The organism is Bradyrhizobium icense (assembly GCF_001693385.1).
Taxonomy (GTDB): Bacteria; Pseudomonadota; Alphaproteobacteria; order Rhizobiales; family Xanthobacteraceae; genus Bradyrhizobium; species Bradyrhizobium icense.
Window position 1 is genome coordinate 4,459,269 of the sequence record NZ_CP016428.1, and the last position, 54,226, is coordinate 4,513,494.

The window sequence follows — 54,226 nt, forward strand, 5'->3', positions numbered from 1 at the left end:
AAGATCTTCGATCCGCTGGTGGTCTGCGGCCAGCAATCGCTCGCGGTGTTCTGCGTCGGCGTGTTCCTGTCGTTCGTCGGGCATTTCGAACTCTCGATGAGCTCGGGCTCACTGTTCGCGCAGATCTTCGTCAGCGTGACCGGCATCGCGATCATGACCATCGTCGCCTACTACATTTCCTGGTCGAAGCGGCAGGACAAGCCGCTGAAGCCGGCAGCGCCGAAAGCCGCCTGAGCGGCTTCCGGCTGAATCGCGGCAGCCGGTTCAGGCCGGTTGCGCAGTCGATGCCACCAGCGTCCGCACGTCGGTGTAGATGTTGACCAGCGGTGCGACCACCTTGTGCATCTTGTTCTTCGATACGATGGTGTCGTGCATGACCAGATGATCGACGCCGGTGGTCAGAAAGCAGTTCACGGCATCCTGCGGCGTTTCCACGATGGGCTCGCCCTTGATGTTGAATGAGGTGTTGATCAGTACGGGGACGCCGGTCAGCGCCTCGAATTCCTTCAGCAGACGATAGAGCATCGGATTGGTTTGTTCGCGCACGGTCTGGACGCGCGCGGTGCCGTCGACGTGCACGATTGCGGGGATCTTATCGCGCCATTCAGGGCGAACCGGCTTGGCGATCAGCATGAACGGCGAATCCTCCTCGCCTTCAAAAATTTCCGTCATGCGTTCGGCCAGCACGATCGGCGCGAACGGCCGGAACGCCTGCCGGTGCTTCACGCGGCTGTTGAGGATGTCCTTCATCCCGCCCTTGCGCGGATCGGCCAGAAGGCTGCGGTTGCCGAGCGCGCGCGGCCCGAATTCCGAGCGGTCCTGAAACCAGCCGATCACCTTTTGATCGGCGAGCAGCTTTGCGGTGTCGCGGCATACATTCTCGCTTCTGACGGCATCGACCTGGATCCGCACCAGAAATTTCTGCAGCTCCTTGGCGGCGTCCTGGTCGCTGTAACGCCTGCCGACATAGGCGTGATCCATGACGAAGCCGCGGCGTTGCTTCAGGATTTCGAGCCAGCCGTAATAGGCGCAGCCGATTGCAATGCCATCATCGCCCGCCGCAGGCTGGATCCAGACGTTCTCGAAGCCGGCCTCGCGGGCAAGGCGCCCGTTCGCCACGCAATTCAGTGCGACGCCGCCGGCCATGCAGAGGTTCTTCGCGCCGGTGGTCTCGCGCAGCCAGCGGGCACGGGCGAGCAGCACGTTTTCGGTATCGTCCTGTGTGCGCCAGGCAATGTCTTCCCAATGGCGCATCGCGGGGTGCTTTTCCCAATTGCCGGCGACGTCGAAGACGTAAGGCTGCTTGAATTCAGCCGTCCAGTGCGGCACCTGCAGCTTGCCATCGTCGGTCAGTTCGAGCAGGTGCTTGACTTGGTCGCGGCGGCCGTAAGGCGCCAGTCCCATCAGTTCGCCGCACTTGTTCCAGTCGCCGAAGATGTAGGTCGAGGCGCGGCTATAGAGCGCGCCGAGCCCGGGCATGTTGTAGAACTCATCGCTGAGAAAGCCGCGGTCTGGCTCCATCCAGACCTTTTTCAAGCATTCCAGTGTCGTGCCGCTGAACTTGTAGTAGCTCTCCGATTCGCGTGCGAGCGGCGTCGCCGCGTAGCTGGCGGGAAACGATTCCATGACGTCGGACCGGTAGCTACCGACACCGTCGACGATCATCACGACGCCATCCTCGAACGGCGACACCGCGAACGCGCTGTAGGCGTGCGCGAGGTGATGGGAGATCGTGACCACCTTGTCCGAATGCTTCAGATACAGCGGATGCTTGGCTGCCTCGTCGCGCTCGAATTCCGGCAGGAAGCCCGGCGCGTCGAAATAGACCAGCCGTTCTTCCATTTCCGGGACCGGCAGGATGTAGCAGTTGCGCACCACCAGATCGACGTCGTCGAGCGTAATGCCTTCGGCTTCGAGGCAATAGTCGATCACTTCCTTGTAGAAGCCCGAGGCGTGCTTGGCCCGCGTGATCCGCTCCTTGGCGATCGCAAATGCGATGGCGCCGTCGCGCAACAGGCAGGCGCTGACATCATGGTCATAGGTGTTCAGGCCAAGGACATAAGTGTGTTTTTTGGGCATGGGTACTCGTGAAGGCGGGGGCGTCTTGCGCTGAGAAATGGAAATCGTGTCGACATCAAGTTGCTGGCGTGGCTTTGCGGAATTTTTTCAATTCGAACTTCTGCAGTGCACAATCTTAAGTGTTCATCCCGCATTCAGATAGATGAACGGTGCAAGAACCCTCGACAGACCGGCCGCAACTTGACCTTACCTGCCCTTCTTAATAAAGTCCCAAGAGCTCGAAAGAACCTTGTGAAAATATTGTGTTAGCGCATCTGAACTGAAAACTGTCTCGCGCGTCTAAGTGAGATAGCGCCGAAGTCCAGATGTTTGGAAGTGACCGGGAGATTCTCGAATGGCTAAACGCTACAATATCCTGACGCGCTGCCTCGCAGCGTTGGCTTTGTTGTTCGTCTACGTCGCCAGCACGTCAGCCGTTCTGGTGAGTGGGACGACGTCGGCGGAAGCTCAGCGCGGCCGAGGCAGAGGCAGAGGCTATGCCCGCGGATACGCGCGCGGTTATGGCCGGGGTCGCGGACGGGGCTATTATGGCCGAGGTTATGGCTTCTATGGCGCGCCCCTCGTTGTTCGCCCGGGTCCGCGCTGCTACTGGAATCCCTACGGCGTCCGCGTCTGCAGGTGGTGATCTAGGCGCGATCGTCGTCGCCTCAGGCGGATCCGAGACAAGATTCAGGCGTGCCGGGCAACCGGCGCGCCTTGCTCTTTTGGAGCATTGATTGTTGATGCCCTCGATCATCAGCCGTCGAGAATGGCGACCGCGCGTGTCCAGCCCGCGGATGCGCGCTCGATCTTCACCGGGAAGCACGACACCATGAAGCCGGTCGGCGGCAATTGCTCGAGATTGTGCAGCTTCTCGAGGTGGCAATAGCCGATGTGGCGGCCGGCCTTGTGGCCTTCCCAGATCAGGCTGGCGTCCTTCGTCTCCGCATATTTCTTCGCGGTATAGACGAACGGCGCATCCCAACTCCAACCGTCGGTGCCGGTCAGCCGCACGCCGCGCTCCAACAGGTACATAGTCGCCTCGTAGCCCATGCCGCAACCGGAGGTGACGTAATCGGGCCTTCCGTATTTGGCGCCGGCGCTGGTATTGACCACGACGATCTCCAGCGGCGACAGCGTATGGCCGATACGCTTGAGCTCGGCCTCGACATCCTTGGCGGTGGCGACATAACCGTCCGGCAAATGCCGGAAGTCGAGTTTTACGCCCGGCTGAAAACACCATTCCAGCGGCACCTCGTCGATGGTCCATGCACGCTCGCCGCGGTTCATGGTGGGATGAAAGTGCCACGGCGCGTCGAGATGCGTGCCGTTGTGGGTGGAGAGCGATACCTGCTCCACCGCCCAGCCCTGTCCGTCAGGCAGATCTTCGGCCTTCAGCCCGTCGAAGAACTGCAGCATGCGCGGCAGGCCCTGCTGGTGATCGATGTACTGGATGGTCGGGTGATTGCCGGGCGGGTCGGCCGGCACGTCGTTTTGCAGGGGAACGGAGATGTCGATTAGTTTGCGCGCCATGGCGTTTCCTCGCTGATGTTCTTTTTGTGTAGCGTTGTCGCGAACGGCTATTGCCGTTCGACCCGGTTCTTCAAAATACCGATCTTTTCAACTTCGAGTTCGATCGTGTCGCCGTGCTCGAGATACCAGCCGAGTTCCAGGCCGCAGCCATTGCCGACGGTACCGGATCCGATGAATTCGCCGGGCATCAACGTCTCGTCCTTGCTGACATGGGCGATGATCTCCTCGAACGAGAACAGCATGCCTTCGGTCACCCCTTGCGAGCGCGTCTTGCCGTTAACGCGCGCTTCCATCTTCAATTTGTAGGGATCGCCGATCTCGTCCGGCGTGACGATCCACGGCCCCATCACGTTGCCGCCGTCAAAGCTCTTGCCTTTCGCCGGCCCGAGCCGCCCCTCCATTTCAATGCGCTGGGCATCGCGCGCGGAAAAATCGTTGAAGATCGTATAGCCAAAGATGTGATCCCTGGCCTTGGCGGCGGAAATGTTGGCGCCCTTGTTCCTGGTGATGATGCCGAATTCGAGCTCGTAATCCATCACCTGGCTGTAGCGCGGCCACTTCACCGTGGTGTTGGTGCCGCGCACGCTGAAGCGGTTGGTAATGTAGTAGATCGGCTGCTTGCGATAGACCTCCGGCAGTTCGCCGAGCGGCTCCGCCTCGATCCGCGCTAGTTCCGCCATGTCGCCCTTGGCGCGTGCGGCGAGCTTGAGCTGCCCGCGCGGTGCCTGAAGGATATGCAGAGGGAACGACATGCCGTCCCGCATCTGCCGCGGCTCGGGGACCGGCGCGAGAATCTCGGCCGTCTCGGTCTTGATCGACAAGCTTTCGTCCTTGCCGTGCTTGTCGAACACCCTCGCCGCCTGCTCGAGCGCGGTGTCGCCGGCGTCGATCAATGCCAGCATCGATGCGAAGGCCGGATTGATGCTCCCGCTCCGGTCAGCGGCGGCCGCAAGATCGAACAGAAGCGTATCGCCCGTATGCACGACTCCGATCTTTTCCTGTCCGCCGGATTTGAATGTTGCGAGTTTCACTGGGTGACCCCTTGTTTTCCGATGAAATATATGATCAAAAAAAATATCGATAAACAAGACAGAAAAATGTGTCATGGGGAGATTGCCGTGAAAAAGGTCCTTGCCGCCCTTGTGGTCAGCGCGGCGCTGACCGGTACCGCCTTTGCGCAGGCCAAGATCCAGGTCGGCTGTACGGCAACTTCGGACTGCGCCTCCGCGATGGTGGCAGTCGACGAAGGCATTTTCAGAAGGCACGGCCTTGTGGTCGAGATGACGCCGATCGGCATCAATTCGAATATCCCGGCGGCGATCCTGTCGAACTCGATCCAGATCGGCGGCCCGACCTCGACCGTGTTCCTGCAGGCGGTCGATGGCGGGCTCGATCTTGTCGCGATTGCCGGTGCGACCGTGATGAGCCCGGTGTCGAACGGCAACATCACCGCATTCGTCCGCAACGGCATCACCATCAAGGAGCCGAAGGATTTCGTCGGCAAGAAGGTAGGCGCGCCCGGCCTGAACGCCTTCCTCCACGTGCTGTTCGTGAAGTGGCTGGTGGAGAAAGGCGTCGACCCCAAGAGCGTCAACTTCGTCGAGGTCACCTTCCCGACCATGGCCGACATCATCAAGTCCGGCGGCGTCGATGCCGTGCTGACCGCCGAACCGTTCGTGACCCGCATGACCAATGCCGGCCTCGGGTCGGTCGGCGCACGCTACGCGGTCGAACTGGCCCGCACCGATCCCATCATTTTCTACGCGGCCTCGCGCGAATGGGCCGACAAGAACGCCGCGGCGATCAAGAAATTCCGTGACGCGATCGCCGAGTCCGCCGTCATCGTCAACAACGACCGCGAAAAGGCATCGAACTCGATCTCCAAATTCACCAAGCAGCCGATCGAACTCGTCAAGGCGACGCCGCCGAACCGCTCCGAACCGGTACTGAAGCCCGAGCAGCTCTCCTGGTGGATCGAGGTGATGTCGTCGCAGAAGATGCTGCAATCGAAGCTCGATACGTCGAAACTGGTTTTGAAGTAACGGATTGCGATGCCAGCCTCCGAGCGCCAACCGAACCGACTGATGACCGAGGCCGCCACGCTGAGCGAGCGCGCGGCCCTGCTGGTCGAGCAGGATATCCTTGCCGGTCATCTGGCGCCGGGATCACGCCTCGGCATCATTGACCTCGTGCAACGCTACGAGATCGGCGCCACGCCGCTGCGCGAGGGCCTGTCACGGCTGATGTCGCGCGGGTTGATCGTGGGCATCGGACAGCGCGGGTTTCGCGTCGCCGACATCAGCCGCGAGGATCTGCTCGATATCACCACCATGCGTACCGCGGTCGAGATCGAGGCGATCAGGCTCGCGATCGTCAACGGCGACGATGCCTGGGAGGCCGGCATCCTCAGCGCATTGCACCAGATGCGCCGCCACATCGAGCGGACCGGCGATGAGTTCCGCGAAGGCGCGGAGGATTTCGACCGGCTACACAAGGGCTTTCACACCGCCCTGCTGGCGGCGTGCGGCTCGAAGCGCTTGCTGGCAGCCCATTCCGATCTCTACGATCAGGCCTACCGCTACCGCCGCGTGATGATGCGTTCCGTCGACAGCGGCAAGAAGTTCGTCCGCGCCCATCAATTGCTGGCTGATCGGATCATCGCGCGCGATATTCCCGGGTCTCAGGCCATGCTGACGTCCCATCTGCGTTCGACCATGGACTTCGTCTATCCCCCAGGCAACGAGAGCTGACATCATGGCAAGCGCCGCCAAACGCCTCGAAGCCGTCTCCGGCACTGCCGCACCGCAGATCGCCTTTGACGCGGTCACGCTGCATCTCGGCGGCAAGACCATCATCGAGAATCTGAGTCTCGGTGTGCGACCCGGCGAATTCCTCTGCATCGTCGGCGCCTCCGGATGCGGCAAGACCACGGCGCTGCGGCTGGCGGCCGGTCTTTACCGGCCGACCAGCGGCAAGGTGAATTTCGACGGCCAGCCGATGCGCGAGCCGCGCCGCGAGATCGCGATCGTATTCCAGGACTATGGCAAGGCGCTGCTGCCATGGCGCACTGCGGCGGGCAACGTCTCGCTGGCGCTGGAAGCGGGCGGCATGCCGTCGACCGAGCGCCCCGCCCGCATCGAGGAACTGTTGCGCACGGTCGGCCTGCCGGGCCATTCCGGCAAATACCCGTCGGAGATGTCTGGCGGCATGCAACAGCGTCTGCAGATCGCCCGTTGCCTGGCACAGGAGCCGAAGACGCTTCTGATGGACGAGCCGTTCGGTGCGCTGGATGCGATGACGCGGCAGGGATTGCAGGATGAAGTGCTGTCGCTGGTGGCAGCGAGCGGCGCCACTGTGATCTTCGTGACCCACGACCTCGATGAAGCGATCTATCTCGGCGACCGCGTCATCGGCCTGCTGCCGCATCCGGGGCGGATCGGCATCGAACTGCCGGTCAACCTGCCGCGCCCGCGCGATCAATTGTCGACCCGCGAGCATCCGGAATTCCTCCGGTTGCGGCGGCAATTGTTCGATTTCATCAAGGCCACCGAGCAGTGAGGGCGAATTCCGCCAAGGCCCTCGTGCTGCCGCTCGGCGTGCTCGCAGCGTTCGAGTTCTGGGCTCGCGCGACCCATCTGCAGAGCGACAGTCTCGCGCCGCCGAGCGAGATCGCGATGGCGCTGTTCGGGGCCTTTGCCGATCTCTCGATCCTCGCGGCCACGCGCGACACGCTGTTTTCAGCTTTCGCCGGGCTTGCGATCGGCACCATCATCGGCCTCGCTTTCGGCATCGCCTTCGGGATTTCGGATAAGCTTGATCGCCTAATGGAAGTGACGGTCGAGGCGATCCGGCCGATTCCCTCGATTGCGCTGCTGCCGATTGCGCTAATCGCGCTCGGTTTCGGCTACCGCATGGAAATCGTGATCGTGGCGTTCGCCTGCGTCTGGCCGGTCCTGATCCTCTCGCGCGCGGCGGTGCGCAGTATCGAGCCGCGATTGATGGAAGTGGCGCGAGCACTGCGGCTGCCACCGGCACAGCGGGTCTTGAAGATCATCATCCCGGCGGCGCTGCCGCGGATCTTCGTCGCCTTCCGCCTGTCGGCCGGCATCGCGCTGATCGTCGCCGTGACGGTCGAGATTGCGATCAACCCGCTCGGCCTCGGCGCCGGCATCATGCTGGCGCAGCAGGCGCTGCGCCCCGACCTGATGCTGGCCCATCTGGTCTGGATCGGCGCCATCGGCTACGCGCTGAATGTCCTGCTGGTCGTCGCCCAGAACCGGCTGTTCGGCCGCGCCGCGTTGAGCGGAGACGGCGCATGAACCGCGCGACCCTGCTCTGGCGCGTGGCGAGCTTTGCGGTTGCGGCCGGCTTCGTCGCGCTATGGCAACTGATTGCCAATTTGAGACTGGTCTCTCCGGTGTTCCTGCCGGGACCGGACCGCGCCTGGGCTGCGCTGGTGCGCGGATTTTCCTCCGGCGATCTCTGGAGCAAGCTCGCCGGCACGCTCGAACACATGGCCTATGGCTGGCTCGCCGCCTCCATTGCCGGCATCGCGATCGGCGCGATCATCGGCTCGTCGCGCGCCATGCGGACCTATGTTGCGCCGTCGCTGGAATTTTTACGGCCGCTGCCGGTCTCGGCGATCATTCCGGTGGCGATCGCGATGCTCGGGCTGACGCAGGCGATGGCGCTGTTCGTGATCGCCTTCGGTGCGATCTGGCCGATCATGCTGGCGACCATCCACGGTTTTGCGGCGGTCGAGCCGCGGCTCTACGAGGTGGCGCGGTCGCTGCAAATGTCGCGGCTCGCGGTCATCTTCAAGATCGCGCTGCCCTCCGCCAGCCCCGACATTCTCGCCGGCATGCGCCTCAGCCTGACGGTGGCGCTGATCCTGTCGGTGGTCTGCGAAATTCTGGCCGGCCTCGACGGGCTCGGTCATTGGGTTCTGCTGTCCGCCCGCGCGTTCCGCTCGGCCGACCTGTTCGCCGGTGTCATCCTGCTTGGGTTGACCGGTTACATGACGTCGGTGGCGATGTCGCTTGCGGAGCATCGGCTATTGGCGTGGCAAGCGGCGCAACGCTAGTCGATGCCTCCCTGACAAACGCGCTCCAGCCGAACCCGCCAGACTTCCGGCCCCTCCTCCAGATAGGTCCATCGAAATCCATCTCCGTAGCGTATTTCGAACTGGTGGCGCAGCGCGCCGTGGCGGATGATCCGCAATCAGTTGCAGCGATGCTTCGGGCATCAGGTTTTCGAACAGCCGGACGATGATCTCATGGCGGAATCTCGGCTCGATCTCCCGCACGTCGATAACGCGCTCGGATCGGCTGCTGGGTGGCGACATTGAAAGCTCCTGATGATGACGGATCATCGTCGGCATCAGCGGCGCATCGGGCGCAGCCCTTGGCGTGCGCGTCGTCGAACTGCTGGCCGCGACCGGCCAATGCGAGTTGCATCTCGTGGTCACGCCCGCCGGCGAGCGGACGTTGGCCCATGAGGTCGGCGACAGTGCCCTGCCCCGTATCGCAGCGCTGGCGGCGCGCCATCATGCGAGTGCCGACATCGGTGCCAGCATCGCCAGCGGCTCATATCGAACCGCAGGCATGATCGTCGCGCCGTGTTCGATACGGACTTTGTCCGCCATCGCAGCCAGCGCCACCGACAATCTGCTGGTGCGGGCTGTCGACGTCCAGTTGAAGGAGCGACGCAGGCTGGTGCTGATGGTGCGCGAGAGCCCGCTTCATCTCGGTCACCTGCGGGCGATGGCGGCGGTGACGGAATTCGGCGCGATCGTGGCGCCGCCGGTGCCGGCGTTCTACGCCCGGCCGGCGACCCTGGCGGAAGCGATCGATCATATCGCGCGCCGCGCGATCGGCTTGCTCGATATCGATCTCGGCATTTCCATGCGCGAGTGGCAAGGCTGACGGCAGCGCCGCTGGCTGGAGCTAGGGTTGGGAGGCGCGCTCCGGCACGGCCGACGAAGAGACGCTCGCCCCGAAACGCTGCGGTTCCTGCTGAAGCCAGGATCGCCGCCTCTCTGCGCTCAGGAGATCTCTGCCGGCACGTCCAACCCAGCGCCACAACGCCCGGAGACTGAAAGTGACGAGCACCTCATGGTGCCGCATCCCCTTGCCGCCCTTGACCAGCCCGAGATCGCGAATGATGCAGTACGTCCCGCTGCTCATGCGGGCGAACTTCGCACCTCGAAAATGATTGCGCACGCGCGACAACATGCTTGCAGCATGCACCACGCATCGATTCCGTCAATCTTGACGACCACCGAATCAACCTCGCCGGAATGCGAAAGCCGTCAGAGCGTTGCGTTGTCGCTGCGTTCGCCGATGCGATACAGTTGCGCGGTCCGAACCGGCATACGGCCCAGCACCGCGCGCCGCTCATTCATGCGTGTGCTCGGCGAATCCGGTTGCGCAAAGCACTCGAGTATCTGAATGCGGATCTCCTCCGCTAGCGGGCCTTCGACCCGACGCATGCGATTCCAGAGCCGGATGATTTCCCGTTGCTTCTCGACATCCATTGGTCACCTCCGAAGAACGACCAAAGAGAACATAACAGGAACGAGATTGCAAGCTGAGAGAAAACGAATTGCGGCATCAAATGGTCCCTCGCACGCGTGGCGTTAGGACGCCTGAGCGCGCCGCAAAGGCAGCTACTCCGATATCTTGGTGTTTCAACTCTAAAGGCAGAGGCTGAGAATTTTCAGCCGGCAAGCCTCGGCTGCGCGCGGTTTGGACTTCGCAGCGCTGGCCTGCTTTGAAGCCTTCGGCGAATCCTTTGGCGAACTCTTTGGAGCTTTGGGACGCTCATAGTCGCCTGCGATCACCATGGCCCAGTACGTACGACCGGTCCGCGCGCTTTTCACGCTCGCAACACCTACGCGCGTCGCGCCGGGCAACAGGAGGTTCTTCCGGTGCCCCGACGAATTGATCCACTGGTCAAGAGTTTTGGGAAAACCGTCATAGCCATACGCAATGTTCTCTGCGGCCCGGCCTGCGCCCGCCGGACCGACACGCGTATTGAACCGGCCAAGGACATCGTGATCCAGTTTGTCCTTTGCGGCCATCGCCTCGGCCTGATCGTGTGCAATCCGCGTGAGAATCGTATCCAGGGTTACGCGCTTCTGCCCGTGCTTTAGCCGAAAGTCGGAAATCATCTGCGCGGGATTGGCCGCCGCCGGCTGGCTGCCGATTGCGGCGGCAAAACAAATCACCAGCCCCAGCAGCAGGGAGTGCCGCGCCGGAATGACTGTCTTCCTACCAGCCACAATTGTTCCCCCCGCCCCTCCCAATTGTACTGGGAAGATTCAATCCGAAAAAGACGTAGCAAGTCATTGATTTTATTGGTCGGGGCAGCTGGATTCGAACCAACGACCTGCAGTACCCAAAACTGCCGCGCTACCAGGCTGCGCTATACCCCGATCTGACGCTGGAAATGCTCGATACACGCTAAACCCGCGGCCATCAAGGCGATGGAAACCCCGTTAGCGCTTGTTGAACAGCGGGTGCGCCACCCGGTCACCGGGCTGAATCCCATACTTTTGCGCCGTGCCGGCGATCACTTCCAGCACCCCCCTGGCGAGCCCGCCCGAAGAGATGATCTTCGTGGACAGCGGCTCGGTGTTTTCAGCAATCCGCAGGATGCGGCCGTCGGCGCGAATGAAGATCATGTCGAGCGGAATGTAGGTGTTCTTCATCCACATCGAGATCTGCTGCTCGGGAGAGAAGTCGAACAGCATGCCTTTGCCGTCGGGCAATTCCTTCCGGTACATCAGCCCCTGGGTCTTCTCCTCCTCCGTGGTCGCCATCTCGACCAGGAACACGCGTACGCCTGACTTGGTGGCGATCTCGAGCGGCTGAACGCTCGCGGCCCGTGCAGCAGGATTGGCGCAGAGGATGAAGAGCATGGCAGACGCAGCGGCCAGCGACGTCACCAGGCGGCCGGAGATGCGAAGCCGCGCAACCATCAAAGCGAAATTCATCAAAGCACTCACGCCGGATACTTCAGGAGAGACTGCCGGGAACCCTAACCTGAGGATTGCGGCAAATGCCAGTGGCCGCCGCGCGGAGGCGCGGCGACCGGCTCACGTTTGCGTCAGTGGTACGGCGGGATTCAATGTGACGACAGCGCCGACGGGCCGGTCTCCGGATGAATTTCGGCCGCCATCATGCCCTTGGATCCCGGCCCGAAGCGCACCAACACGTACTGGCCCGGCCGCAGTTCGGTCATGCCGAAGCGACGCAGCGTTTCCATGTGGACGAAAATGTCCGGCGTGCCCTCGCCGCAGGTCAGGAAGCCGAAGCCACGCAGCCGGTTGAACCATTTGACCTGGGCCCGTTCCAGACCGCTGGTCGGCGTAACGCTGACATGGGTCCGCGGCGGCAGCATCTGCGCCGGATGGATCGCGGTGGACTCGTCCATCGAAACGATCCGGAACGCCTGATAGCCCTTGGCACGCTGCACGCATTCGACCACCAGCCGCGCGCCTTCATAGGCGGTCTGGTAACCGTCGCGCCTGAGCACGGTGACATGCAGCAGTACGTCGGGCCAGCCATTGTCCGGCACGATGAAACCGTAGCCCTTCGAAGCATCGAACCATTTGATGACGCCCGATATTTCGACAAGGTTGGCTGCGGCATCGCCGAGCCCCGACAAAGCATCCACCGCCGGATCGCGCTGCGCGCCGGCTGCGTATTCACCTGGTCCAAGCCTGTTCTGCCCTGTCCCGCCTGTCGGCGGCCCCCCAAGCTTCTTGGACCCAAATTCGTCCGACCCCATGACCCCGGACCTCACACTTCAAAAAAGCGGTCCACTGTCGCCCTAGTGGGACCGGAACACGCGCCCTACCATGACCATCATGATAACGCAGCGCGAATCTCTCGAATCAAAAGATAACACTCTCGATTGTGCCGCATAGCTAAAAAAAACAAAATTGCGGAGGCTATGAACAGGCTTGCACAGCCGCGAATCAATGCGAATCAATTGGAGATCAATTGCCTACAAATGGTCCGAGCGTCTCGCCGATGTCGTGACGGATCACCAGATCGGCAAGGTCGTCCTGCTCCGTCGGCTCGTTGTTGATGATGACGAGCTTCGCGCCGCAGTTCTTGGCCATCAGCGGAAAACCTGCGGCGGGCCAAACAACTAGCGACGATCCGATGGCCAGGAACAGATCGCACTGCTGGGCCAGTTCGGTGGCGCGGCGCATCGCGTCTTCCGGCATCGCCTGTCCGAACGAGATCGTGGCCGTCTTAACCGGCTCGTCGCAGATGGTGCAGTCGGGAGCGTTGCCATCTTCGTCGAAACGCGCCTTTACCCAAGGAAGATCATAGGCATGTCCGCAACCGATGCAGCGGGCATAAGTGGTGTTGCCGTGCAATTCGATCACGTCGTCGACCCTGAAGCCTGACGCCTGATGCAAATTGTCGATGTTCTGGGTGATGATTGCCGGCGTCTTGCCGGCCTTGTAGAGCGAGGCCAGCGCGCGATGCCCGCGGCCGGGCTTGGCCGCTGCAAAGGTCGCCTCCATCGCAAAACGCCGCCGCCAGGCCTCGGCCCGCGCGTCGGCGCTTGCAACGAATTCGTCGAATGCGATCGGGCGGTTGCGCGTCCACAGGCCGCCCGGGGACCGAAAATCCGGAATGCCGCATTCGGTGGAAATGCCGGCTCCAGTAAAGGGAACGATACATGCGGCTTCGGCGATCATGTTGCCGAGCTGCTCGACGCCGCTGCGCAAATCCTTGGCGATCACCGCTGATATTTTCCGAATTGTTGGGCCGCGCGGACTATAGCACGGCCGTTCGGATTGCCAGATCGATGCGCCCTGGCCGGCGGCGCACGCGCGTCCGTCAAGGGCGGCCTTATCAAGCCGCCTTATACCCCCCGTACCGCCGCGTCATGCTGCCTTGGCCACCGATTCCTTCGGCTCCTTGGCCTCTTCTGATTTCTTCGCCTTGGGCGCGGGCGCGCTTTCCGTCTTCTTCATTGGTGGCTTGCCGTATTGAACAAGCTTTTCCAGTTCCGCTTCGAGTTCGGCGCGTCGCGCAGCGACTTTCTCGAACAGCTTGTCGGTGGCGTGCTCGCGCAGGCCTGCGAGTTCTTCGATGCTCAATGAATCCAGATCGATCTTTGCCATTGGAACCTCCCGTTTGTCTTTCGCTAACGGGAACCCACATGAGCGACAAGAATGCGCCACACCTTATCCACCGCCTTCGCTTCAGACGGCACGCGATCACAATGCGTCCCCATTCACGCCCCATTCGCGCGGGCCAATGACGGCGAGGCGAATCAAACAAGACGGATGGCGATGACGGAGAAGGAAGAAAGACTCGCGCGCGATCGTGCCGAAATCGCAGCACGCGTCGCGAGCTTCAGGAAAACCCAGCAGAAGTTCGAACGCGAGCGCGAGGAATATTACGAGACGACCCTGGCCAACGCGCTGAATGGATCCAGCCGGCCATCATTCTGGCGCTGAGGCAGAACCGGCAAGAGATTGTTCGACTCCGCGACGTCGCCCACGGAAATGTCGCGCGCGGAACCCGCAATAGAATTTGCTGCGGCCGGAACCAAGTCGATGCCTCGACGTTCGCTAAGCTAATAAGTGCAGCAACCTTGCGAGAGGTGAAGCACGAAAAGCCCCCGTCTAGATCTTCGGATGTAGGCGGGGTTTTCGTTGCCGGTTTGGAGGGCGGGCATTGCGAGGTATGCGATCCCGCGGACCTGACCATCGAATTGCGCGGAACGAAAACGATCCGTTCGGTGTTTCACTACCGGAAGGTGCATCATGTCTGCGTGGATGGAAATTCTGATCAATTTGATCGGTTATGCCGGCTTCATCGCCATCGCGACCTATCACAAAGCGCCGGACGAAAAATTGCCGGACCGTTGAGTGCCGTCTGGCAGGTGCTAGTTCGCCTTGTGGGGTTCACCCGCAGTGCGAACGAGCCGATCGGCCTTGACCAGCACATGGCCGTTTTCAGTTTGCGGCCGTAATGAAAAGCTCACGACAACGAAGGCGAGACAAAACAGCAGGCCCACCACCATGACGCGCCTGTGGGCCGGTTTGTCTGCGTTGTGAAACGAAGGGACCATGGCCTGTTCCTGAAGGCCATCCCTACTGCAATGCCGGATACCCACAACACGCATTGGGTTTTAACCTGACTGAATAGGATTATCTGCGCTTTCGAAACAGCCATGCTGGCCGGCGCAGGGGCGCAGTTCAGCCTTCATCCATCGCGCAGCAGCGGAGAGACTCCCTTTGTTCTCCTGGAACGAACAGGGGGTGCGTTTCCGGCACGATTGCGTTCTTAAGATACCGTTACTCGCCCTGTCGGCGGTCGAACCTTTTTGGCGCAGCCCGTACTTATCTGAAAAGGTGCTGCGATGACCCAGGCCGACCATTATCGAGAACAATCCGACAGGGCCCGACGGCTCGCCGAAGCCGTCAAGGATCCGGAAGCTTCGAAGAAACTGATCGAGATGGCCGAGGAATTCCGCCTCTACGCCGAGCGGCTGGAACAGACGCATTAGCGCGATTGCGCGGGCGCACCGCATCAAAGCCTTAGGCGTCTGTTTACCCCTTTGCGCCGTAGCGCTCGGCCGTTAACCCAAACTCTTTACAAGACGTAAACACGAACCTGACAAGTTTTGATCAGGAGGGTTGCACCCATGGTCATTTACCCCATACCGGTTGAAGTGACACAGGCCAGAATTCAGCTCGTCGTCGATCAGGCCGCCAAGGCGCCGCCGCATACGATCAATCAGGATCTAAGGGCTGTCGACCATGCCAAGGCAGCCGCCATCGAAGCGGCCCTGGCCGATTTACAGACGGACGAACCGTCGCTGCTGGACGTCAAGGTCTGACCTGACGGGAATTACCTATCTTGCGCGCGAGGGCCTGGCTGCGTCCGGCGTCCTCTCACGCTCGCTATGCGAGTGCGTGCACGCGGCGTAAAGGCTTGCGGGTACGGCGGCGGCGCCTTATCGCCGTATTGCCTCGGCGCGATAGATCTTCGTCCCCGACGTCTCGACGATCCGGCCCTTGAGCGATTTTATAAATGCTTTCGTACCTTCGACGGCAAAATGGGCGCGCAACGCCGCCTCATCGGCCCACTGCTCGAAGAAGAACAGCCGCATCGGGTTCTGGCAGTCGACATGCACGTCATGCGAAATGCAGCCCGGCTCCTTGCGGGAGCGCTCGACATGCTCCAGGCACGAGCGCAGCACGTCGTCAAAAGCATCCTCGCACGCCAGAATACTGCCAGTTACGAGAATCATGCCGGCCTCCTGTTCGTGTCAGCCAACGGCCCGCCCTTCGGGAGACGCCGTTCGTTGTGCGTCGAGGCAAGCAGATCCTTCGTTAATGCATCAGCCGCGGCACGACAACCGATACCGCCAGCAATATGCCGAGGCTGCTCACCACGGATAGTTTCATCCTGGCCGTCCTGGCGTCGGTAATCGGGAGCACGAAAAAGAAGATCATCGCAACAATGAGCACGCCGTAGAGCACGTACATAGTCGATCCCTCCGTTGACGCCACGATGGACGGAGAGGCTGGTTGCGTATGTGTAGGGGATCACTCTGATGACGCGGCGTTCCGGGTCGCCAAAAGAGCCGAGAAATAGCCGCGACACCACGAGCCGCGACTATCGCGATGAAGTAACTCCGTCCGCCCCGGAGCGGCCGCTTCAACAAGCTCGCAATTTTACGCTTTTGATGCCTTGATCGCAACTTTAGCGTGCCACATCGGATTTCATCAAAGTTCGAGAGAGAAAGATGCTTGGAAAGTTTCTGCGCGACGAGGGCGGCGCCACCGCAATCGAATACAGCCTCATCGCCGGGTTCATCGCCCTGGCCATTATCGCCGCCGTGGGAATGACCGGAGAAAGGCTCGTTGCGCTATTTAAGAGTCTTATTCCCGCGTTGACTCCTTAGGTGCGATCGCATCAGCGAGCGAAAGCCAGAACAAGCACCAATACGGCAGCGCCGATAAACCCTGCTAAAAATATCGCCCGGCGAGCGGGAGTGTTCAGGATAATCTTGCCTCCCCGCGCCTTTTCGGCTGGGTAGGGAGCCTGTTGAGCGGGACCTTCGCGCACCATGGCTACGCGATCCAATATATTGCCGTTCCAACGACAACGAGAGCAATGGCACCAGCGGTCAAAGTCCCGAGTTTTCGCTCGGATCTTGTAGGCAAATCCTCCCGCGCCGCATTCTCTTCAGCCGGATGATCTTGTTTCATACAACACCTCTGCCGATTCAAAACCGCCGTAGCGGTTTCGTTCCTCGGAACCCAGATTTGAAATTCATCGACAAAAGGACGAGAAACGACGGGTTCTCGAGCACGTTGGTTAGGCGAGCCGGAAGCTCTCAAGTGCATCGCCCTTGAGCCCAAGGGAGGCATCGTCCCATGGCCTGACCGCTGAGCAACGAGCGCTTCCAATCTTTCGCATTAGCCTGCACCGATGGCCTTCCGAGGCCAGAGCGCTCTGTGCGAACGGTTGCAGAAAGAGCCCGCACTTTATCCGCACGTTATCGGTGACCTCTGGTGCACTTTGCTGCTATTTTCCGCCCGAACCGCCCAACCCAAACAAGATCTCTGAACGCTCTCAGGAGGACAAGAAACATGCGCTATCTCCACACCATGCTGCGCGTGCGCAATCTCGATACCGCGATGAAGTTCTACCGGGACGCGCTGGGGCTGAAGGAAGTGCGCCGGATCGACAACGACAAGGGCCGATTCACGCTGGTGTTCCTGTGCGCGCCCGAGGACGAAGGCCTGTTCAAGGCCGCGCCGCAAAACCGCGGTGCGCCGCTGGTCGAGCTCACTTATAACTGGGACGAGGAGAAATACGGCGAGGACCGCTATTTCGGCCACCTCGCCTACGAGGTCGACGACATCTACGCAACCTGCGACCGCCTGATGAAGGCCGGCATCACCATCAATCGGCCGCCGCGCGACGGCAACATGGCCTTCGTCCGCTCGCCGGATCTGCATTCGATCGAGCTGTTACAGAAGGGCGAACCGAAACCGCCGGCCGAGCCGTGGGCCTCGATGCCGAATACCGGTCATTGGTAGGCCTTGTACAATTTCTTCGTAACCTCTACTCGCGCTTCGGATTGGACTGTCGCTCTCGAAATTCCGAAACCTTAAAACGTTCCTGCGCTCGGGTTCTTTCTGTGCAGGAACCACCCCTCGCACGTCGCGTTTTCTCCTCGAATAGATTTGAGGAGGAGACGATGGGACGAGGAATTCTACTTTGGTTGCTGGGCGTACCTATTCCGGTGATCATTCTATTGTGGCTGTTCTTCGGCCACTGATTGGCTGACGCAGCGCGCAATGCGAGAAGCGGGCTCTGTCGCACTGCGGCGGAGCTCATTTTTGTTGGCTCCGGACCCGCGCGAAGGCGCGCTTTTTCTCTGATCTTCGGCTATTAACGGCAAATCGAAAAAGCGAGAGCGACGCGCGTGGCCGACAACAACAAACAACAACTCACCATCTGGGGCCGGGCCAATTCGGTCAACGTGCAAAAAGTGCTGTGGTGCCTTACCGAACTCGATCTCGCCTATGAGCGCATCGACGCCGGCATGCAGTTCGGCAAGAACGACGAAGCGGCATATCTCGCGATGAATCCGAATGGCCGCGTCCCGACGCTGGTCGATGGCGACTACGTGCTGTGGGAATCCAATTCCGTGATGCGCTATCTCTGCATGGCCTATGGTGACGGCTCGCCGATCTACCCTTCGCAGCCGAAGGCGCGCGCTGGCGTCGACCGCTGGCTCGACTGGACACTCTCGACGCTACAACCGGTCGACCGTCCGGTGTTCTGGGCGTTGGTGCGCACGCCGGTCGAAAAGCGCGACATGGTGGCAATCCAGAAGGATGTCGATGCTGAAGCCGCGGTGTGGCGGATCGCCGAGGCGCAACTGGCGACACGGCGCTTCATCGAGGGCGATCAGTTCACCATCGCTGACATCGCGCTCGGCACCTTTGCGCGGCGCTGGTTCGGCGTCGAAGGTGTCACCAAGCCGACGCTGCCGAACCTCGAACGCTGGTTTTCGCAGTTCGCCGCCCGCCCCGGCTTCGTACGCTTCGTCGCGCCGCCTATGACGTGAGCGCGCTTGGAGAGTTGCGATTCTGCTCAACGCGAGCCGGTGGAAACGCCGGCGCCGACGCTTACCGCGCCGCCGATTTTCATGCAGGTGTTGGTGCCTTCGATCTTGACGAAGCCCGCGCCATACTCCGCGCAGGCATTGGCGGAAGCTGGGCGCTTCAGCGGAAGCGCCTTACCCGAGGTGGCGGGCTTGTCGGATTTGTGAAGACGGGGCTGCTCGGCAAGCGCAGCAGCCGACGGCAGCACCACAGCCATCACTACAAAGAGAGATTTTCGCATCCCGCCTTTTATCGCCGCTTGCGGATCGATGCCAGACTGGAACCCCTGCCTATTGACTCGGAACGGGCTCCAGATGTCTTGATTTGACGCGTTTTCTTGACGCGGACCGGCCCCAACTTCGGATCAAGTCCGGGTAGGTTTTCGCTGGACAACGCGTTAGCGGACGAACTTGACGCCGACCGATTTGCCGCGGCGCCAGACGACTTCGCAGCGGCGCCCGGTCCTGGCGTCGCGCGAAAACGCCAGCCGCAATTTCGCCGGCAGCGTATTGGGATCGTCGATCGTAACCTTCGCCCCCGTTGTGGACATATCCTGCACCACGCATTGGCGTGCGGCAAAACCGCCCTCGAGCGTGATCCACCCGGGCTGACTCAATGATTTGCGCCTGTCGCGCTTCTTGCCTGACAGCAAAGCCATGTCGGAAGTTCCCCCGAGACAGCCCTACACCATGCGGCTTTAGAATCCGTTGCTCGGCGCGGCGTGTCTCGTCGTGCGCCCGGGACGCTGATCGAAGCGCGAAACGTCCGCAGAACGCCTTTCCGAGCGGCTTGCCCACCCGCCCAAACGCCACTATACGTTCGCCCGTCGCCGCCCCCATCAAACATGGACGGGCAGCGGCCAACACGGCCCATCAAGAACTAACATCTTGATTTTCCTGTTGTTCTTGCTCCCTTCGTCTATCGGTTAGGACGCCACCCTTTCACGGTGGAGAGAGCGGTTCGATTCCGCTAGGGAGCGCCATCACCTTGCCACCACTTTCAAAGCCCAAGCCGACCACTTTCAAGGCTTAAGGCAACCATTTTCACAGCTCAGGTTCCCCTCGTCCACAGGTTCCGGCAAACGGACCGTGGCGGGTAAATAATAAGGGACAGGGAAATGAATACGGCCGTTATTGCAATCACAACGTGCGTCGCGCTTTACGTTGCACTCCGCTTTACGTTGCGGTGCTACTTTCCGCCGGATACCTGACGGAGTTCGTCACGAGGCTTGCAATCATGGTGAGCCAGACAACGCGTATATTCGACCGAGCGATTAGGTTTGCCAAGTCGGGAGCAGAGGGTGCATCAATGCACGAACATGTCTTAGAGAAACGGCAAACCGCTTCATTTTGTTTGCGATGGCCCGGGAGCGCCACGCCCAATCAGGGTTGCGCTCCCCAGCAGGTTCTTTCGCACCATGCGCATTTGGATTTGCCTTGCCCTCCTGAGTAGGCTGCACGCCCAAGTCGATATCAATATCAACGGCCCGCATAGCACCGGCTGCACGAATGGAGGCTCGGCCACACCTAGATTAGGAAGATTGTGCACTCATTCTGGGTGGCCGCACTTAATTACACGACGCAACCTGAAAATTAAATAGATGCAACGTCCATACGGCGACCAGCCGCACGGATCATCAAAACGGATATTAAACCGCCTCAGCACAATTCTCGTGATTGATTAAATTGTTTTCCGCAGTGGTATGATGGTAACATTAATGTACTTTACTATTTTTTAATAGATGTTACTCTCGGGAAAATCTGGCATATCGGAGCCAGCGAATAATCAGGGTTTATTGCGAAACTTCTAGTTACTCGTAGGAGTACATTACATGCTTAATCTGCGCGGAACATTGGCGGCCGTATTGGTCGTCGGAATTACAGCCCTTTCAAGCGCGGCAAATGCCAGTCTCGTGCTTACACCTGGTAACCTCGGAGGTATCACCGATCAGAACGTGTTGTTTCAGAACGTCACAGGAAACAATACGACCTCGCTGACCACCGATACTAATTCAAGTCCGGCAAATCGGGTAACGTTCACGAGCAACGAGAATTTGACTGGTACGAGCTCAGCCGGCCAGGCCAGGATTTTCGACAGCGCGATTAACGGGTTCAATCTGCTCACTTGGTTCATGGCGGATCCTACCCTGGGATTTACGGCAAACGTCTTCAACATCAACGACCTGACCGCCACTCTGGCCGATATCACTGTGGTCACTAATCTGCAGACAGTTACGTTTAATAACGTCGCCATCAACGTGAACGGCAATAACTTCTTCTCGCTGCAATCGGGCGGCGGCGAAATCATTACAAGCGTTTCTATCCTGGCGCTCAATGGTCTCTTCGAGGACGTGAGACAGGAACGCCTCGGCGGCATTCAGACGATCTCGGGCGCAGTTCCCGAACCCGCAACCTGGGCTATGATGATCCTCGGCTTCGCCGGCGTCGGCTTCCTGGCCTATCGCCGCAAGAAGCAAGGCCACGTTCGCCTCGCCTAGTCCAACAAGACGTCGCGTTATTTGCTGTGGGAAGGCCGCCGAAAGGAGGCCTCTCCACGGTCGCCGAACCTCTGAGGCGTTACGTTCGCTACCTGAAGTACGTGCCCTGCGGCCTTCTGGGTATTGTCTTGGGAGCATCGGTATGGATCGAGATCCCCGCGCGAAAGAGTTGGCCAATCTCAAAGAGGCGCTTGCGAATTTCGAACATCAGCTCGACGCTTTCGAAGCCCGCGTCGGATACTCATCAACCGCCGCCCAAGTTGATTGTCTGGCCCTGACCGATACTCAAATTGCGTTTGCCAATGAGGTCGTCGCCGCAATGAAAAACCGCATGACCGAAAGTTATTCCGTGATGGGCATGCGGCGAGGCCACCTCTCCTAACGTCGCCGACGAGACCTTCCATCACCCTCTGACGCAAGGCGCCTTGCAGTTCGCTCAGCCGCACGGTCGAGTTTCTCTCGCGCGCCGCCCAGCTGGGATTGCCCGCGCAACACATTCCGCTCGCGCCAAGAGACAGCCTTCCCTTCGATCAGATTGAACGATTAAGGTGTCTCACAAGCGCCTGAATCGCCGGCACACGTTTTGCGGAAAGAATGCACGATTACACGTGAAAGGAAATGCACGATTAAAGGAAATGCACGATTACACGTGGAAGGAGAAGGCGAAGATAGCCGCTGGCGCGATGACGGCACTCGTGATCGTGGCGTGGCTTGCCGTTGTGGCATTGGCGCTGCTGTCAGCGTGATGGATAAACGCGGCTGGCGACGTTCACGGAACTTTGTTCTACTCCGAGAACGGTAACCAGGAACTTTGTTCTACTCCGGAGAACTACGGAAAGCATGGCTGACATTTCCTCGCGCGTCGATGGCGACCGCGTCCTCGGCGACCTCAACGCGCTGCGCGCCATCGGCGCCTACAAGACCGGCGTTCACAAGCCGACTCTCTCGGAACCGCATCTTCGCTCGCTGCACTGGTTTGTGCAGCGGCTTCCCGATGCCGGTCTCGCGGGCGAGATCGACGGCATCGGCAACGTCATCGGCACCAGCGCGAAACACGGGCCCAGGCTGCTGGCGGGATCGCATCTGGAAAGCCAGAACCACGCGGGCTGGCTCGATGGACCGCTCGGCGTGGTCTATGCCCTCGAAGCCGCCCGCGTCATCAATCTCGACCCGAACATAAACGGCGCCGTCGAAGTCGCTTCATGGTGCGACGAGGAAGGCCATTTCGGACACTTCCTTGGCAGCCGGTCCTATGTCGGCGGCGTCACCGAAGCCGATATCGACGCGGCGCGCGACCGCAACAATGATAGGAGCATGCGCGAGGCGTTGCGCGATGCCGGCCTGGCCGGCCGCGTCCGCGCGCGGTACGAACAAGGGCGGCACATCGGCTATCTCGAAGCCCATATCGAACAGGGCGAGACACTGGAAAGCAGCGGCCTCAAGATCGGCATTGTGACGTCCATCGTCGGGATATGGCAATATCGCATCACCTTCACGGGTGAACAAAACCACGCCGGCACCACGCGGATGGCCATTCGCAAAGATGCAGGCCTCGCACTCGCCAGATTTTGCGTCGATATCGACAATCGTTTCCCCGCCGCCTGCGGCCCGCGCACCGTCTGGACGACCGGCCGCATCACCCTCGATCCTGGTGCACCCAGCATCATCCCGGGAGCGGCGGAAATGCTGTTCCAGATTCGCGACGACGATCCTGCCGTGATTGCGCGGCTGGAGGAGTTGCTCCACAGCATGGCCGCGGAGGTCAACGCCCAGGGCCGCTGCGCCATCGCGGTGGAGCGCATCCGCACCGGGACCCCCGCGCGGATGGATACCGCGTTCCAGGGGGCTATCGAGGCTGCCGGCGTAGATTTTGCCGACGGCAAATCACTCCGCATGCCGAGCGGCGCCGGCCACGACGCCCAGATTCTCTCGACCGTCATGCCGGCCGGAATGCTGTTCGTACCCTCGATCGGCGGCATTTCGCATCACTGGACCGAGAACACCGCCGACGCCGACATCGTCACTGGTGCAGAGGTCTTTGTTGACGCCTGCCGGCGGCTGTTGGCGCAATGAGGCGGCGCGAGATGCGACATGGTTGCTGAAACCAGGCCGGCCTATTCGATCAGGGACATTCCGGCCAGCGTCTGGGTGCTGGGCTTCGTCTCGATGCTGATGGACATCTCGTCGGAGATGATCCACGCCCTGCTGCCGATCTACCTGGTGTCGGTCCTCGGCGCATCGATGGTGACGGTCGGCGTCATCGAGGGCATCGCCGAGGCGACCGCGTCCATCACAAAAATATTCTCCGGCGCGCTCTCGGACTGGCTCGGCAAGCGCAAATGGTTAGCCGCCATCGGCTACGGCCTCGCAGCCTTCACCAAGCCGGTGTTTCCGCTGGCGCCAACCGTCGGCTGGCTGGTGGCGGCGCGTTTCGTCGACCGGATCGGCAAGGGCATTCGCGGCGCCCCGCGTGACGCACTGGTGGCGGATCTCTCGCCGCCCGATCTGCGCGGCGCTAGTTTTGGGCTGCGCCAATCGCTCGACACGATCGGCGCCTTCGTTGGCCCCCTGCTCGCCATCGCGCTGATGTGGTGGACGTCAGACAACTTCACGACCGTGTTCTGGTTTGCGGTAATTCCCGCTTTCCTGGCGCTGGCGCTGATCGTTTTCGCCGTGCGCGAGCCGGAGCGGCCGCAGGCGCTGCGCGCCGTGCGCAATCCGATCAGCCTGGCCGAGATCAAAAACCTGGGAGCCGCCTATTGGTGGGTGGTGGCGGTCGCGAGCGTATTCACGCTGGCGCGCTTCAGCGAGGCATTCCTCGTTCTCCGCGCCCAGAATGTCGGGCTGCCGATCATGCTCGTGCCTGCCGTCCTGGTGGCGATGAATGTCGTCTATGCGCTCGCGGCCTATCCCGCCGGCGTCATCTCGGATCGCATGGGCCGCACGGCCGTGCTGGCGGGCGGCATTCTGGTGCTGGTTGCGGCCGATATCGTGTTGGCGTTGCTGCCGTCCGTGGGCGGCGTTGCGCTGGGCGTCGTTCTCTGGGGCCTGCACATGGGGCTGACGCAGGGACTGCTGGCCGCGCTCGTTGCAGATACCGCTCCGGCCGAGTTGCGCGGCACGGCTTACGGATTCTTCAACCTGCTCGGCGGCGTGGCGATGCTAGCGGCCAGCATCATTGCCGGCGCGCTCTGGGATATCACAGGCCCGCAGGGCACGTTCCTGGCGGGCGCCGGCTTTGCGTTGGTCGCGCTGGCGGGATTGCTGATGGTACAGCGCAGGATTGGCCAACGGTCCCCGGCCTGAGTACGACGCCGATTTGGCCGGTTCCCTTGGTGACAAGGAGTCGCGTCTGACTTTCTTGCAAACGGCTGAATTTGCGGCCATTTACGCTCACTGAGGTAAAATTCCGCAGATGTTGTTGCTTCAGGCCCTCCCTACATCGATCGGCGTTGCCGCGATCGCGCCGGCGCTGCTGGTGCTCTGGCTCGTCATCGCCGCGGACGAGCGCCCCGGCCCACCCGTGCGGGTATGGCTCGCCTTCGTACTCGGGGCTGCCAGCATTTCGCTGCTGGGAATTGCGCGCGCTCCGTTTGCCGCGATTCTTGCGGTGCCTGGAAACCCCTGGATGACGCAAGGCCTGCGTTCGATCTTCGGGGTCGCCGCGCCGGAAGAGATCGTAAAGGTCCTCGTGATCATTCTGGTGTCATTGCCGGTGCGCCGCCGTGCGTTTGCGGACCCGATGGACACGGTGGTCTACGGCGCGGCCGCAGGCCTCGGCTTCGCGGCTTACGAAAACCTCGCTTATCTCGTGCAGCACGCCGACATGTGGCGGTCGCTGGCCGCCTTGCGCAGCGTGTTGACGGTGCCCTTTCACGGTGCGCTCGGCATCATCGCGGGTGCCTATATCGCGATCGCCCGCGCCGGCACGGCGCTGGGTGCACATCGCCATCATCGCGACTGGGCGCGGATCTCGAGCTGGGCGCTGGCGCTGTTCGCGCCAGTGGCGCTGCATGCAGCGTTCGATTTTCCGCTGCTGACATTGCAGAAACATCCCGATCTCGGCCCCAACGTGCGAATGCTGCTGGGGGCGACGAGCCTGCTCATCGGCTTCAGTTCGATCGGATTTGCCATACGGCTGGTGCGGCGCGTCGGCCGCCATCATGCGCCGCGCACCGAGATCGCGCGTGAGCGGCTGAGCCAGTTGCGGCGGATGTGGGCGCTGCTGCTCGTGGGCAGCGGCGCGGGCTTCGCCGGCGCGGCTTTCGTCCTGACTTCGCTTCATCACTGGTTCGTCAATCCGGAGCGCAACGCCTCGCTGCTTCTCATTCCGCTCGGCATGACCTCCATTCTGATTGGCTTGGTGCTCTTGCTGGCCACGTCGGCTGTCTATGTTTTTGGCCGCAATCGCATCAGAACGTCCTCGGACGGATTTTCGTCGGCGCCCGAGCCGGGCTGAACGTCATCCTCCCGTCGTTGATCTCGCTCAAAAAGGCCGCAGAACAAATTCTACCCGCCCGCGGCGTGCGGGCTATATTGGGCTCTGCTTCGGCGCGGCGGGCATCGGGAGCTTCCAATGACGCAAGATTTTCCCCCGGACATCGGCAAACTGCAGTCCGAAATGAACGCCGCGGTGAAGGCGCACTGGAAGGCGTTTCTGTTCGAAGGCATCGTGCTCGCCCTGCTCGGCCTGGCCGCGATGATCGTGCCGCCGCTGGCAAGCCTCGCCGTCACCATCTTCCTCGGCTGGATGTTTCTGATCAGCGGCATTGCCGGGCTGTTCGTCACCTACTGGGCGCGGCAGATGCCGGGTTTCTGGTGGTCGCTGTTTTCGGCGGCGCTGGCCATTCTCGCCGGCGGGATTTTGCTGGCACGGCCGGTGCAAGGCGCCCTCACGCTCACCATCGTGGTCGGCGCGTATTTTCTGGCCGAGGGCGTCGTCACCATCATGTACGCGCTGGAGCACCGCCGCGAATTGTCGGAGCGCTGGTCCTGGCTGCTGATTTCGGGCGTGATGGACCTCCTGATCGCCTTCATCATCGTCGCCGGTCTGCCGGGTTCGGCGGAATGGGCGATCGGCCTCCTGGTCGGGATCAACCTCGTGCTCGGCGGCGCCTCGCTGGTCGGCATGGCGCTCGCCGCGCGCAAATCTTGACACGGATTATGGGGTGACAAGCCCGAATGGCTGGGCTATAGAGCCAGCCATGATCATGATCGCCGCCAGCAACTTTTGGTATTTTAGCTACGACAGCTCGCTGGCGGTGGGAGGATCGCGCTCAATCTGACGAATTGAAGCATAAGTCCGAACAGCCGCCAGACCTGGCGGCTTTTTTGTTGGCCGGCAGGTTTCCTTCAAACAGGAGCCATAGCCGTGTTGAGCACCACCGACGACCTTCGAATTCGCGAACTGAAAGAGCTGAGTACGCCGCAGGAGGTGATGGGTGAGATACCGCGCACCTTGACCGCGACGCGCGTCGTGATGGCGGCGCGCAATGCCATCCACGCCATCCTGCACGGCACCGACGACCGCCTGCTGGTCGTCGTCGGTCCCTGCTCGGTTCACGATCCGGCTGCGGCCGTTGATTACGCCGAGCGGCTCGCTTCGCTCCGCGAAAAGCTCTCCGATCGCCTCGAAATCGTGATGCGTGTCTATTTCGAGAAGCCGCGCACCACTGTCGGATGGAAGGGACTGATCAACGACCCCAATCTCGATGGCTCCTTCGACATTAACAGGGGTCTGCGGCTCGCCCGCAACGTGCTGTCGGCGGTGAACAATCTCGGCCTGCCGGCCGGGACCGAATTCCTCGACATGACGACGCCGCAATACATTGCCGACCTGATGGCGTGGGCGGCGATCGGCGCGCGCACCACCGAGAGCCAGATCCATCGCGAGCTTGCTTCGGGGCTATCCTGCCCGGTCGGCTTCAAGAACGGTACCGACGGCAATATCCGCATCGCGGCCGATGCGGTGAAGTCGGCCTCGCATCCGCATCATTTCATGGCTGTCACCAAGGGCGGACGCTCGGCGATTGCGGCGACCACCGGCAACGAGGACTGCCACATCATCCTGCGCGGCGGCAACAAGCCGAACTACGACCGGGAAAGCGTCGATGCCGCGTGCGTCGAACTTACCCGTGCCGGTGTGGCGCCGCGGATCATGATCGACACCAGCCACGCCAACAGCAACAAGAAGCCGGAGAACCAGCCGCTGGTGGTCGCCGACGTCGCACGACAGATCGCGGATGGCGAGCAGCGCATCACCGGCGTCATGATCGAGAGCAATCTCGTGGCCGGCCGCCAGGACGTGGTGCCGGGCAAGCCCCTGACCTATGGGCAGAGCATCACCGACGGCTGCATCGATTGGGAGACGACGGTGTCGGCGCTGAACATGCTGGCTGATGCCGTGGCGACGCGCCGGAACGTGCCATCGCGATTACGGGAGGAGCGTTCGGCCTAGCTGCGCGGGCCAATGATAGCAAGCAGGGCGCGGTCTGCGCGCCCTGCCCTCAATCTTTAAACGAAGCTGCACTCCAAGCTTTGCATGGCACTGCACAAGCGCCCGTTCAATTTTGTTGGGCGCGCATGCCGCAGTGGCCTAGCAGCCGCGGCAGATGCTCTTGATCTTGCGGTCGAGCGCTGCGTTCTCCTTGCTCAGCGGATCGTTCGGATCGTTCGTGTTCTTTTCGGGCACGTCGCTGCGGCGGGGCTGACGGTGCCCGATCGGCGCCTCCGGAATCCCTCCGACACTCGGGTTACTCTTTGGCATTGTCGACGTGCCGCCCTGCGCGAACGCAGCAGGCATGCCGATCAGGACCATCAGCGCGACCGACAAGATTGTTCTTTGCATCCTGATTCTCCCGCCTTTTAGAATTCATTTATCGTGTCCGCTCCGGCACGTCGATCGTTGCACAGTTACGGCGTCCCTGAGCGGCGCAGTCCTGCGCCTTTCGTATATCGGCCATGGTGCCAAGCAACCAGATTCCGGCCGCCACCAGCACCACGAAGAAGCCGAGCAGCACGGCGTTTTCGATTCCGCGATGCCCCTCATCTTCCGGCGGCTCCCGCTTCTCCTCGCCGTCCTCCGCCATCGCAGATCACGGCTTGGGCGGATAGAGGTGAACGTCGCCGCAATAGTCGACGATACGATACTGCGCTTCGGAAGATAGTTCACATTCCCCGGAACTTGCATACGACAAATAATTCGGCCCAATCGGCGCCTTTCCATGGCCGCCGGGAACATCGAGCACATATTCCGGCTGGCACAGGCCCGAAACGCGGCCCCGCAGGCTGCGCATCAGTTCCTGCCCCTCTGCGATCGTGGTGCGCAGATGCGCAGTCCCCGGCGCAAGATCGCCGTGATGCAGGTAATAGGGCTTGATCCGATTTTCAACAAAGGCCCGCATCAGTGCTTCCAGCGTCGCGGCATCGTCGTTGACGCCGCGGAGCAGCACCGTCTGGCTCACCAGGGGAATGCCGGTGTCGGCCAGCCGCGCGCAGGCGGCGCGGGCCTCGCCCGAGAATTCGCGCGGATGATTGGCGTGAACGGCGATCCAGGTCGTTGCGCCCTCAACTTTCAATGCCCTGATCATGACGCGATCGATGCGCGCCGGTGCCGCCACCGGCACGCGGGTATGAATACGAACGATTCGGACGTGATCGATGGCAGCGATATCAGTCATGATCTCGGCCAGCCGGCGCGGCGACAGCATCAGCGGATCGCCGCCGGTCAGGATGACTTCCCAGATTTCGTTATTCTTGCGGATATAGTCCAACGCATCGCGATAGGCGGCGTCCGATAGCGCCGTTGCCTTACCCGGCCCGACCATCTCGCGGCGGAAGCAGAAGCGGCAATATACGGCGCAGACATGTACCAGCTTGAACAGCACGCGATCGGGATAGCGATGTACGATGCCGCCAATGGGCGAATGCGCATCGTCGCCGATCGGATCGCCATTCTCGCCGGGTCCGTTCACCAGTTCGAGCGCGCTCGGGATGAACTGCCGCGCGATCGGGTCGTCCGGATTGTCCGCGTCGATCAGGTTGGCGATCTCAGGCGTGACAGCAATGGCGTAGCGCGCGGCGACCCGTTCGAGGTCGGCGAGGTCGGTTGGCTTCGCGAACCCGCGCTCGATGAGATCGGCGGGTTGCCGCAGCGTTGCCAAAAGTTTCGGATCGATCCTGTTCATGTCTCTCCTGCCGGTGGCGTCCACACCACCTGGTCCACCCGCCGCGCGCCGCTTGCCAACATCACCAGCCGGTCGAAACCAAGCGCGACGCCGCTCGACGGCGGCATCGCGGCAACCGCTGCGAGGAAATCCTCATCCAGCGGATAGCGCTCGCCGTAGCGCCGCTCCTTCTCATCCATATCAGCGGCGAAACGGCGGCGCTGTTCGATGGCATCGGTCAATTCACCAAAGCCGTTGGCGAGTTCTACGCCGCCGGCATAGACTTCAAAACGTTCGGCGACGCGCGGATCGGACGCCTTTGTCCGCGCAAGAGCTGCCTCCGGCGCCGGATATTCGAACAAGACGGTCAAACGCCCCTGCCCCAGATTCGGTTCGACATGTTCGACCAGCACTTTGCTGAAAATGTCCGACCAGGTGTCGTCATCGGCGATCCGTAGCCGCGGTGTTGCTGCCGCCGCAAGCGCCGCACGATCGCCCTCGCCATTGCTGATTGTGGCCAACAGATCGATTCCAGCAAAGCGCTCGAATGCGGCTGCCACCGTCAGCCGTTCCGGCTCGGCAAAAGGATCGGCCGTTCTGCCCCGGAACGAGAACTGCTCGATCCCGGTCGCCTGCGCCGCGCGTGCGATCACGACGATGGTGTCGGCCATGACAGCATTATAGCCTGCGTCCGCGCGGTACCATTCCAGCATCGTGAATTCGGGCAGATGCAGATCGCCGCGCTCGCGGTCGCGGAACACGCGCGCGAGCTCGAAAATTTTGGCTTCGCCGGCGGCGAGCAGTTTCTTCGCGGCGAACTCCGGAGAGGTCCGCAAATAGCGCGTCGCACGTGCGCCATCGCGGCTGACGATTTCAGTGCGCGGCGCATGCAGATGCGTCTCATTGCCCGGCGAGACCTGCAAGATGCCGGTTTCCACCTCGGTAAACCCCTGCTCGTCGAACCAGCCTCGCACCGCCCTGGTGATCGCGGCTCGCGCGATCAGGAACGGTCTTCGATCGGCGTGCCGCGCGGCCGACCACCAAGGCGAGGGTTGGTCGGTGTCAACCATCACAGGCGGTTCCGAATCCATCACGCATCTTCCGCGGCGCCAATCAATGTGTTCAGGGAATCGGCAAATACCATTGATATTGTTCGACTTTCTTTGCATCCGACACGATGAGCCGCAGGAGGCGGCAAGGTCCAGCTCCAGCTCGGTCATTTCATGTCGAAAGACGCTCTCCTTGTCCATTCGCCCGATCGATGTCGACACATCCGCTACGGGTCTTCGCGAACCGCTTAACACATTGCTTTCAAGCCCATCAGCAACGGCTGGCCGCATCGTAAAATTGCTTGCCCGACTCGTCATATTTCACGGCGAAATCCGGCCATTTACGGCTTCAAGCAGCTCGCCGGAACGGCCGTAAAACGCTGGCATCGACGGGCAAAATCAGTATGTTGCAGCCCGAAACCGCCTGATTGGCCCTGCGGACACAAATGTCCGGTTCGGCCGAAGGCCAGAAATTCGGGAAAACAGCTTTGAAAGTTATCGCCAGTTCTATTCGCAAGGGCAACGTCATCGAGCAAGACGGCAAGCTCTATGTCGTCCTGTCAGCCGAAAACATCCATCCCGGCAAGGGAACTCCGGTCAGCCAGATCGAAATGCGCCGCATTGGCGACGGCGTGAAGGTATCGGAGCGCTACAAGACCACCGATCAGGTCGAAAAGGCGACCGTCGAGGACCGCAATTTCAACTACCTCTACGAGGATGGCGACGGCTTCCACTTCATGAACGCCGAGACCTATGACCAGGTCCAGGTCTCGAAGGAGATCGTGGGTTCCTCCGCGCCCTACTTGCAGGAAAACATGACCGTGAAGCTGTCGATGCACGACCTGAACCCGGTCGCCATTCAGTTGCCGCAGCGCGCAACCCTGGAAGTTGTGGAGACCGAGCCGGTCACCAAGGGTCAGACCGCGTCTTCCTCCTACAAGCCTGCTATCCTCTCCAACGGCGTGCGCACCTCGGTGCCGCCGCACATCGGAACCGGAACGCGGATCGTGGTGATGACCGAGGACGGCTCCTACGTCGAGCGCGCAAAGGATTAAGACCGCGCCATAGGCTACGGAGCATACGCCGGGGGGCGATGCATTGGATACGAAGGCTGTCCGCTTGCTCTCACGTTGGCTGGCAGCCTTTTGTTTGCTCCCCGCCGGGGTAGCCAACGTTTCCGCCAGCGAGTTCAGAACGCCGTCGATCACGGCCGTTCGCGTCGAATGGCGGGCAGTTCTCGATCAGCTCCGCACCGAGATCAATTCTCGGCCGGCGATCGCGCAGCGCTTCACCTTTGCAGGCCGGCAGCGGATGCCGGCATGGGATTCACGCTCTGCGCCCGCGTTGGTGCAGTTGAACGCGATCAATTCGGCGCTGTTCGCCGGAATCGGCCGCAGTCCGGTGCCGGTGCTGCTGCCGTTCGATACGGCGGCCTATCTCGAGGCCGAGGCCGGTGGCACGCAGACCCCGGCGGTATCGCGCTATCAGGCCGACTTCCGCCCCGTCGATCTCTTTCACGCCGGCCCCTCCGGCTACGACGCGGTGTTTTCACTCGATCCCGGCGCGGGCGCCGGCCTGCCGTCCCGAACCTTTGCCCGGCCGGTCGAGGTGCAGATATCAGGCTCGATGCTTGTCTACGATCTAGCCGATCCGCTCAGCGGCAAAGGCAAGCCGGTCAAGTCGCTGGCGGCGCAATACCCCGACATGCGCCGCTTTATCCGCGAAGGCCATGTGCGCTACGCCTTCACCCGTTTCGGCGTGCCCTATGTGGTGTCGATCCAGTGCCTGGATTCGGCACCGCGGACGCGGCGGCTGGCCTGCCGCGAGGCTTACCCGATCGCCGAGCGTTTCCTGAGGGCGCTGCGCATCGCCGGCGGCAAGCCGGCGCGGCCGAGGTTCGACATTTCCTCCGGTATCGCCGAGCGGCCGACGGCGGCTTCTCCAGACTTCACCTATCACCCGAGCGGCGACATCATTGCGCGCAGCGGCGCGCGCAAGCGCGGCGGTCACGCCGACCTGGCGGTCTATTCGCAGATCCGCTTTCCGCTGGAGAAAGCCCCGGCCCTCGTCAGCTCGCAGCAGTACGGCACGCGCAAATCCGGCGAACGCCAAGGCCCCCATCGAGGCGTCTATCCGTGGCGGGACAATTTTTGCGAAGCCCGCAGTTTCCAGGTCGGGCAATGTGCGGCCGGCTTCGGTCACCAGGGCCAGGACATCCGCCCCGCACCCTGCCCGCCGAACAGCAGCGCCGACAACACCTGCCATCCGCGGAAACAGGCCGTCGTCGCCGTGCGCGACGGCGTCGTGATCCGTTCGCTGAAACAACAGGCGGCAACGCTGCAGATCAACACCAGCAACGAGCACATCCGCTTTCGCTACATGCACATGAACCCGTCAGCCATGGACGCAGACGGCATCCTCAACGGCCGCCGGGTCGCCGAGGGCGAGAAGATCGGTGTCGTCTCCAACTATCTCGATTTCCCCAACGGCACCTCGTACCACCTGCACTTCGACGTGCAGGTGTTCACGCGCGACGGCTGGATCTGGGTCAACCCATACACCACCCTGATCGCATCCTACGAACGGCTGATCCGCGGCCGCGGCCGCGAGATCGGGACCGAGCCGCCGGCGGCGGCTGCCGTGGCGCATGCGTTGCCGAAGGATGTGCTGCGTCACAGCGCACGGAACGGCAGCGAAAATTAGGGCGTGCACCCATAATGACGCAGATGTTGGCCTGTGGGACGAAGCGGAAGCGCGTGTGCAGAGCATTTCCCGAAACTGGGCAGCGCTGCAAATCAGCTTTGGACTGCGTCGGCCGCACCGCAACCGCGTTGCTGCAACCGTCTCAGGCTGCCGCGCGGCCTGCCTGCCAGAGCGCGAGCACCTCTTGGCGCCCGAGGCCGCGTGTAATGAACACGATACGCGAGCGCCGGTCGGCGTCGGGCCATTGGGCAAGCGCCACCGGCGGATGGAAGACATGGTGCACGCCGTGGACCACGACCGGCGTCGGCTCACCGCGGAGGTTGAGAATCCCTTTGACCCGCAGCAGGTCTTCTCCGCGCGTGCTGCGCAGACGCGCCAGCCATTGCGAAACCGCCATCCAGTCGAGGGGTTGGTCGAACGCGAGCATGAAGCTATCGATCGAAGCATCGTGGCCGTGATGGCCGTGCTCGTGCGCCGCCTCGCAGGAACCGGCGAAGGCCTGCTCGTTGAGCCAGCGCCTAACGTCGACCGTTTTCTTCTCAGGATCGATCAGGCCGGCACCGAACAGCTGGGCCGGATCGATCTCGCCGTGCATCACGCTTTCGATCCTGGCACCGGGATTAAGCCGGTTCAGACGCAATTCCAGTGCGTCAATGTTATTGACCAAATCACGCTTGGTGATCAGCAGCCGGTCGGCAAGCGCCACCTGTTTCACCGCCTCGTACTGACGGTCGAGTTGATGAGATGCGTTGACGGCGTCAACCGTCGTCACGACGGTATCGAGCCGCAGGAAATGCGAGACCAATGGATTGTTCAAGAGCAGCTGCACGATCGGCGCGGGATCTGCCAGGCCCGTGGTCTCGACGAGAATACGGCGAAATGGCGGCACCTCGCTGCGGTCGCGCCGCACCAGGAGTGTGCGCAGCGTCTCCTCGAGGTCGCTGCGGATAGTGCAGCAAATACAACCGCTCGCGAGCACGGCCACCTCGCCATCGACACGCTCGACCAGGAGATGGTCGAGACCGACTTCGCCGTATTCGTTGATGATAACCGCGCTGTCTTTCATGGCGTCGTCGCGTAGTACGCGATTGAGCAGCGTGGTCTTGCCGCTGCCGAGAAACCCGGTGATCAATGATACCGGAAACCGTTCGGCGGACTTGTCGCTCTCGAATAAGCTCATCGGCGTCCTCATCTCAACCGTCTTATTTTTGTCGCTGGACATCAGCCTAGCGGAGGAGGAGCATCAGAAAAACATTTTTTAAGCCCGGTTTCTCTGGGCACAAACCTGGGAGGGAACGATGGACAACGAAATCAAGGGCGAAGAGCAGAAAGGCGGGATGGCAGAAACCGATCGCCGAACTTTGCTCCGCACAGCAGGCCTCGCTGGCGCGGCGGGGGCGGCATTCGCGGGCACGGTTCACGGCAAGTTCTCGCTTGCGCCGATCACCGCGGCCCAGGCGCAGACAACCACCTCCATGCCTAAGGGTGTCGACAAGCCATGGTGGCCCTCAAAATGGGGCAAGGATGACGAGGCCGGCGCATCCAACCACATCACGCCAGCGAAGGTCCTCGACGCGGTCAAATGGATCAGGGATGGCAAAATCTACAAGATCGGTCGCGTCTACGAACAGGGTATGCCGCTTTTCGGCGCGCGTGCGTTCTCGCTGCGCATTCCCGGTGGCCCGACCGGCGGCCCGTTCGGCGACAACAAGCTTGTGTATCATGACGAATTTCTCGCCACGGAGATCGGCCAGACCGGCACGCAGTTCGACGGCCTCGGTCATATCGGCATCCAGATGGGCAAGGACGGCGACAAGAGCGAGATGCGGTTCTACAACGGCTTCACCGCCGCAGAGATCAGCGACGCATACGGTCTCAAGAAGCTCGGCACTGAGAAACTGAAGCCGCTCTTCACCCGCGCTCATCTGATCGACATGGTCGCGCTCAAGGGCGGGATGATGGACGCCGGCCAGGAGATCACCTCGGCTGATATCAAGGCGGCGCTGCAGAAGCAGAACATCCCCGAGAGCGACATCAAGCCGGGCGACGCGATCATGTTCCATACCGGCTGGGGCTCGCTGTGGATGAAGAACAATGATCGCTTCAACAGCGGAGAGCCGGGCATCGGCCTCGACGCCGCCAAATGGGTGATCGAAAAGGACCTCGCGCTGACCGCGGCTGACACCTGGGCAGTCGAAGTGGTGCCCAATCCCGACAAGTCGCTCGCATTTGCGGTCCATTCCGAGCTGCAGACCAAGCACGGCATCCTCAACCACGAGAACCTGATCTTCGACGAACTCGTCGCCGACAAGAAGTATCAGTTCGTCTATTGCTTCACGCCAGCTCCGATCAAGGGCGCCACAGGAAGCAACGGCTGCCCGATCGCGATTACATGACGAGGTCGTATTGGCGCGTGGGCGGGCGGACCGCCCACGCCGCCTTCGGTCTTACGAAGCCGCCGCCCCCACCGCCGGCTTCCGCGCCGGCGGCGTCCAGCGAAACGCGGCACCGAACCTGTTCCAGACATTGATCGACGCCACAGCCGACGTGAGATAGGCGAGCTCCTTCTCCGAGAATTCCGCGCTCGCCTGCGCATAGACTTCGTCGCTGACGCCCTCTGCGAGCAACGTCAGCGCCTCCGTCCACGCCAGCGCAGCGCGCTCTCGCGGCGTAAACTGCGGCGCTTCGCGCCATACCACCACCAGATTGAGCTTGTCGGTGGGCACGCCGAGTTTCTCGCTCTCCAGGATGTGATACTGCACGCAGAAGGCGCAGCCGTTGATCTGCGAGGCGCGCAGCTTGATCAGCTCGAGCAACTGCTTGTCCATGCCCGTCTTGCCCGCAACCTGGCTGAGCGCCAGCACGGCCTCGTAGGCGTCCGGCGTCAGCGACATGAAATCTTTGTATTCCTTGCGGGCGTGTGACATCTTTTTTGCCTCATGTTATCAGTGCTCTGATTAATTATAAGAGCACTGATATGTCGCGCAAGATCGGAACTTCGGCGAGGGCACGATCGCGCGGATCGCAAAATGCGCGCGCTCGAAAAACGAGAAATCGTGAAAGACCAGCCGCGCGGAAAACCGCCATCCGCAGCCGCATGAAATCCGCCGAAGGTCCTCCATTCGCGGCGATCCGCCCGCCGGCGCCCGGCGAGGGCAAGCGCGGCGAGCAAGGCTACCTCGCCTATCTGCTTCGGCAGGCCCAGGCCGCGACACGGCTGGCGATGGAGCGGTCGCTGGCCGAGCTCGGCGTCACCTCGCCGCAATTCGTGGTGCTGACGATGCTCGGGGCCTATCCCGGCCTGTCCGGCGCGGAGCTCGCGCGGGTGGCAATGCTGACGCCGCAGACCGCAGGCGTCATCATCCGCAACCTCGAGCGCGATGGCGCCATCAGGAGGACCCCGCACCCGATCCATGGCCGGGTGCTGCAATGGACGGTGACGCGGCGGGGCGCTGCGCTACTCGACAAATGCCGGCGGCACGCGCAAGCGATCGAGCGGCGGCTGGCGGCGGGGCTTTCCGCCAACGCCCAGCGCCTGATCCGCCGCTGGCTGGCCAGAATCGCCGCGGATTTGTGATGGAAGTGCCGGTTCCCGCGGCGTCATGGCTTTTGGCGCCGGCCCGCTACGCCGCTAGACTGCGGGTATGAAACAGCCTGATTCCCGGAAAGCCCCAACCCGCCGCGCGGTGCTGCAGGGCGGCATCGGTGCCGGCGCCCTGCTCGCAACGAGCCTTCCCGCGTTGGCCGCGCCGCCCGGCTTCGACCAATGGCGCAACAATTTCCGCGCGCGCGCCCTGGCAAAGGGCATTTCGGACGCGACCTGGACGCGGGTGATGGGGCGCATCGAGCCCGACATGAGCGTGTTCCGGCAGATGCAGAAGCAGCCGGAATTCCACGAGCAGATCTGGCAATACATCAACCGCCGCGTCTCCGACTGGCGCATCATCAACGGCCGCGAAGCGCTCCGGAAACACGAGGCGCTGTTCGCTCGCATCGAACGGGATTTTGGTGTCGAGCGCGGCACGCTGCTGGCGCTATGGGGCGTTGAATCGGCCTATGGCGATCCGCTGGTGCAGCAGAACCATATGCGCCCGATCTTTCCGGCGCTCGCAGCGCTGGCCTGGAACGAGTCGCGCCGCCGCGCCTATTGGGAAACCGAGCTGATCAACGCATTGAAGATCGTCGACCGCGGCTGGGGCACGCCGGAGGAAATGCGGGGATCCTGGGCCGGCGCGATGGGCCACACACAGTGGATGCCGGAAGTCTGGCTCAATGTCGGCACGGACTACGACAAGGACGGCCGCGTCTCGCCGTTCGGCAAGCCGGACGACGCGCTCGGCTCCAGCGCGCGCTATCTGCTCAACCGCGGCAAGTATCACCGCGGCGAGCATTGGGGCTACGAAGTCCGCACGTCCGGCGGCTCGTCAAGCGGCAGCCGGACCTACGCGGCATGGGCCAGCGCCGGCGTCACGCGCGCCGACGGCAAGCCGTTTCCGCAGCCGAACGCATCGGCGCAGATGTGGGTGCCGGTCGCCGGCGGCCCCGCGTTCCTGCTCGGCCCCAACTTCTATTCGGTGAGGAGCTACAACCCGTCGATGAACTACGCGCTCGCGATCTGCCATCTCGGCGATCGCATTTTGGGCGCGCCGCCCTTTATCCAGCCCTTCCCCGGCTCCGAACGCGCGCTGACGCTCGCCGAAGTGCAGGAGCTGCAGACCCGGCTGACCAAAGCCGGCTTCGACACCGGCGGCACCGACGGCCGCGTCGGCAACGACACGATGAAGGCGGTGAAGGATTACCAGACCAAGATGGGCCTGCTGCCGGCGGATGGTTACGGCGGGCTCAAGGTGCTGGCGCGGTTGAGGCAGGGCGGGTAGCGACCAGCTTCAACCTCGCGCGGTTCGGCCGCGCCCTCTCCGTCGATTCTGCAGTCAAGCTGCCTCCAGCGGTTCGGCTTCCTTCGCCAGCCGGTCCACAAGATCATCCACTGCGCGTTCGGCCGCGGCGATCGACGCCTTCAAGCGTTCACCTCCGAACTCGTCATACTCGATGGCGATGCTGTAGAAGTCGGTGACGCCGAGGAAGCCGAACACGTCGCGCACCGACCCTTCGACATGGTTGATGTGCGCGATCCGTCCGCCCGGATCGTAGCCGTAATCGCCCCGCGAACTGAGCATGATGAGACGTTTACCCTTAGCCAGTAGCTGCGAATAAGGATCGTCTGGCCGGGCACGGTCAAAGCCGAAAGTGCGACCGACCCGCACGATATTGTCGACATACGCCTTGAACTGCGCCGGCATTCCAAAATTGTACATCGGCACGCCAGCCACGATCAAATCTGCGGCGATGAGTTCATCGACCAATGCGTCGCTTTCCGCCAGCACATCATTCATCCACGGCTCGCGCAGCTCAGGCTTGGTGAAGGCCGCACCGATCCATTTTTCGGTGACGGGATGCGGTGGTGATTGGCCGACATCCCGATCGGTCACGAGGTCATTCGGCCGGCACTGCAGCCAACGCTGCACGAAGCGTTCGGTGAGGCGGCGCGTGTGCGACCCGCGAGGGAACCGGTCCGATCGGTCAGGTCGCGCACTGGCGTCAATCCGTAGCAGGTTCATGGCATATCTCCTTTCATCCTTGTTCGGTTAGATGGATCGGGCCGAATGCATTGACAAACACAAATTGCTCATCACATGGATGAGCTACATTCATCTATTAGGTCCCGCCGATGAGACGTCTTCCACCGCTGTCCGGACTGCGGGCGTTCGAAGCCGCCGCGCGGCATCTGAGTTTCAAGCGTGCGGCTCAGGAGCTGCACGTGACGCCGACCGCCATCAGCCATCAGGTTCGGCAGTTGGAAGAGGTGATTGGCGTGACGCTGTTCGAGCGGCGGACGCGTCAGGTCCTATTGACCGCGGAAGGGCAAGTCCTGCTGCCGGTTCTGCGCGACGGCTTCGACTCCTTCGCACGTGTCGTCGAAGGATTGAGCCGCAGGCAGCGCCGCGCGACGGTGACACTTTCGGCCACTCCCGCGTTCACCGCCAAGTGGCTGGTGCCGCGCATCGCGGGCTTTCACAACGCAAGACCTGACATTGACCTCACGCTGCTGGCGACCCTGGAAGTCGTGGACCTTAATTCGGGTGCCGCGGACCTTGCGTTGCGCTATGGCCCTGGTCCTTATCCCGATCTGAGCGCCGAACCGTTGGCGATCGATCGTTTTGCGCCAGTGGCAAGTCCGCGTCTTGGTCTGAAGAAGCCGGCCGATCTGCACTCAGCGACCTTGCTGCATTTCGACTGGCGCCGCAGCGATAGCGGCAATCCGACCTGGCGGCGCTGGCTGAAGATCGCGGGTATCGACGGTATCGATGCACGGGCCGGGCTCCGCTTCAGCGATGAGACCCACGCGATCCAGGCCGCCGTCGCCGGCACCGGGGTTGCGTTGCACAGTCTGCTGCTGGTGTCGGAGGAACTGGCGACCAAAACGCTGGTCGTGCCATTCGGCCCGGAAATCGAAGGCTTCACCCTGCATCTTGTGCGCGGCTCCCGGAGACCCCTGACCGAAGCGATCGAAGCAACGCAGGCCTGGTTGCGCGCGCAATTCGCCAAAAGCTCACCTCCACGCTGATGCACGCGCGCGTGGCGCAGTCGATCACTGCTGCCCGCGTTTTCGTCTATTCCCTGCGCGCAACCCCACCCGCGTTCATGCCGCCGTCGATGACGAGCTCCGTGCCCGTCACGTAGCGCGAAGCATCGGATGCCAGATACAGCACACCCTGCGCAATCTCCTCGGCCTGCCCGGCGCGGCCGAGCGGCGTTGCCATTTTCGCGCGCTCCTCCGGATCGATCGGGGCGTTCTGCCCGCTGCCTGTGGCACCCACCGGAATCTTGCCCCAGATCGGCGTGTCGATGATGCCGGGATGCACCGAGTTGACGCGGATACCGTCGCCGAACGTCGCGCATTCCATCGCGATCGCCTTGGCGAACAGCCGCACACCGCCCTTGGTCGCGCAATAGCCGGAAAGCCCGGCCGCACCGCGCAGGCCGGCCAGCGACGACATCATGATGACGGAGCCGCCGCCCGTCTTGCGCATCACAGGCAGGCAGTGCTTCACCGACAGGAACACGCCGTCGAGATTGATCGCGGTCTGCCGCCGCCAATCTGCCAGTGACATCTCGGTGATCGACGGCACCGAAATGCCGATGCCGGCGTTCGAGACCAGCACGTCGAGCCGGTCATAGCGTTTCATGATTTCGGCCACGACTTCGATCCAGCGTTCCTCGCTGGTGACGTCGTGATGCCAAAAACTCGCCTCGCCACCCGCCTTCTTGATTCGCGCGACGACCTCGGGGCCTCTCAAATCGTCGACATCGGTCACCGCGACAGAGGCGCCCTCGCGCGCCAGCAATTCGCAAACCGCTTCGCCAATGCCGGATGCGCCACCGGTCACCAATGCGACCTTGCCCTGAACCTGCCCTGTCATTTCTTCTCCCGTTTCTTTGTTGACTGTATGGATTACCTGATCACGGTCGGTCCCGGATCCGGCACCGCGACATCGAGCACCCGAAACTGCACGCGCTCCGAACCCTGGTAGCGATCGACCGCGAGTGATCCTGCCACGTGCAAAAGCTGGCCGCGGTTCTGCGTCAGCGCGTGTCCGAGCTTCTGTCCGACCGAGCGGAACGCGATGCCGTTGACGATGGCACCGTCGCCCGACTTGAAGCGCACGCGCAGATGCGCCTGGCCGACTTCGTCGGCATAGACGAGCTGATGCGCCGGCAGCGCGATCACCGGCTCCGGATTGCCCGCCCCGAACGGCCCGGCGCGGTTCAGCGTATTGGCGAATTCCACGGTCACGGCGCGGGCGCTGACGGCACCGTCGATGAACAGCTCGTTCTCGTGGCGGGAATTGGCGACGTCCTCGGCCAGCGCGCTTTCCATGAAGGCACGAAACTCCGCGAGCTTCTCTTTGCGCAGCGTCACGCCGGCCGCCATGGCATGGCCGCCGCCCTTCATCAGGATGCGGTCCTTCAGCGCCTGCCGCACGGCCTTGCCGAGATCGACACCCGAGATCGAGCGGCCGGAGCCGGTGCCGATGCCGCCCGGCTCCAGCGCAATGGCAAAAGCGGGCCGCGCAAATTTCTCCTTCAGCCGCGAGGCGACGAGGCCGACGATGCCGGGGTGCCAGCCTTCGGCGGCGGTCACGATCACCGCGCCCTTGTCTTCGAGCCCGAGCGAGGCCAGCGCCTCGGCCTCGGCCTGCGCTTCGGCCGCCTGCTCGATGACGCGGCGCTCGCTGTTCAGCCGGTCGAGTTCGGCCGCGATCCGCGCGGCCTCCGAGACGTCGCCCTCCAGCAAGAGCCGCACGCCCAGATCGGCGCGCCCGATCCGGCCGCCCGCATTGATGCGCGGCCCCAGCATGAAGCCGAGATGCCAGGCTTCCGGCGGGCCGTTCAGCCGCGCCACGTCCATCAGCGCGGTATGGCCGACATGGTCGCGGCGGCGCATCGCGATCAACCCCTTGGCGACGAAGGCGCGGTTCAGCCCGATCAGCGGCGCGACGTCTGCCACGGTGCCGAGCGCCACATGGTGCAGCATGCCCAAAAGGTCCGGCTCCGGCAGCTCCGCGCTCCAGAAGCCGCGACGGCGCAATTCCCGGTTCACCGCCACCAGCGTGATCAGCACCAGGCCGACCGCCGCCAGATGACCAAGCCCGGAAAGATCGTCCGGCCGGTTCGGATTCACCAGCGCGTCGACCTCGGGCAATTCATCGCCGGTCTGGTGATGATCGATGACGACGACGGATAGGCCGAGCTTTCGCGCTTCCGCCAACGGCTCGATGCTGGTGGTGCCGCAATCGACGGTCACCAGCAGCGTCGCGCCTTTGGCGGCCAGCGCCCGCACCGCATCGACATTGGGGCCATAGCCTTCAAAAATGCGGTCGGGGATGTGGATCAAGGGATCGAGCCCGCAATGGCGCAGATGCCAGGCGAGCAGCGCCGCCGAGGTCGCGCCATCGACGTCGTAATCGCCGAAGATCGCGACCTTTTCCCCGCGCATGGCCGCGTCTGCGATACGTTTGGCCGCCGTCTCCATCGCCGTCACGGTGTGTGGATCGGGCATCAGCTTGCGGATGGTTGGGTCGAGAAAATCCAGGACCTCATCGATCCCGACATCGCGGCCCGCCAGCACGCGGGCCAGCATCTCCGGCACCTGGTAGCGCTGGGTGATCGCCAACGCCAGCGCCGCCCCCCTGGCGTCGAGCCGGTCGCGCCACAATTTACCGGTCGCCGAACGCGCCACGCCGAGAAACGCCGGCGGCAGTTCAACGGGAAGCGCGGATGCGGGGAGGATCATGATGCCTTCGAGAGATAGGGGCAAAGCGGCCCGTCGGCAAACGCAAACCGGGAGGCAATGGCGGCGTCGTAGCGAACGAATCAGCGTGCACAGTCCCGGGGCAACGTACGCCCCGGCCGCTGCTGACAAAACCGACTTGCACAAAGAAGATGCAACTTGTCCCGGCAAAACTACCGGGAACGCAGCGGAACTTAAACCAATCGTTAGCCATGATCCCCGACAAAGGAGGCAAATGCTTCTCGCTTGAGTCCCGCCGATCCGCAGAAGATCGACATCCGCACAAAGACTGAGGAATTCCTGCCAATGTCCGTCGCGCTTCGCTCCCAAACCGCAACGATCGCAAAACAGCCGTCCAATGCGGCTGATACCCAGGACGAATCCGACGTTTCCGCGCTGATCGCGAGATTGACCGCCGAGGTCAACCAGGTCGCCTGCGAGAAGACCAAGTCGATCCAGAAGATCACCAACCAGATGAAGATGCTGGCGCTGAACGCGCTGATCGAGAGCTCGCGCGCCGGCGCCCAAGGCGCGGGCTTTGCCGTGGTGGCGCAGGAGGTCCGCAACGTCGGCCAGCAGGTCGAGACCATTGCCCGCGAGCTCGAAAGCCAGCTTACCAACCGGACCGGCAATCTGATGAACTCGATCGCGCAGATGGCCGACCGCTCGCGCGGCGAGCGCATGGTCGATTTGTCGCTGAACGCCATCGAGCTGATCGACCGCAACCTCTATGAGCGCACCTGCGACGTGCGCTGGTGGGCGACCGACTCCGCCGTGGTCGATTGCGCGGCCGCGCCGCAGGCTGCCGCCGTCAGCCATGTGTCCGAGCGGATGGCCGTGATCCTCGGCGCCTACACCGTCTATCTCGATCTCTGGCTGTGCGATCTCGACGGCAATGTGCTGGCCAATGGCCGTGCCGATCGCTTTGGCGTCGTGGGCCAGAACGTGGCGCAGACAAAATGGTTTCGCGCGGCGCGCGCCTTACGCTCCGGCGACGACTACGCCGTCGGCGACGTCGAATGCCAACCCCTACTCGGCAACGCCCAGGTCGTGACCTATTGCGCCAGCGTCCGCGAAGGCGGCAAGGCGCACGGCAAACCCACCGGCGTGCTGGCGATCCATTTCGACTGGGAGCCGCAGGCCCGCGCCATCGTCCAGGGCGTGCGCGTCGGCGCGGCCGATAAGGCGCGCGTGCTGCTGGTCGATTCGAATTTCCGGGTGATCGCGGCGTCCGACGGCCAGGGCATGCTTACAGAACGCATTTCGCTCGCACTGGAGGGCCGGCGCTCCGGCTTCTACCAGGACCGTTCTGGCACCATGGTCGCGTTCCACGCCACGCCCGGCTACGAGACCTACAGGGGCCTTGGCTGGTTCGGCGTGATCCAGGCCGGCGCGACCTAAGCCGCTAGCACCCCAGCCGGTCGGCGATGCCGCCAAAATCCTTGGAGACGATGTCCCAATTGCCCGTGGCTTCGAAGTCATACTTCTGGTGCGGGCCATATTCGGTCGGCCGTGCGACGAACGCGGTCTTGAGGCCGTTCTGCTGCGCCGCCTTCAGATCGTTGTTATGCGCGGCAACCATCATCACCTGCTCCGGCGGTAGGCAGAGCAATTTGGCGGCGCCGAGATAGGTTTCCGGATCGGGCTTGTAGTGCTCGAACAACTCCGCCGACATGATCAGATCCCACGGCAGGCCGGCGAATTTTGCCATGTTGGTGAGCAGCGCGACGTTGCCGTTGGAGAGCGGCGAGATGACGTATTTCTTCTTCAGCCGCGTCAGCCCCGGCACGCTGTCGGGCCACGGATGCAGACGGTGCCAGCCCATCGTCAGGTAGTGCAGATCGGCGTCGCTCAGTCCTTGTATCGAAAACGCCGCGACCAGTTTTTCCAGCGACCGCCGGTGCAGCGTATCCAGTATCTGATAGCCGCGCTCGGGATGTTTGCGCACCTCGTCCATCGAGGCCATGTAGACCGCGCGCCAGCCGTCGACCAGCGCGGTCCAGTCGGCCTCGATGCCGGAGGTTTTCGACCACTCCGTGAAGTCGTTGATGAGGCTGGTGCGCCAGTCGACGACGGTGCCGAACACGTCGAACACCAACGCTTTCACGGCTGATATGTCGGACATGCGAGCGCACTCCCCCTTGTTTTTCTCTTGGCCATTCCGGGGCGCGCAAAGCGCGAACCCGGAATCTCAAGGTTCTCAGATGCGCAATTGCGCATCATAGTTCGATGCTTCGCATCGCCCCGGAACGACGTCGTCCGAACCTCAATCGAGATGAAACTTATCCAGTTGCCGGTGCTCGGCCTTGATATAACGAACTGTGCCGGTGACCGAGCGCATCACCACCGTTTCGGTCTCGATCACGTCATCCTTGCGGAATTTGACGCCCGTCAGCAGCGAGCCGGTCGTGACGCCGGTTGCCGCGAACAGGCAGTCGCCCCGCACCATGTCCTCGATGCCGTAGATCATTTTCGGATCGGTCACGCCCATCTTGTGCGCGCGCTCACGCTTCTCCTCGCTGTCGAGAATCAGCCGGCACTGCATCTGGCCGCCGATGCAGCGCAGCGCCGCCGCCGCCAGCACGCCCTCGGGCGCGCCGCCGGTGCCGATATACATGTCGACGCCGGTGTTGTCGGGGTCAGCACAATGGATCACGCCGGCCACGTCGCCATCGGTGATCAGCCGCACCGCTGCGCCGGTCGAGCGGATGCTGGCGATGATGTCGGCGTGGCGCGGCCGATCGAGCACAAGCACCGTGATCGCGCCAGGCTCGACGCCTTTGGCTTTGGCGAGCCGGCGTACATTGTCGGCAGGCGACGCGTCGAGTTCTACGACACCCTTGTCGTAGCCCGGTCCGATCGCAAGCTTCTCCATATAGACGTCGGGCGCATGCAGCAGCGTGCCTCCATCGGCCATCGCCATGGTCGCGATCGCGCCCGGCATGTTCTTGGCGCAGAGCGTGGTACCTTCCAGCGGGTCGACGGCGATATCGACCTGCGGACCGGCGTTGAGCCCGACCTTCTCGCCGATGAACAGCATCGGCGCCTCGTCGCGCTCGCCCTCGCCGATCACGATGGTGCCTTCGATCGGCAGCTTGTTGAGTTCGCGACGCATCGCGTCCACGGCGGCCTGATCCGCCGCCTTCTCCTGGCCGTGGCCGCGCAGCCGCGCCGCCGAAACGGCTGCACGTTCCGTCACCCGCACGATTTCAAGCGTCAGTATGCGCTCGAGCAACAATTGCGGCGGAACGGAAATATGGGTCGACATCGGCTTACTCCTTTTAAACCTGCACGGGCCTCTCGGCCCGCATTCAATCCTTTGGCACGCAATCCGTTCGGATTTGCGTCAGTTCTTTTCGATTCGTATCACCTGCGGCCGGCCACTGATCACCTTGTCGCGCTGCACCGCCTCCAATGCACGATAGACCGCATCCTCGGACGTTGCGTAGGTGATCAGGATGACCGGAACCGGTGCGGCTTTCTTCGGCGCGCCGTTCGCATCGACGCCCTCGGGGTGGCGCTGCACGATCGATTCCAGCGAAATCTTCTGTTCGGCGAGGCGGGTGGCGATGGTGGCGGCAGTGCCGGCGAGGTCGCGCGCCATCAGGCGGATGTAGTAGCCGCCCTCGTGCCGCTCCATCGGCGCCTTGGTGGTGTCGCGCAGCCGCTCCACCGGGCGCCCGAACGGCTTTGCGCGAATGCCGCGCGCCACGTCGGCGATGTCGGCAACCACGGCAGACGCAGTCGCGGCCCCACCGGCGCCGGGCCCCACCAGCGTGATCGGGGGAATGCCTTCACCATCGATGGTCACGGCGTTGGTGACGCCCATCACCTGCGCGATCGAGGACGATTTCGGCACCATGGTCGGATGCACGCGCTGCTCGATGCCCTTGGCGGTACGCACCGCCACGCCAAGCAGTTTGACGCGGTATCCGAGTTCCTCAGCCGCGCGAAGATCCTCCGGCGCGATCGAGGAGATGCCTTCGACATACACCGCACTCTGCGCCACCCTGGTGCCGAAGGCGAGGCTCGCGAGAATCGCCAGCTTCTGCGCGGTGTCGTGGCCGTCGACGTCGAAGGACGGATTGGCTTCGGCATAGCCGAGCCGCTGCGCATCCTTCAGGCATTCGGCAAACGACAATCCCTCCTGCTCCATCCGGGTCAGGATGTAATTGCAGGTGCCGTTGAGGATGCCATAGACGCGGCTGACGCCGGTGCCGGCAAGCCCTTCGCGCAAGGTCTTGATGACGGGAATGGCGGCGCCGACCGCCGCCTCATAGTTGAATGCGCCGCCGTGCTTCTCGGCGGCCTTTGCCAGCCGCACACCGTGCTTGGCGATCAGCGCCTTGTTGGCGGTTACCACCGACTTGCCGGCCTTCAGCGCGGCCTCGATCGCCGACAGCGCCGGCTCGCCGGAGCCGCCCATCAGTTCGACGAAGCAATCGACGTTGGGATCGCTGGCCAGATCAAGCGGGCTTTTGGCCCAGTGGATGCCGCGCAGGTCGAGCGAGCGCTTCTTTGCTTTCGAACGCGCGGTAACGGCAACGACGCGCACGCCCCGACCGCTGCGCTCGGCAAGCGCCCGCGACTGCTCTTCGATGAGGCGGACGACTTCGGCACCAACAGTGCCGAGCCCCGCGATACCCACTCTAAGGGGTGCGACCATGAATGAGAGAACCTGCAATAAAAGGAATTAGCGCCGGTTGGCGAGAGGAACCACGTTGTGCAACGTTTCAATGCCGCTTTCAAGGAACCGGCGCACCCCGCGCGCGGCCTGGCGGATACGCTGCTCGTTTTCCACCATGGCAATGCGGACATAGCCCTCGCCGTGCTCGCCGAAGGCGACGCCGGGCGAAACCACCACGCCGGACTTCTCCACCATCAGGGTCGCGAACTGCATGCTGCCGACGCCTTCGAACGCCTTGGGCAGCGGCGCCCAGGCGAACATCGAGGCCTGCGGCGGCGGGATCTCCCAGCCGGCCCGGCCGAACGATTCGACCAGCGCGTCGCGGCGCCTGCGGTAGGTGTCGCGCATCTCCTTGATGCAATCGTCCGGCCCGTTCAGCGCGGCGGTGGCCGCAACCTGAATGGGCGTGAATGCGCCGTAGTCGAGGTAGGATTTCACCCGCGCCAGCCCGGCAATGATCCGCTCATTGCCGACCGCAAAGCCCATGCGCCAGCCCGCCATCGAGAACGTCTTCGACATCGAGGTGAACTCGACGGTGACGTCGATCGCGCCCGGAACCTGCAGCACCGAGGGCGGCGGATTGTTGTCGTCGAAATAGACCTCGGCATAGGCCAGATCCGACAGGATGAAGATCTCGTGCTTCTTCGCGAACGCCACCAGATCCTTGTAGAAATCGAGCTCGGCGACATAGGCGGTCGGATTGGAGGGATAGCAGACGATCAGCGCGATCGGCTTCGGGATCGAATGAATGATTGCACGCTCCACCGCCTCGAAAAACTGCGGCGTCGGTTCCGAAGGCACCGAGCGGATCACGCCGCCCGCCATCAGGAAGCCGAAGGCATGAATCGGATAGCTCGGATTGGGACACAGCACGACGTCGCCGGGCGCGGTAATCGCCTGCGCCACATTGGCAAAGCCTTCCTTCGAACCCAGCGTCGCAACGATCTGGGTATCCGGATTGAGCTTTACGCCGAACCGCCGTCCATAATAGGCAGCTTGCGCTTTGCGCAGGCCGTTGATGCCGCGCGAGGCCGAGTAGCGATCGGTCCGCGGCTTGCCGAGCGTCTCCTTCAGCTTCTCGAGCACGTGGGACGGCGTCGGCAGGTCCGGATTGCCCATGCCCATGTCGATGATGTCGGCCCCGGCATTGCGCGCGGCCGCCTTGGCCTGGTTGACCTTCTCGAACACGTAAGGCGGCAGACGGCGAATGCGATAAAAATCTTCCATGGGACCCTTGCTCCGACAACCGGCAGGACAGAATCGGACGGAACCTGCGCGCGCTACGAAACCCGATCGGCTTCGTCCAAAAATCGCGCCCAATCAAGGACTTGGAGCGAATTCAGGTACGAGGTCTTAAGGCTCTGGACCCGCAATGCGGTTGAATTGGGTTCTTTTACCATGGGAGCCCGGCAGCGCCAGCAATTAGGGTCACTTCTTGCCCGGTTTTGGAGGGGTAGCGGCGGTTGCCTGCCGGTCTCGCGCAGCCGTCAATTCTGCCTGGATTTTAGCCAGCTCGGCCGGCTTCATCGCCTCCTCGTTGCGGTCCGGCGGCAGGTCATGAACCGGCAGATACCCACCAGCTTCCTTCGGACGCTCGGGTGCATCAGCCGGCAGGCCAAAGCCCGGCATGTCCGCGATCTGGGTCGAGCAGCCGCCGAGCGCAAACGCCGTCGCAAACAGCGTGGCAATCGACCACAGCCTTATCGTCCGAGTGGCCGGCATCCGTCCGGAAATCCCCAACTACCTCTGCACCGCATCGCGATCGCATCTATGCGGTGGTACGAGCTTTGCAACGCCAAACCGTCCCGCGGCGCTGATTTCGCTGTAACCGTTCAAACCATTGTCGCCCGAAACGATTAAAGCCCAAAGAGCAAATGCGACAGGTGCGGCTGCAATGTGTGCAATGCGTCTGAACACGCAAACTTTATCGCAGTGCAACAGGGTTAACCCCAACCCCGTTGCCATCAATCCACGCGGTGACGAACGCAAAATGAAGCTATAATGTCCTTGATATGAGCGACGTCAACACCGAAACCCAGGCTCCGAAAGCATTCAACGCCGAAGCCTTTGCCATGAACATCGCCAGGGCGATGGAGACGAGCGGCCAGGCGCTCGCGGCCTATCTCAAGCCGCGCGACGACGGTGAACCAAAGGACAAGCCACCCAGCGAAATCGGTGAGGTCGTCAAGACTTTTACCAAGGTGGCGGAATACTGGCTGACGGACAAGGAGCGCGCCGAAGCCCTGCAGACCCGGATGGGCAAAGCCTATCTCGATCTCTGGGGGTCGGCGATGCGCCGCATGGCGGGCGAACAGGCCAAACCTGCGATCGAGCCGTCGCCGCGCGACAAGCGCTTCAAGGATCCGGAATGGAAATCGAACCAATTCTTCGATTTCGTGCTGCAGCTTTATCTGCTCACCGCGCAATGGGCACAGGAACTGGTGAAGAACGCCGAGGGCGTCGATCCGCACACGCGCAAGAAGGCCGAGTTCTACGTCCAGCAGATCACCAACGCGATCTCGCCGTCGAATTTCGTTCTCACCAACCCGGAGGTGCTGCGCGAGACCCTGGCGTCGAACGGCGACAACCTCGTCCGCGGCATGAGGATGCTGGCTGAAGACATCGAGGCCGGGCGCGGCATGCTGCGCATCCGTCAGTCCGACCCGTCGAACCTCGTCGTCGGCGTCAACATGGCGACGACGCCGGGCAAGGTGATCTTCCAGAACGAGCTGATGCAGTTGATCCAGTACACGCCGACCACGGAGACGGCGCTGCGCACGCCGCTCCTGATCGTGCCGCCATGGATCAACAAGTTCTACATTCTCGATCTCAAGCCGGAAAAATCCTACATCAAATGGTGCGTCGATCAGGGCATCACGGTGTTCGTCATCTCCTGGGTCAATCCGGACAAGGAACTCGGCAAGAAGACCTTCGACGACTACATGAAGGAAGGCCCGCTCACCGCGATGGACGTCATCGAAAAGGTGACGGGCGAGATGAAAGTGCATACCGCCGGTTACTGCGTCGGCGGAACGCTGCTGGCATCGACGCTGGCCTGGCTCGCCGAGAAGCGGCGCCAGCGCGTCACCTCCGCGACGTTCTTTGCGGCGCAGGTCGACTTCACCCATGCCGGCGATCTCCTGGTGTTCGTCGACGAAGACCAGATCTCGACGCTGGAGCGCGAGATGGAAGCACGGGGCGTTCTCGAAGGCAGCAAGATGGCGATGGCCTTCAACATGCTGCGCTCCAACGATTTGATCTGGTCCTATGTCGTCAGCAACTACCTGAAGGGACAGCAGCCCTCCTCCTTCGACTTGCTGCACTGGAACTCCGACGCGACGCGGATGCCGGCGGCCAACCATTCCTATTACCTGCGCAACTGCTATCTGGAGAACCGGCTGTCCTCCGGCAGCATGGTGCTCGACAACACGCTGCTCGACCTGTCGAAGGTCAAGGTGCCCGTCTACAATCTGGCGACGCGCGAGGACCACATCGCGCCGGCGGACTCGGTGCTCTACGGTTCGCAGTTCTTCGGCGGCCCGGTCAGATATGTGCTGTCCGGCTCGGGCCATATCGCCGGCGTGGTCAACCCGCCGGCGGCGGGCAAGTATCAGTACTGGACCAACGACAACATCAAGGACGTCACGCTCGCCGACTGGATGAAGAACGCCACCGAGCACAAGGGATCATGGTGGCCCGACTGGCTGCAATGGCTGGAGGGCATCGACGCCGAGCGCGTACCCGCACGCGCCGTCGGTTCCGAGGCGATGCCGCCGATTGAGGACGCTCCCGGCAGTTACGTCAAGGTGCGCGCATAGCGCTGCCGTGCGCGGTCAGCTATATTCCTGATATCCCGTGCCGGGATTTGGATCAGTTGAGGGAAGACGATGACGCGTGAACTGTTCTGGCTGACGCTGACTGTGGTTTTGACCGGACTGTTGTGGATCCCCTACATCGTCAATCGCTGTCAGGTACGCGGCCTCTCCGGCGCCATGGCCAATCCCTCGCGCCACGACAAGCCGCAGGCGGATTGGGCCAACCGGCTGATGTTTGCGCATGACAATGCGGTCGAGAACCTCGTCATCTTCGCGCCGCTGGTCTTGATACTGCACGCGATCGACTATTCCGACAGATGGACCGTCATGGCCTGCGCGGTGTATTTCTGGTCCCGCGTTGCGCATTTGATCGTCTACACGCTCGGCCTGCCGGTTTTCCGCACGCTCGCCTTCACCGTCGGCTTCCTGGCGCAAGCCGTACTGGCGCTGGCGATCTTCAAGGTGGTGTGAGCGCCTACCTGCACACAAGACCAAAAGCAAAAACCCGGAGCTCGGCTCCGGGGTTTTTTCATTGGCGACCTCTGAAACAGCGCTCAGTATTTCGCAACAACCGGCGAATTGAAGTGGTTGCCGATCTTCAACGGCCTTTTTGGGCGACGACGAACAGCATCGACGCCATCTTGTCGTCGAAGCCTTTTACCTCACCGCGCTCGATCGACAGCGAGCCCCACTTCCCTGCCTCGGCATAGATGGCACGCAGCCACTCCTGCGAGGGATAGTTGTAGTAGCGTTCGAGCGTGTCGCGTCCGGCGGCATCGCCTTCCTTGTAGCTGGCGTAGAACATGCCGCCCGGTTTCAACGCGCGCCGGATCAGCGAGAGAATGGCCGCAAGCTGGTCGCGCGGCACATGCAGCAGGCAGGCATTGGCCCAGACGGCATCGAACGTCTCGACGTCGTCGAGCTGGTGGAACAGCAGCGTCTCGACGGGACGGCCGAGACGCTTTGAGGCGACCTCCGCCATTTCCGGCGACCCGTCGGTCGGACGAACATCGAACCCGCGCGCCAGCATCTCCGCCGTGTCGCCGCCGGCGCCACAACCGAGTTCGAGAATCGTTGCGCCCGGCGGAAGCAGCGCCAGAAAAGCCGTCAGCCGCGCCTGTCGCGAGGTGATCTCGCGCCTCGCATAGGCTTCCGCGTTGCTGCGGTAGAATTGCAGGGTTTGCTCGTCCACCGCAGCACCTCGCATCACGGAAACAGCGCAATCTGCTCCAGCCCCGCCGTCTCGGGCAGTCCGAACATCAGGTTCATGTTCTGGATCGCCTGCCCGGCCGAGCCCTTCACCAGGTTGTCGAGCGTGGAAATCACGATCGCCCGGTTCTTGATACGGTCGGCGACGACGCCGATCTGGACATAGTTCGAGCCGCGCACGTTCTGGGTCTGCGGCAACACGCCCTTCTTCACCACATGCACGAATGGTTCGTTGGCGTAGGCCTTCTCCAGCGCCGCCCGCAGATCGTCCGGCGTCGCGCCGTTGAGCTTGACGTAGGACGTGCAGAGTTCGCCGCGCGCCATCGGGATCAGATGCGGCGTGAAGTTCACCGTCACTGCAGCGCCCGCGGCGACGCCGATCTCCTGCTCGATCTCGGGCGCGTGCCGATGGGTGCCGACCGAATAGGGCGACAGCCCCTCGCCCGCCTCGCTGAACAGCGTGTTCTGCTTCAAGCCGCGCCCGGCGCCGGTAACGCCCGACTTCGCGTCGATGACGATGTCATCGACGTCGATCAGTTTTGCCTTGGCGAGCGGCACCAGCGCGAGCAGCGCCGCGGTCGGATAGCAGCCGGGACAGGCGACGAGCCGCGCGGCCGCGATCTTCTCGCGGTAGAATTCGGTGAGGCCGTAGACGGCTTCGCCCTGCAGTTCGAGCGCCCGGTGCTCATGGCCGTACCATTGCGCATAGGTGGCCTTGTCGCGCAGCCGGAAATCGGCGGACATGTCGAGCACCTTGATGTTGGGGTTGGCCCTGAGGACCGCGGCGACGATCTCCTGCGTGGTGCCGTGCGGCAGCCCGCAGAACACCGCGTCGAGCCCGGTCCAGTCGACCTTCTCCCATTCGACGAGCTTCGGCAGCTCCAGCATGAAGAAATGCGGGAAGACGTCGCCCATCGACTTGCCGGCATGGGTATTGGCCGTGAGCGCCGTGATCTCGGCGTTCGGGTGCCGTGCGAGCAGGCGCACCGCGTCGGCCCCGGTGTAACCGGAGGCGCCGAGAATGCCGATCTTCTTCTTCGAGCCCATCACGCGTTCCTTTCAAGCGTCATTTGATTGTCTTCCGTTTCCGCGGCGAACGCCAGCGGCCGCGCCGCGCGCATCAGGCTTGCGATTTCGCGCGCGTCTGCGTCGCCTTGCGCCAGCACTTGGGCAACCGCTGCATAGTCGGCCTCCGACTTGTGCTGGTTCAGCTTGAAGCTGCCCTCCACCTCTTCGACCGTCATTTCGAGTCCCACGATCGCCTTCTTCATCGCCGCCAGCCGCCCTGCCGTCATCTTCGACAACAGCCACGGCTTCTTCGGCAGCAGCCGCTCTTCGAACTTCGCGCTCAGCGTCTCGATCTGCGCGGCGAGTTCGTCGTCCGACATCGTCCGCACCGGGCCGGTTAGATGCACCGCCCGATAGAGCCAGGTCGGCACCTGGTCCGGCGAGACGTACCAGTCCGGCGACACATAGGCATCCGCTCCCGTCACGGCCAGCAGCCAGGACGCCGTTCCGTCCGCGAGCTTCACCAGCGGATTTTGCCGCGCGACGTGAAACGCCGCGCGCGGCGTACCGTCATTGGCCGAGGTCAGATAGAACGGCAGCGGCGAGGCGACCGGCCTCTTGCCATCCCACGCGCAAGCCAGGCCGAAGCCGCGCGCTTCCGCGAACGCGAGGCTCGCGGCGCGGTCGGACTTGAACATTGGTGGCGTATACATTTCAAACTCCTGCTTGACGTAGGAGCCGCCAGTTCAGACCGCGTTTTCTGGAAAAGGAAGAAGCCGCGGGACCCGATCCGGCGGCAGAGGCGACAATCCTAGACGCAGACGTCCGCCCATACCGCGATGATGGCGCGGCGGCGGCGAGCGATGGAGATGGTCGCGGCGATAGTCATGGGCGCGGCTATAAGGCCGCGCCCGGCTGGCGTCAAGATGCGAACTCGTCATTCCGGGTTCGCGCTATGCGCGCCCCGGAATGACACTTCGTGTC

The 54,226-nt window shown here is 62.5% G+C and carries 62 protein-coding genes, 2 tRNA genes and 1 pseudogene (2 of these 65 only partly in view); 30 read left to right on the forward strand and 35 right to left on the reverse strand.

Annotated features, from left to right (window positions below):
• On the forward strand, positions 1 to 234 hold the end of the coding sequence (locus LMTR13_RS21015; RefSeq protein WP_065729491.1) for an OpgC domain-containing protein. The gene continues 912 nt to the left of window position 1, outside the view; the window shows 234 of its 1,146 coding nt (coding positions 913–1,146); its start codon lies beyond the left edge, outside the window; its stop codon occupies positions 232 to 234.
• Positions 235 to 264: 30 nt separating this feature from the next.
• Here LMTR13_RS21015 and LMTR13_RS21020 read toward each other — a convergent pair whose 3' ends face one another.
• The 3 genes from LMTR13_RS21020 to LMTR13_RS21035 all read right to left on the reverse strand — a co-directional run bounded on the left by LMTR13_RS21020 (position 265) and on the right by LMTR13_RS21035 (position 4,622).
• The gene (locus LMTR13_RS21020) at positions 265 to 2,079 is read right to left on the reverse strand and encodes a carbamoyltransferase family protein (protein ID WP_065729492.1); all 1,815 of its coding nucleotides are present in this window, start codon (positions 2,077 to 2,079) and stop codon (positions 265 to 267) included.
• A gap of 735 nt (positions 2,080 to 2,814) precedes the next feature.
• Positions 2,815 to 3,591 carry a cyclase family protein gene (locus tag LMTR13_RS21030; RefSeq protein WP_065729494.1) on the reverse strand — a complete coding sequence of 259 codons (777 nt, stop codon included), beginning with the start codon at positions 3,589 to 3,591 and terminating at the stop codon, positions 2,815 to 2,817.
• Positions 3,592 to 3,638: 47 nt separating this feature from the next.
• The gene (locus LMTR13_RS21035; protein WP_065729495.1) at positions 3,639 to 4,622 is read right to left on the reverse strand and encodes a fumarylacetoacetate hydrolase family protein; all 984 of its coding nucleotides are present in this window, start codon (positions 4,620 to 4,622) and stop codon (positions 3,639 to 3,641) included.
• An 87-nt stretch (positions 4,623 to 4,709) separates the two neighbouring features.
• On the opposite strand from LMTR13_RS21035, the gene LMTR13_RS21040 reads away from it, so the two are divergent.
• From LMTR13_RS21040 to LMTR13_RS21060, 5 genes are read left to right on the forward strand one after another with little or no spacing between them, the layout of a single operon-like run.
• Complete coding sequence (locus LMTR13_RS21040; protein ID WP_236843039.1) at positions 4,710 to 5,633, forward strand: ABC transporter substrate-binding protein; 924 nt, start codon at positions 4,710 to 4,712, stop codon at positions 5,631 to 5,633.
• 42 nt (positions 5,634 to 5,675) lie between these two features.
• The gene (locus tag LMTR13_RS21045; protein WP_236843040.1) at positions 5,676 to 6,341 is read left to right on the forward strand and encodes a GntR family transcriptional regulator; all 666 of its coding nucleotides are present in this window, start codon (positions 5,676 to 5,678) and stop codon (positions 6,339 to 6,341) included.
• Between the two features lie 4 nt (positions 6,342 to 6,345).
• A complete protein-coding gene (locus LMTR13_RS21050; protein ID WP_065729497.1) occupies positions 6,346 to 7,149 on the forward strand; it encodes an ABC transporter ATP-binding protein in 804 nt (267 codons plus the stop codon).
• Positions 7,146 to 7,910 carry an ABC transporter permease gene (locus LMTR13_RS21055; RefSeq protein ID WP_065729498.1) on the forward strand — a complete coding sequence of 255 codons (765 nt, stop codon included), beginning with the start codon at positions 7,146 to 7,148 and terminating at the stop codon, positions 7,908 to 7,910. Before LMTR13_RS21050 ends, LMTR13_RS21055 begins: the two co-directional genes overlap by 4 nt.
• A complete protein-coding gene (locus LMTR13_RS21060) occupies positions 7,907 to 8,674 on the forward strand; it encodes an ABC transporter permease (RefSeq protein WP_065729499.1) in 768 nt (255 codons plus the stop codon). The genes LMTR13_RS21055 and LMTR13_RS21060 overlap by 4 nt, the downstream gene beginning before the upstream one ends.
• On the opposite strand, the gene LMTR13_RS43710 is transcribed toward LMTR13_RS21060, so the two are convergent.
• Positions 8,671 to 8,811: a DUF2249 domain-containing protein gene (locus LMTR13_RS43710; protein ID WP_418219803.1), complete on the reverse strand. Its 141-nt coding sequence runs from the start codon at positions 8,809 to 8,811 to the stop codon at positions 8,671 to 8,673. The genes LMTR13_RS21060 and LMTR13_RS43710 overlap by 4 nt on opposite strands.
• Positions 8,812 to 8,845: 34 nt before the next feature.
• Positions 8,846 to 8,971 (reverse strand): annotated as a pseudogene (locus tag LMTR13_RS43715) (hypothetical protein); the annotation flags it as partial.
• Positions 8,972 to 8,999: 28 nt separating this feature from the next.
• Here LMTR13_RS43715 and LMTR13_RS21065 point away from each other — a divergent pair.
• Positions 9,000 to 9,515, forward strand: coding sequence for a UbiX family flavin prenyltransferase (locus LMTR13_RS21065; protein WP_236843041.1), 516 nt, complete (start codon positions 9,000 to 9,002; stop codon positions 9,513 to 9,515).
• Between the two features lie 386 nt (positions 9,516 to 9,901).
• Here LMTR13_RS21065 and LMTR13_RS21075 read toward each other — a convergent pair whose 3' ends face one another.
• The 7 genes from LMTR13_RS21075 to LMTR13_RS21105 all read right to left on the reverse strand — a co-directional run bounded on the left by LMTR13_RS21075 (position 9,902) and on the right by LMTR13_RS21105 (position 13,741).
• Entirely contained in the window at positions 9,902 to 10,126 is a 225-nt protein-coding gene (locus LMTR13_RS21075) for a hypothetical protein (protein WP_065729502.1), read from the reverse strand.
• Between the two features lie 159 nt (positions 10,127 to 10,285).
• Entirely contained in the window at positions 10,286 to 10,873 is a 588-nt protein-coding gene (locus tag LMTR13_RS21080; RefSeq protein WP_065729503.1) for a CAP domain-containing protein, read from the reverse strand.
• A gap of 76 nt (positions 10,874 to 10,949) precedes the next feature.
• Positions 10,950 to 11,026: transfer RNA gene (locus LMTR13_RS21085), tRNA-Pro, on the reverse strand.
• Between the two features lie 63 nt (positions 11,027 to 11,089).
• Positions 11,090 to 11,512 carry a DUF192 domain-containing protein gene (locus tag LMTR13_RS21090; protein WP_236843485.1) on the reverse strand — a complete coding sequence of 141 codons (423 nt, stop codon included), beginning with the start codon at positions 11,510 to 11,512 and terminating at the stop codon, positions 11,090 to 11,092.
• Positions 11,513 to 11,718: 206 nt separating this feature from the next.
• Positions 11,719 to 12,384, reverse strand: coding sequence for a cold-shock protein (locus LMTR13_RS21095; RefSeq protein WP_065729505.1), 666 nt, complete (start codon positions 12,382 to 12,384; stop codon positions 11,719 to 11,721).
• A gap of 211 nt (positions 12,385 to 12,595) precedes the next feature.
• Entirely contained in the window at positions 12,596 to 13,357 is a 762-nt protein-coding gene (locus tag LMTR13_RS21100) for an SIR2 family NAD-dependent protein deacylase (protein WP_065729506.1), read from the reverse strand.
• 144 nt (positions 13,358 to 13,501) lie between these two features.
• On the reverse strand, positions 13,502 to 13,741 hold the full coding sequence (locus tag LMTR13_RS21105) for a hypothetical protein (RefSeq protein ID WP_065729507.1): 240 nt from the start codon (positions 13,739 to 13,741) through the stop codon (positions 13,502 to 13,504).
• Positions 13,742 to 13,912: 171 nt separating this feature from the next.
• On the opposite strand from LMTR13_RS21105, the gene LMTR13_RS41760 reads away from it, so the two are divergent.
• Positions 13,913 to 14,080, forward strand: a complete 168-nt coding sequence (locus LMTR13_RS41760; RefSeq protein ID WP_197520878.1) for a hypothetical protein — start codon at positions 13,913 to 13,915, stop codon at positions 14,078 to 14,080.
• 431 nt (positions 14,081 to 14,511) lie between these two features.
• Here LMTR13_RS41760 and LMTR13_RS21110 read toward each other — a convergent pair whose 3' ends face one another.
• Complete coding sequence (locus LMTR13_RS21110; protein ID WP_065729508.1) at positions 14,512 to 14,697, reverse strand: hypothetical protein; 186 nt, start codon at positions 14,695 to 14,697, stop codon at positions 14,512 to 14,514.
• 291 nt (positions 14,698 to 14,988) lie between these two features.
• On the opposite strand from LMTR13_RS21110, the gene LMTR13_RS41765 reads away from it, so the two are divergent.
• Together LMTR13_RS41765 and LMTR13_RS21115 are read left to right on the forward strand one after the other, a co-directional pair.
• Positions 14,989 to 15,135, forward strand: a complete 147-nt coding sequence (locus tag LMTR13_RS41765; protein WP_197520879.1) for a hypothetical protein — start codon at positions 14,989 to 14,991, stop codon at positions 15,133 to 15,135.
• Positions 15,136 to 15,273: 138 nt separating this feature from the next.
• A complete protein-coding gene (locus LMTR13_RS21115) occupies positions 15,274 to 15,468 on the forward strand; it encodes a hypothetical protein (RefSeq protein WP_065729509.1) in 195 nt (64 codons plus the stop codon).
• Between the two features lie 117 nt (positions 15,469 to 15,585).
• Here the strand turns inward: LMTR13_RS21115 and LMTR13_RS21120 are convergent, their stop codons facing one another.
• Positions 15,586 to 15,882 carry a putative quinol monooxygenase gene (locus tag LMTR13_RS21120; RefSeq protein WP_065729510.1) on the reverse strand — a complete coding sequence of 99 codons (297 nt, stop codon included), beginning with the start codon at positions 15,880 to 15,882 and terminating at the stop codon, positions 15,586 to 15,588.
• An 82-nt stretch (positions 15,883 to 15,964) separates the two neighbouring features.
• Positions 15,965 to 16,120 carry a hypothetical protein gene (locus LMTR13_RS40905; protein ID WP_156795709.1) on the reverse strand — a complete coding sequence of 52 codons (156 nt, stop codon included), beginning with the start codon at positions 16,118 to 16,120 and terminating at the stop codon, positions 15,965 to 15,967.
• Positions 16,121 to 16,380: 260 nt separating this feature from the next.
• On the opposite strand from LMTR13_RS40905, the gene LMTR13_RS39450 reads away from it, so the two are divergent.
• From LMTR13_RS39450 to LMTR13_RS21130, 3 genes are all read left to right on the forward strand, one after another.
• Positions 16,381 to 16,539, forward strand: a complete 159-nt coding sequence (locus LMTR13_RS39450; protein WP_083219114.1) for a Flp family type IVb pilin — start codon at positions 16,381 to 16,383, stop codon at positions 16,537 to 16,539.
• Between the two features lie 691 nt (positions 16,540 to 17,230).
• Positions 17,231 to 17,683, forward strand: coding sequence for a VOC family protein (locus tag LMTR13_RS21125; RefSeq protein ID WP_065729511.1), 453 nt, complete (start codon positions 17,231 to 17,233; stop codon positions 17,681 to 17,683).
• Between the two features lie 389 nt (positions 17,684 to 18,072).
• Positions 18,073 to 18,720, forward strand: coding sequence for a glutathione S-transferase family protein (locus LMTR13_RS21130; protein WP_065729512.1), 648 nt, complete (start codon positions 18,073 to 18,075; stop codon positions 18,718 to 18,720).
• Positions 18,721 to 18,746: 26 nt separating this feature from the next.
• On the opposite strand, the gene LMTR13_RS21135 is transcribed toward LMTR13_RS21130, so the two are convergent.
• Both LMTR13_RS21135 and LMTR13_RS21140 read right to left on the reverse strand, forming a co-directional pair.
• Positions 18,747 to 18,998: a porin gene (locus tag LMTR13_RS21135; protein ID WP_065729513.1), complete on the reverse strand. Its 252-nt coding sequence runs from the start codon at positions 18,996 to 18,998 to the stop codon at positions 18,747 to 18,749.
• Between the two features lie 156 nt (positions 18,999 to 19,154).
• Positions 19,155 to 19,415, reverse strand: a complete 261-nt coding sequence (locus LMTR13_RS21140; RefSeq protein WP_065729514.1) for a PilZ domain-containing protein — start codon at positions 19,413 to 19,415, stop codon at positions 19,155 to 19,157.
• 249 nt (positions 19,416 to 19,664) lie between these two features.
• Here LMTR13_RS21140 and LMTR13_RS21145 point away from each other — a divergent pair.
• The 8 genes from LMTR13_RS21145 (at position 19,665) to LMTR13_RS21180 (ending at position 27,711) form a co-directional block, all read left to right on the forward strand.
• Positions 19,665 to 19,739 (forward strand) — tRNA-Glu (locus tag LMTR13_RS21145).
• A gap of 849 nt (positions 19,740 to 20,588) precedes the next feature.
• A complete protein-coding gene (locus LMTR13_RS39460; protein ID WP_083219116.1) occupies positions 20,589 to 21,254 on the forward strand; it encodes a PEPxxWA-CTERM sorting domain-containing protein in 666 nt (221 codons plus the stop codon).
• A 142-nt stretch (positions 21,255 to 21,396) separates the two neighbouring features.
• Positions 21,397 to 21,636: a hypothetical protein gene (locus LMTR13_RS21155; RefSeq protein WP_065729516.1), complete on the forward strand. Its 240-nt coding sequence runs from the start codon at positions 21,397 to 21,399 to the stop codon at positions 21,634 to 21,636.
• A gap of 458 nt (positions 21,637 to 22,094) precedes the next feature.
• Positions 22,095 to 23,327 carry a Zn-dependent hydrolase gene (locus tag LMTR13_RS21160; protein WP_065729517.1) on the forward strand — a complete coding sequence of 411 codons (1,233 nt, stop codon included), beginning with the start codon at positions 22,095 to 22,097 and terminating at the stop codon, positions 23,325 to 23,327.
• 18 nt (positions 23,328 to 23,345) lie between these two features.
• The gene (locus LMTR13_RS21165) at positions 23,346 to 24,560 is read left to right on the forward strand and encodes an MFS transporter (RefSeq protein WP_065729518.1); all 1,215 of its coding nucleotides are present in this window, start codon (positions 23,346 to 23,348) and stop codon (positions 24,558 to 24,560) included.
• 109 nt (positions 24,561 to 24,669) lie between these two features.
• Positions 24,670 to 25,713 (forward strand): PrsW family glutamic-type intramembrane protease, encoded by a 1,044-nt coding sequence (locus LMTR13_RS21170; protein WP_065729519.1) that lies wholly within the window; start codon positions 24,670 to 24,672, stop codon positions 25,711 to 25,713.
• Positions 25,714 to 25,830: 117 nt separating this feature from the next.
• A complete protein-coding gene (locus LMTR13_RS21175) occupies positions 25,831 to 26,409 on the forward strand; it encodes an HdeD family acid-resistance protein (RefSeq protein ID WP_065729520.1) in 579 nt (192 codons plus the stop codon).
• A gap of 216 nt (positions 26,410 to 26,625) precedes the next feature.
• Entirely contained in the window at positions 26,626 to 27,711 is a 1,086-nt protein-coding gene (locus tag LMTR13_RS21180) for a 3-deoxy-7-phosphoheptulonate synthase (protein WP_065729521.1), read from the forward strand.
• Positions 27,712 to 27,849: 138 nt separating this feature from the next.
• Here LMTR13_RS21180 and LMTR13_RS21185 read toward each other — a convergent pair whose 3' ends face one another.
• From LMTR13_RS21185 to epmA, 4 genes are read right to left on the reverse strand one after another with little or no spacing between them, the layout of a single operon-like run.
• Complete coding sequence (locus LMTR13_RS21185) at positions 27,850 to 28,101, reverse strand: hypothetical protein (protein ID WP_065729522.1); 252 nt, start codon at positions 28,099 to 28,101, stop codon at positions 27,850 to 27,852.
• Positions 28,102 to 28,129: 28 nt separating this feature from the next.
• Positions 28,130 to 28,342: a hypothetical protein gene (locus LMTR13_RS21190; RefSeq protein WP_065729523.1), complete on the reverse strand. Its 213-nt coding sequence runs from the start codon at positions 28,340 to 28,342 to the stop codon at positions 28,130 to 28,132.
• A gap of 6 nt (positions 28,343 to 28,348) precedes the next feature.
• A complete protein-coding gene (locus LMTR13_RS21195; RefSeq protein WP_065729524.1) occupies positions 28,349 to 29,440 on the reverse strand; it encodes a lysine-2,3-aminomutase-like protein in 1,092 nt (363 codons plus the stop codon).
• Positions 29,437 to 30,489, reverse strand: coding sequence for an EF-P lysine aminoacylase EpmA (gene epmA / locus LMTR13_RS21200; RefSeq protein ID WP_065732857.1), 1,053 nt, complete (start codon positions 30,487 to 30,489; stop codon positions 29,437 to 29,439). Before epmA ends, LMTR13_RS21195 begins: the two co-directional genes overlap by 4 nt.
• A 467-nt stretch (positions 30,490 to 30,956) precedes the next feature.
• Between epmA and efp the strand changes: the two genes are divergently transcribed.
• Together efp and LMTR13_RS21210 are read left to right on the forward strand one after the other, a co-directional pair.
• Positions 30,957 to 31,523 (forward strand): elongation factor P, encoded by a 567-nt coding sequence (efp, locus tag LMTR13_RS21205; protein WP_057863529.1) that lies wholly within the window; start codon positions 30,957 to 30,959, stop codon positions 31,521 to 31,523.
• A 43-nt stretch (positions 31,524 to 31,566) separates the two neighbouring features.
• Complete coding sequence (locus tag LMTR13_RS21210; RefSeq protein WP_065729525.1) at positions 31,567 to 33,171, forward strand: M23 family metallopeptidase; 1,605 nt, start codon at positions 31,567 to 31,569, stop codon at positions 33,169 to 33,171.
• 142 nt (positions 33,172 to 33,313) lie between these two features.
• Here LMTR13_RS21210 and LMTR13_RS21215 read toward each other — a convergent pair whose 3' ends face one another.
• On the reverse strand, positions 33,314 to 34,393 hold the full coding sequence (locus tag LMTR13_RS21215) for a CobW family GTP-binding protein (protein WP_236843042.1): 1,080 nt from the start codon (positions 34,391 to 34,393) through the stop codon (positions 33,314 to 33,316).
• Positions 34,394 to 34,469: 76 nt separating this feature from the next.
• Between LMTR13_RS21215 and LMTR13_RS21220 the strand changes: the two genes are divergently transcribed.
• Positions 34,470 to 35,567, forward strand: a complete 1,098-nt coding sequence (locus LMTR13_RS21220; protein WP_065729526.1) for a cyclase family protein — start codon at positions 34,470 to 34,472, stop codon at positions 35,565 to 35,567.
• Positions 35,568 to 35,618: 51 nt separating this feature from the next.
• Here the strand turns inward: LMTR13_RS21220 and LMTR13_RS21225 are convergent, their stop codons facing one another.
• Complete coding sequence (locus LMTR13_RS21225) at positions 35,619 to 36,098, reverse strand: carboxymuconolactone decarboxylase family protein (protein WP_065729527.1); 480 nt, start codon at positions 36,096 to 36,098, stop codon at positions 35,619 to 35,621.
• Between the two features lie 170 nt (positions 36,099 to 36,268).
• Here LMTR13_RS21225 and LMTR13_RS21230 point away from each other — a divergent pair, with 170 nt between their 5' ends.
• A complete protein-coding gene (locus tag LMTR13_RS21230) occupies positions 36,269 to 36,748 on the forward strand; it encodes a MarR family winged helix-turn-helix transcriptional regulator (RefSeq protein ID WP_065729528.1) in 480 nt (159 codons plus the stop codon).
• Positions 36,749 to 36,815: 67 nt separating this feature from the next.
• On the forward strand, positions 36,816 to 38,048 hold the full coding sequence (locus tag LMTR13_RS21235) for a lytic murein transglycosylase (RefSeq protein WP_065729529.1): 1,233 nt from the start codon (positions 36,816 to 36,818) through the stop codon (positions 38,046 to 38,048).
• Between the two features lie 54 nt (positions 38,049 to 38,102).
• Here LMTR13_RS21235 and LMTR13_RS21240 read toward each other — a convergent pair whose 3' ends face one another.
• Complete coding sequence (locus tag LMTR13_RS21240; protein WP_065729530.1) at positions 38,103 to 38,789, reverse strand: FMN-dependent NADH-azoreductase; 687 nt, start codon at positions 38,787 to 38,789, stop codon at positions 38,103 to 38,105.
• 110 nt (positions 38,790 to 38,899) lie between these two features.
• Here LMTR13_RS21240 and LMTR13_RS21245 point away from each other — a divergent pair, with 110 nt between their 5' ends.
• Positions 38,900 to 39,796 carry a LysR substrate-binding domain-containing protein gene (locus LMTR13_RS21245; RefSeq protein WP_065729531.1) on the forward strand — a complete coding sequence of 299 codons (897 nt, stop codon included), beginning with the start codon at positions 38,900 to 38,902 and terminating at the stop codon, positions 39,794 to 39,796.
• 46 nt (positions 39,797 to 39,842) lie between these two features.
• Here LMTR13_RS21245 and LMTR13_RS21250 read toward each other — a convergent pair whose 3' ends face one another.
• Together LMTR13_RS21250 and recJ are read right to left on the reverse strand one after the other, a co-directional pair.
• The gene (locus tag LMTR13_RS21250; RefSeq protein WP_065729532.1) at positions 39,843 to 40,652 is read right to left on the reverse strand and encodes an SDR family NAD(P)-dependent oxidoreductase; all 810 of its coding nucleotides are present in this window, start codon (positions 40,650 to 40,652) and stop codon (positions 39,843 to 39,845) included.
• Between the two features lie 32 nt (positions 40,653 to 40,684).
• Positions 40,685 to 42,526: a single-stranded-DNA-specific exonuclease RecJ gene (gene recJ, locus LMTR13_RS21255; RefSeq protein ID WP_065729533.1), complete on the reverse strand. Its 1,842-nt coding sequence runs from the start codon at positions 42,524 to 42,526 to the stop codon at positions 40,685 to 40,687.
• 303 nt (positions 42,527 to 42,829) lie between these two features.
• On the opposite strand from recJ, the gene LMTR13_RS21260 reads away from it, so the two are divergent.
• Entirely contained in the window at positions 42,830 to 43,924 is a 1,095-nt protein-coding gene (locus LMTR13_RS21260) for a methyl-accepting chemotaxis protein (RefSeq protein ID WP_065732859.1), read from the forward strand.
• Positions 43,925 to 43,928: 4 nt separating this feature from the next.
• Here the strand turns inward: LMTR13_RS21260 and LMTR13_RS21265 are convergent, their stop codons facing one another.
• The 5 genes from LMTR13_RS21265 to LMTR13_RS21285 all read right to left on the reverse strand — a co-directional run bounded on the left by LMTR13_RS21265 (position 43,929) and on the right by LMTR13_RS21285 (position 48,932).
• The gene (locus tag LMTR13_RS21265; protein ID WP_065729534.1) at positions 43,929 to 44,648 is read right to left on the reverse strand and encodes a haloacid dehalogenase type II; all 720 of its coding nucleotides are present in this window, start codon (positions 44,646 to 44,648) and stop codon (positions 43,929 to 43,931) included.
• A gap of 141 nt (positions 44,649 to 44,789) precedes the next feature.
• The gene (gene glpX / locus LMTR13_RS21270; RefSeq protein ID WP_065729535.1) at positions 44,790 to 45,791 is read right to left on the reverse strand and encodes a class II fructose-bisphosphatase; all 1,002 of its coding nucleotides are present in this window, start codon (positions 45,789 to 45,791) and stop codon (positions 44,790 to 44,792) included.
• 78 nt (positions 45,792 to 45,869) lie between these two features.
• Complete coding sequence (locus tag LMTR13_RS21275; protein WP_065729536.1) at positions 45,870 to 47,189, reverse strand: homoserine dehydrogenase; 1,320 nt, start codon at positions 47,187 to 47,189, stop codon at positions 45,870 to 45,872.
• 27 nt (positions 47,190 to 47,216) lie between these two features.
• Positions 47,217 to 48,437, reverse strand: a complete 1,221-nt coding sequence (locus LMTR13_RS21280; protein ID WP_065729537.1) for an LL-diaminopimelate aminotransferase — start codon at positions 48,435 to 48,437, stop codon at positions 47,217 to 47,219.
• A gap of 201 nt (positions 48,438 to 48,638) precedes the next feature.
• Positions 48,639 to 48,932, reverse strand: a complete 294-nt coding sequence (locus LMTR13_RS21285) for a hypothetical protein (protein ID WP_065729538.1) — start codon at positions 48,930 to 48,932, stop codon at positions 48,639 to 48,641.
• A 290-nt stretch (positions 48,933 to 49,222) separates the two neighbouring features.
• Between LMTR13_RS21285 and LMTR13_RS21290 the strand changes: the two genes are divergently transcribed.
• Complete coding sequence (locus tag LMTR13_RS21290) at positions 49,223 to 51,028, forward strand: PHA/PHB synthase family protein (RefSeq protein ID WP_065729539.1); 1,806 nt, start codon at positions 49,223 to 49,225, stop codon at positions 51,026 to 51,028.
• Between the two features lie 69 nt (positions 51,029 to 51,097).
• Entirely contained in the window at positions 51,098 to 51,496 is a 399-nt protein-coding gene (locus tag LMTR13_RS21295; protein WP_065729540.1) for an MAPEG family protein, read from the forward strand.
• Positions 51,497 to 51,623: 127 nt separating this feature from the next.
• On the opposite strand, the gene LMTR13_RS21300 is transcribed toward LMTR13_RS21295, so the two are convergent.
• From LMTR13_RS21300 to LMTR13_RS21315, 4 genes are all read right to left on the reverse strand, one after another.
• Entirely contained in the window at positions 51,624 to 52,217 is a 594-nt protein-coding gene (locus LMTR13_RS21300; protein WP_065732860.1) for a class I SAM-dependent methyltransferase, read from the reverse strand.
• A gap of 14 nt (positions 52,218 to 52,231) precedes the next feature.
• Positions 52,232 to 53,281, reverse strand: a complete 1,050-nt coding sequence (argC, locus tag LMTR13_RS21305; protein ID WP_065729541.1) for an N-acetyl-gamma-glutamyl-phosphate reductase — start codon at positions 53,279 to 53,281, stop codon at positions 52,232 to 52,234.
• Complete coding sequence (locus tag LMTR13_RS21310; RefSeq protein WP_065729542.1) at positions 53,281 to 53,955, reverse strand: FMN-binding negative transcriptional regulator; 675 nt, start codon at positions 53,953 to 53,955, stop codon at positions 53,281 to 53,283. Before LMTR13_RS21310 ends, argC begins: the two co-directional genes overlap by 1 nt.
• 269 nt (positions 53,956 to 54,224) lie before the next feature.
• Positions 54,225 to 54,226, reverse strand: partial view of an MBL fold metallo-hydrolase gene (locus LMTR13_RS21315; protein ID WP_065729543.1) — a 2-nt sliver only. It continues 988 nt past the right edge of the window; just 2 of its 990 coding nucleotides fall inside the window; its start codon lies off the right edge, out of view; only part of the stop codon is in view: it crosses the right edge, with 2 bases visible at positions 54,225 to 54,226.

Bases quoted from the DNA above. Each gene is read 5' to 3' on its own strand.
- LMTR13_RS21020 (WP_065729492.1), bottom strand. From the start codon at position 2,079: ATGCCCAAAAAACACACTTATGTCCTTGGCCTGAACACCTATGACCAT.
- LMTR13_RS21030 (WP_065729494.1), bottom strand. From the start codon at position 3,591: ATGGCGCGCAAACTAATCGACATCTCCGTTCCCCTGCAAAACGACGTG.
- LMTR13_RS21045 (WP_236843040.1), top strand. From the start codon at position 5,676: ATGACCGAGGCCGCCACGCTGAGCGAGCGCGCGGCCCTGCTGGTCGAG.
- LMTR13_RS21050 (WP_065729497.1), top strand. From the start codon at position 6,346: ATGGCAAGCGCCGCCAAACGCCTCGAAGCCGTCTCCGGCACTGCCGCA.
- LMTR13_RS21060 (WP_065729499.1), top strand. From the start codon at position 7,907: ATGAACCGCGCGACCCTGCTCTGGCGCGTGGCGAGCTTTGCGGTTGCG.
- LMTR13_RS21075 (WP_065729502.1), bottom strand. From the start codon at position 10,126: ATGGATGTCGAGAAGCAACGGGAAATCATCCGGCTCTGGAATCGCATG.
- LMTR13_RS21090 (WP_236843485.1), bottom strand. From the start codon at position 11,512: ATGCTCTTCATCCTCTGCGCCAATCCTGCTGCACGGGCCGCGAGCGTT.
- LMTR13_RS21095 (WP_065729505.1), bottom strand. From the start codon at position 12,384: ATGGGGTCGGACGAATTTGGGTCCAAGAAGCTTGGGGGGCCGCCGACA.
- LMTR13_RS21105 (WP_065729507.1), bottom strand. From the start codon at position 13,741: ATGGCAAAGATCGATCTGGATTCATTGAGCATCGAAGAACTCGCAGGC.
- LMTR13_RS41760 (WP_197520878.1), top strand. From the start codon at position 13,913: ATGACGGAGAAGGAAGAAAGACTCGCGCGCGATCGTGCCGAAATCGCA.
- LMTR13_RS21110 (WP_065729508.1), bottom strand. From the start codon at position 14,697: ATGGTCCCTTCGTTTCACAACGCAGACAAACCGGCCCACAGGCGCGTC.
- LMTR13_RS41765 (WP_197520879.1), top strand. From the start codon at position 14,989: ATGACCCAGGCCGACCATTATCGAGAACAATCCGACAGGGCCCGACGG.
- LMTR13_RS21115 (WP_065729509.1), top strand. From the start codon at position 15,274: ATGGTCATTTACCCCATACCGGTTGAAGTGACACAGGCCAGAATTCAG.
- LMTR13_RS21120 (WP_065729510.1), bottom strand. From the start codon at position 15,882: ATGATTCTCGTAACTGGCAGTATTCTGGCGTGCGAGGATGCTTTTGAC.
- LMTR13_RS40905 (WP_156795709.1), bottom strand. From the start codon at position 16,120: ATGTACGTGCTCTACGGCGTGCTCATTGTTGCGATGATCTTCTTTTTC.
- LMTR13_RS39450 (WP_083219114.1), top strand. From the start codon at position 16,381: ATGCTTGGAAAGTTTCTGCGCGACGAGGGCGGCGCCACCGCAATCGAA.
- LMTR13_RS21125 (WP_065729511.1), top strand. From the start codon at position 17,231: ATGCGCTATCTCCACACCATGCTGCGCGTGCGCAATCTCGATACCGCG.
- LMTR13_RS21135 (WP_065729513.1), bottom strand. From the start codon at position 18,998: ATGCGAAAATCTCTCTTTGTAGTGATGGCTGTGGTGCTGCCGTCGGCT.
- LMTR13_RS21140 (WP_065729514.1), bottom strand. From the start codon at position 19,415: ATGGCTTTGCTGTCAGGCAAGAAGCGCGACAGGCGCAAATCATTGAGT.
- LMTR13_RS39460 (WP_083219116.1), top strand. From the start codon at position 20,589: ATGCTTAATCTGCGCGGAACATTGGCGGCCGTATTGGTCGTCGGAATT.
- LMTR13_RS21155 (WP_065729516.1), top strand. From the start codon at position 21,397: ATGGATCGAGATCCCCGCGCGAAAGAGTTGGCCAATCTCAAAGAGGCG.
- LMTR13_RS21160 (WP_065729517.1), top strand. From the start codon at position 22,095: ATGGCTGACATTTCCTCGCGCGTCGATGGCGACCGCGTCCTCGGCGAC.
- LMTR13_RS21165 (WP_065729518.1), top strand. From the start codon at position 23,346: ATGGTTGCTGAAACCAGGCCGGCCTATTCGATCAGGGACATTCCGGCC.
- LMTR13_RS21170 (WP_065729519.1), top strand. From the start codon at position 24,670: ATGTTGTTGCTTCAGGCCCTCCCTACATCGATCGGCGTTGCCGCGATC.
- LMTR13_RS21175 (WP_065729520.1), top strand. From the start codon at position 25,831: ATGACGCAAGATTTTCCCCCGGACATCGGCAAACTGCAGTCCGAAATG.
- LMTR13_RS21185 (WP_065729522.1), bottom strand. From the start codon at position 28,101: ATGCAAAGAACAATCTTGTCGGTCGCGCTGATGGTCCTGATCGGCATG.
- LMTR13_RS21190 (WP_065729523.1), bottom strand. From the start codon at position 28,342: ATGGCGGAGGACGGCGAGGAGAAGCGGGAGCCGCCGGAAGATGAGGGG.
- LMTR13_RS21195 (WP_065729524.1), bottom strand. From the start codon at position 29,440: ATGAACAGGATCGATCCGAAACTTTTGGCAACGCTGCGGCAACCCGCC.
- epmA (WP_065732857.1), bottom strand. From the start codon at position 30,489: ATGGTTGACACCGACCAACCCTCGCCTTGGTGGTCGGCCGCGCGGCAC.
- LMTR13_RS21215 (WP_236843042.1), bottom strand. From the start codon at position 34,393: ATGTCCAGCGACAAAAATAAGACGGTTGAGATGAGGACGCCGATGAGC.
- LMTR13_RS21220 (WP_065729526.1), top strand. From the start codon at position 34,470: ATGGACAACGAAATCAAGGGCGAAGAGCAGAAAGGCGGGATGGCAGAA.
- LMTR13_RS21225 (WP_065729527.1), bottom strand. From the start codon at position 36,098: ATGTCACACGCCCGCAAGGAATACAAAGATTTCATGTCGCTGACGCCG.
- LMTR13_RS21230 (WP_065729528.1), top strand. From the start codon at position 36,269: ATGAAATCCGCCGAAGGTCCTCCATTCGCGGCGATCCGCCCGCCGGCG.
- LMTR13_RS21235 (WP_065729529.1), top strand. From the start codon at position 36,816: ATGAAACAGCCTGATTCCCGGAAAGCCCCAACCCGCCGCGCGGTGCTG.
- LMTR13_RS21240 (WP_065729530.1), bottom strand. From the start codon at position 38,789: ATGAACCTGCTACGGATTGACGCCAGTGCGCGACCTGACCGATCGGAC.
- LMTR13_RS21245 (WP_065729531.1), top strand. From the start codon at position 38,900: ATGAGACGTCTTCCACCGCTGTCCGGACTGCGGGCGTTCGAAGCCGCC.
- LMTR13_RS21250 (WP_065729532.1), bottom strand. From the start codon at position 40,652: ATGACAGGGCAGGTTCAGGGCAAGGTCGCATTGGTGACCGGTGGCGCA.
- recJ (WP_065729533.1), bottom strand. From the start codon at position 42,526: ATGATCCTCCCCGCATCCGCGCTTCCCGTTGAACTGCCGCCGGCGTTT.
- LMTR13_RS21260 (WP_065732859.1), top strand. From the start codon at position 42,830: ATGTCCGTCGCGCTTCGCTCCCAAACCGCAACGATCGCAAAACAGCCG.
- LMTR13_RS21265 (WP_065729534.1), bottom strand. From the start codon at position 44,648: ATGTCCGACATATCAGCCGTGAAAGCGTTGGTGTTCGACGTGTTCGGC.
- glpX (WP_065729535.1), bottom strand. From the start codon at position 45,791: ATGTCGACCCATATTTCCGTTCCGCCGCAATTGTTGCTCGAGCGCATA.
- LMTR13_RS21275 (WP_065729536.1), bottom strand. From the start codon at position 47,189: ATGGTCGCACCCCTTAGAGTGGGTATCGCGGGGCTCGGCACTGTTGGT.
- LMTR13_RS21280 (WP_065729537.1), bottom strand. From the start codon at position 48,437: ATGGAAGATTTTTATCGCATTCGCCGTCTGCCGCCTTACGTGTTCGAG.
- LMTR13_RS21285 (WP_065729538.1), bottom strand. From the start codon at position 48,932: ATGCCGGCCACTCGGACGATAAGGCTGTGGTCGATTGCCACGCTGTTT.
- LMTR13_RS21290 (WP_065729539.1), top strand. From the start codon at position 49,223: ATGAGCGACGTCAACACCGAAACCCAGGCTCCGAAAGCATTCAACGCC.
- LMTR13_RS21295 (WP_065729540.1), top strand. From the start codon at position 51,098: ATGACGCGTGAACTGTTCTGGCTGACGCTGACTGTGGTTTTGACCGGA.
- argC (WP_065729541.1), bottom strand. From the start codon at position 53,281: ATGGGCTCGAAGAAGAAGATCGGCATTCTCGGCGCCTCCGGTTACACC.
- LMTR13_RS21310 (WP_065729542.1), bottom strand. From the start codon at position 53,955: ATGTATACGCCACCAATGTTCAAGTCCGACCGCGCCGCGAGCCTCGCG.